59 protein-coding genes, 1 tRNA gene and 3 pseudogenes (1 of these 63 only partly in view) are annotated in these 55,761 nt (G+C 69.1%); 31 read left to right on the forward strand and 32 right to left on the reverse strand.

Going from position 1 to position 55,761, the window contains the following annotated elements:
- Positions 1–127: 127 nt before the first annotated feature.
- Positions 128–553, forward strand: coding sequence for a hypothetical protein (locus C7H75_RS02340; protein ID WP_232244873.1), 426 nt, complete (start codon positions 128–130; stop codon positions 551–553).
- Between the two features lie 38 nt (positions 554–591).
- On the opposite strand, the gene C7H75_RS02345 is transcribed toward C7H75_RS02340, so the two are convergent.
- The 3 genes from C7H75_RS02345 to C7H75_RS02355 all read right to left on the reverse strand — a co-directional run bounded on the left by C7H75_RS02345 (position 592) and on the right by C7H75_RS02355 (position 3,407).
- Positions 592–1,548, reverse strand: coding sequence for an alpha/beta fold hydrolase (locus C7H75_RS02345; protein WP_022593772.1), 957 nt, complete (start codon positions 1,546–1,548; stop codon positions 592–594).
- 235 nt (positions 1,549–1,783) lie between these two features.
- Positions 1,784–2,590, reverse strand: coding sequence for an IclR family transcriptional regulator (locus C7H75_RS02350; RefSeq protein WP_064066853.1), 807 nt, complete (start codon positions 2,588–2,590; stop codon positions 1,784–1,786).
- A gap of 40 nt (positions 2,591–2,630) precedes the next feature.
- Positions 2,631–3,407, reverse strand: coding sequence for an SDR family oxidoreductase (locus C7H75_RS02355; protein ID WP_022593776.1), 777 nt, complete (start codon positions 3,405–3,407; stop codon positions 2,631–2,633).
- A gap of 129 nt (positions 3,408–3,536) precedes the next feature.
- Between C7H75_RS02355 and C7H75_RS02360 the strand changes: the two genes are divergently transcribed.
- The 6 genes from C7H75_RS02360 (at position 3,537) to C7H75_RS02385 (ending at position 7,438) form a co-directional block, all read left to right on the forward strand.
- A complete protein-coding gene (locus tag C7H75_RS02360) occupies positions 3,537–4,166 on the forward strand; it encodes a TetR family transcriptional regulator (RefSeq protein ID WP_013414710.1) in 630 nt (209 codons plus the stop codon).
- Positions 4,167–4,212: 46 nt separating this feature from the next.
- Positions 4,213–4,638 carry an SRPBCC family protein gene (locus tag C7H75_RS02365; protein ID WP_022593778.1) on the forward strand — a complete coding sequence of 142 codons (426 nt, stop codon included), beginning with the start codon at positions 4,213–4,215 and terminating at the stop codon, positions 4,636–4,638.
- Between the two features lie 185 nt (positions 4,639–4,823).
- Positions 4,824–5,378: a Fur family transcriptional regulator gene (locus C7H75_RS02370; RefSeq protein ID WP_005515947.1), complete on the forward strand. Its 555-nt coding sequence runs from the start codon at positions 4,824–4,826 to the stop codon at positions 5,376–5,378.
- A complete protein-coding gene (locus tag C7H75_RS02375; RefSeq protein ID WP_005515946.1) occupies positions 5,375–6,841 on the forward strand; it encodes a catalase in 1,467 nt (488 codons plus the stop codon). The genes C7H75_RS02370 and C7H75_RS02375 overlap by 4 nt, the downstream gene beginning before the upstream one ends.
- A gap of 139 nt (positions 6,842–6,980) precedes the next feature.
- Complete coding sequence (locus C7H75_RS02380; RefSeq protein WP_005515945.1) at positions 6,981–7,178, forward strand: hypothetical protein; 198 nt, start codon at positions 6,981–6,983, stop codon at positions 7,176–7,178.
- Between the two features lie 56 nt (positions 7,179–7,234).
- On the forward strand, positions 7,235–7,438 hold the full coding sequence (locus C7H75_RS02385) for a hypothetical protein (RefSeq protein WP_005515944.1): 204 nt from the start codon (positions 7,235–7,237) through the stop codon (positions 7,436–7,438).
- Positions 7,439–7,614: 176 nt separating this feature from the next.
- Here C7H75_RS02385 and C7H75_RS02390 read toward each other — a convergent pair whose 3' ends face one another.
- Positions 7,615–9,081 carry a pyridoxal phosphate-dependent decarboxylase family protein gene (locus tag C7H75_RS02390; protein ID WP_106850901.1) on the reverse strand — a complete coding sequence of 489 codons (1,467 nt, stop codon included), beginning with the start codon at positions 9,079–9,081 and terminating at the stop codon, positions 7,615–7,617.
- Complete coding sequence (locus tag C7H75_RS02395) at positions 9,081–10,445, reverse strand: MFS transporter (protein ID WP_106850902.1); 1,365 nt, start codon at positions 10,443–10,445, stop codon at positions 9,081–9,083. Before C7H75_RS02395 ends, C7H75_RS02390 begins: the two co-directional genes overlap by 1 nt.
- Positions 10,446–10,601: 156 nt before the next feature.
- Between C7H75_RS02395 and C7H75_RS02400 the strand changes: the two genes are divergently transcribed.
- Positions 10,602–11,414: a metal-dependent hydrolase gene (locus C7H75_RS02400; RefSeq protein ID WP_005515941.1), complete on the forward strand. Its 813-nt coding sequence runs from the start codon at positions 10,602–10,604 to the stop codon at positions 11,412–11,414.
- A 40-nt stretch (positions 11,415–11,454) separates the two neighbouring features.
- On the opposite strand, the gene C7H75_RS02405 is transcribed toward C7H75_RS02400, so the two are convergent.
- On the reverse strand, positions 11,455–12,564 hold the full coding sequence (locus C7H75_RS02405) for an Rv3169 family protein (RefSeq protein WP_106850903.1): 1,110 nt from the start codon (positions 12,562–12,564) through the stop codon (positions 11,455–11,457).
- Positions 12,565–12,851: 287 nt separating this feature from the next.
- On the opposite strand from C7H75_RS02405, the gene C7H75_RS02410 reads away from it, so the two are divergent.
- From C7H75_RS02410 to C7H75_RS02425, 4 genes are all read left to right on the forward strand, one after another.
- Positions 12,852–14,606 (forward strand): cholesterol oxidase substrate-binding domain-containing protein, encoded by a 1,755-nt coding sequence (locus C7H75_RS02410; RefSeq protein WP_106850904.1) that lies wholly within the window; start codon positions 12,852–12,854, stop codon positions 14,604–14,606.
- Between the two features lie 53 nt (positions 14,607–14,659).
- A complete protein-coding gene (locus C7H75_RS02415; protein ID WP_232285932.1) occupies positions 14,660–15,112 on the forward strand; it encodes a hypothetical protein in 453 nt (150 codons plus the stop codon).
- Positions 15,113–15,335: 223 nt separating this feature from the next.
- Positions 15,336–15,800, forward strand: coding sequence for a DUF1360 domain-containing protein (locus C7H75_RS02420; protein ID WP_069854751.1), 465 nt, complete (start codon positions 15,336–15,338; stop codon positions 15,798–15,800).
- 32 nt (positions 15,801–15,832) lie between these two features.
- Complete coding sequence (locus tag C7H75_RS02425) at positions 15,833–16,705, forward strand: alpha/beta fold hydrolase (protein ID WP_106851975.1); 873 nt, start codon at positions 15,833–15,835, stop codon at positions 16,703–16,705.
- A gap of 73 nt (positions 16,706–16,778) precedes the next feature.
- Here C7H75_RS02425 and C7H75_RS02430 read toward each other — a convergent pair whose 3' ends face one another.
- The 5 genes from C7H75_RS02430 to C7H75_RS02450 are packed head-to-tail and all read right to left on the reverse strand — an operon-like array spanning position 16,779 to position 22,789.
- Positions 16,779–17,819 carry an ABC transporter substrate-binding protein gene (locus C7H75_RS02430; protein ID WP_005515932.1) on the reverse strand — a complete coding sequence of 347 codons (1,041 nt, stop codon included), beginning with the start codon at positions 17,817–17,819 and terminating at the stop codon, positions 16,779–16,781.
- 44 nt (positions 17,820–17,863) lie between these two features.
- Positions 17,864–18,340: a RidA family protein gene (locus tag C7H75_RS02435; RefSeq protein WP_013414720.1), complete on the reverse strand. Its 477-nt coding sequence runs from the start codon at positions 18,338–18,340 to the stop codon at positions 17,864–17,866.
- A gap of 31 nt (positions 18,341–18,371) precedes the next feature.
- Positions 18,372–19,748: an FAD-binding oxidoreductase gene (locus tag C7H75_RS02440; RefSeq protein WP_081185859.1), complete on the reverse strand. Its 1,377-nt coding sequence runs from the start codon at positions 19,746–19,748 to the stop codon at positions 18,372–18,374.
- An 11-nt stretch (positions 19,749–19,759) separates the two neighbouring features.
- The gene (locus tag C7H75_RS02445; protein WP_106850905.1) at positions 19,760–21,337 is read right to left on the reverse strand and encodes an N-acyl-D-amino-acid deacylase family protein; all 1,578 of its coding nucleotides are present in this window, start codon (positions 21,335–21,337) and stop codon (positions 19,760–19,762) included.
- A 12-nt stretch (positions 21,338–21,349) separates the two neighbouring features.
- A complete protein-coding gene (locus tag C7H75_RS02450; protein WP_013414723.1) occupies positions 21,350–22,789 on the reverse strand; it encodes a Na+/H+ antiporter NhaC family protein in 1,440 nt (479 codons plus the stop codon).
- A gap of 136 nt (positions 22,790–22,925) precedes the next feature.
- Here C7H75_RS02450 and C7H75_RS02455 point away from each other — a divergent pair, with 136 nt between their 5' ends.
- Positions 22,926–23,813, forward strand: a complete 888-nt coding sequence (locus C7H75_RS02455; RefSeq protein ID WP_013414724.1) for a LysR family transcriptional regulator — start codon at positions 22,926–22,928, stop codon at positions 23,811–23,813.
- A 51-nt stretch (positions 23,814–23,864) separates the two neighbouring features.
- Here the strand turns inward: C7H75_RS02455 and C7H75_RS02460 are convergent.
- Together C7H75_RS02460 and C7H75_RS02465 are read right to left on the reverse strand one after the other, a co-directional pair.
- A tRNA-Pro gene (locus C7H75_RS02460) sits at positions 23,865–23,941 on the reverse strand.
- Positions 23,942–23,996: 55 nt separating this feature from the next.
- On the reverse strand, positions 23,997–24,977 hold the full coding sequence (locus tag C7H75_RS02465; protein ID WP_005515925.1) for a metallophosphoesterase: 981 nt from the start codon (positions 24,975–24,977) through the stop codon (positions 23,997–23,999).
- 64 nt (positions 24,978–25,041) lie between these two features.
- Here C7H75_RS02465 and C7H75_RS02470 point away from each other — a divergent pair, with 64 nt between their 5' ends.
- Both C7H75_RS02470 and C7H75_RS02475 read left to right on the forward strand, forming a co-directional pair.
- Positions 25,042–25,518 (forward strand): GatB/YqeY domain-containing protein, encoded by a 477-nt coding sequence (locus tag C7H75_RS02470; protein ID WP_005515923.1) that lies wholly within the window; start codon positions 25,042–25,044, stop codon positions 25,516–25,518.
- Positions 25,519–25,627: 109 nt separating this feature from the next.
- Positions 25,628–26,413 carry a hypothetical protein gene (locus C7H75_RS02475; protein ID WP_106850906.1) on the forward strand — a complete coding sequence of 262 codons (786 nt, stop codon included), beginning with the start codon at positions 25,628–25,630 and terminating at the stop codon, positions 26,411–26,413.
- A gap of 3 nt (positions 26,414–26,416) precedes the next feature.
- Here the strand turns inward: C7H75_RS02475 and C7H75_RS02480 are convergent, their stop codons facing one another.
- The 7 genes and pseudogenes from C7H75_RS02480 to C7H75_RS26125 form a co-directional block, all read right to left on the reverse strand.
- Positions 26,417–26,980 carry a type 1 glutamine amidotransferase domain-containing protein gene (locus C7H75_RS02480; RefSeq protein WP_005515918.1) on the reverse strand — a complete coding sequence of 188 codons (564 nt, stop codon included), beginning with the start codon at positions 26,978–26,980 and terminating at the stop codon, positions 26,417–26,419.
- The gene (locus C7H75_RS02485) at positions 26,977–27,618 is read right to left on the reverse strand and encodes a DUF2231 domain-containing protein (RefSeq protein WP_022593805.1); all 642 of its coding nucleotides are present in this window, start codon (positions 27,616–27,618) and stop codon (positions 26,977–26,979) included. The genes C7H75_RS02480 and C7H75_RS02485 overlap by 4 nt, the downstream gene beginning before the upstream one ends.
- An 83-nt stretch (positions 27,619–27,701) precedes the next feature.
- Complete coding sequence (locus C7H75_RS25855; RefSeq protein WP_005515916.1) at positions 27,702–27,857, reverse strand: DUF6131 family protein; 156 nt, start codon at positions 27,855–27,857, stop codon at positions 27,702–27,704.
- 93 nt (positions 27,858–27,950) lie between these two features.
- Positions 27,951–29,399 (reverse strand): annotated as a pseudogene (locus tag C7H75_RS02490) (transglycosylase domain-containing protein); the annotation flags it as partial.
- 33 nt (positions 29,400–29,432) lie between these two features.
- Positions 29,433–30,473 (reverse strand): ATPase BagA, encoded by a 1,041-nt coding sequence (gene bagA / locus C7H75_RS02495; RefSeq protein ID WP_005515912.1) that lies wholly within the window; start codon positions 30,471–30,473, stop codon positions 29,433–29,435.
- A gap of 71 nt (positions 30,474–30,544) precedes the next feature.
- A pseudogene (locus C7H75_RS02500) lies at positions 30,545–30,859 on the reverse strand (ArsA family ATPase); the annotation flags it as partial.
- A pseudogene (locus tag C7H75_RS26125) lies at positions 30,839–31,129 on the reverse strand (transglycosylase domain-containing protein); the annotation flags it as partial. The pseudogenes C7H75_RS02500 and C7H75_RS26125, both read right to left, overlap by 21 nt.
- An 11-nt stretch (positions 31,130–31,140) precedes the next feature.
- On the opposite strand from C7H75_RS26125, the gene C7H75_RS26075 reads away from it, so the two are divergent.
- Both C7H75_RS26075 and C7H75_RS02505 read left to right on the forward strand, forming a co-directional pair.
- Complete coding sequence (locus C7H75_RS26075; protein WP_217451368.1) at positions 31,141–31,272, forward strand: DUF4177 domain-containing protein; 132 nt, start codon at positions 31,141–31,143, stop codon at positions 31,270–31,272.
- 5 nt (positions 31,273–31,277) lie between these two features.
- The gene (locus C7H75_RS02505; protein WP_106850907.1) at positions 31,278–31,748 is read left to right on the forward strand and encodes a RidA family protein; all 471 of its coding nucleotides are present in this window, start codon (positions 31,278–31,280) and stop codon (positions 31,746–31,748) included.
- Positions 31,749–31,795: 47 nt separating this feature from the next.
- Here C7H75_RS02505 and C7H75_RS02510 read toward each other — a convergent pair whose 3' ends face one another.
- A complete protein-coding gene (locus C7H75_RS02510) occupies positions 31,796–32,446 on the reverse strand; it encodes a TetR family transcriptional regulator (RefSeq protein ID WP_069854754.1) in 651 nt (216 codons plus the stop codon).
- 131 nt (positions 32,447–32,577) lie between these two features.
- On the opposite strand from C7H75_RS02510, the gene C7H75_RS02515 reads away from it, so the two are divergent.
- Entirely contained in the window at positions 32,578–33,342 is a 765-nt protein-coding gene (locus tag C7H75_RS02515) for an SDR family NAD(P)-dependent oxidoreductase (RefSeq protein ID WP_013414728.1), read from the forward strand.
- 126 nt (positions 33,343–33,468) lie between these two features.
- On the forward strand, positions 33,469–34,254 hold the full coding sequence (locus tag C7H75_RS02520) for an MBL fold metallo-hydrolase (protein ID WP_106850908.1): 786 nt from the start codon (positions 33,469–33,471) through the stop codon (positions 34,252–34,254).
- A gap of 34 nt (positions 34,255–34,288) precedes the next feature.
- Here the strand turns inward: C7H75_RS02520 and C7H75_RS02525 are convergent, their stop codons facing one another.
- Together C7H75_RS02525 and C7H75_RS02530 are read right to left on the reverse strand one after the other, a co-directional pair.
- A complete protein-coding gene (locus C7H75_RS02525; protein WP_106850909.1) occupies positions 34,289–34,855 on the reverse strand; it encodes an SWIM zinc finger family protein in 567 nt (188 codons plus the stop codon).
- Entirely contained in the window at positions 34,855–36,612 is a 1,758-nt protein-coding gene (locus C7H75_RS02530) for a DEAD/DEAH box helicase (protein ID WP_106850910.1), read from the reverse strand. The genes C7H75_RS02525 and C7H75_RS02530 overlap by 1 nt, the downstream gene beginning before the upstream one ends.
- Before the next feature lie 60 nt (positions 36,613–36,672).
- Between C7H75_RS02530 and C7H75_RS02535 the strand changes: the two genes are divergently transcribed.
- The 7 genes from C7H75_RS02535 to C7H75_RS02565 all read left to right on the forward strand — a co-directional run bounded on the left by C7H75_RS02535 (position 36,673) and on the right by C7H75_RS02565 (position 43,350).
- Positions 36,673–37,485: a TetR/AcrR family transcriptional regulator C-terminal domain-containing protein gene (locus C7H75_RS02535; protein ID WP_233281910.1), complete on the forward strand. Its 813-nt coding sequence runs from the start codon at positions 36,673–36,675 to the stop codon at positions 37,483–37,485.
- 105 nt (positions 37,486–37,590) lie between these two features.
- Positions 37,591–39,066 (forward strand): 2-hydroxymuconic semialdehyde dehydrogenase, encoded by a 1,476-nt coding sequence (locus C7H75_RS02540; RefSeq protein ID WP_084961615.1) that lies wholly within the window; start codon positions 37,591–37,593, stop codon positions 39,064–39,066.
- A gap of 19 nt (positions 39,067–39,085) precedes the next feature.
- Positions 39,086–39,865, forward strand: coding sequence for a 2-keto-4-pentenoate hydratase (locus tag C7H75_RS02545; protein WP_005515899.1), 780 nt, complete (start codon positions 39,086–39,088; stop codon positions 39,863–39,865).
- Positions 39,862–40,320, forward strand: coding sequence for a RidA family protein (locus tag C7H75_RS02550; RefSeq protein WP_005515897.1), 459 nt, complete (start codon positions 39,862–39,864; stop codon positions 40,318–40,320). Before C7H75_RS02545 ends, C7H75_RS02550 begins: the two co-directional genes overlap by 4 nt.
- A complete protein-coding gene (locus C7H75_RS02555) occupies positions 40,317–40,838 on the forward strand; it encodes a 3-hydroxyanthranilate 3,4-dioxygenase (RefSeq protein WP_005515895.1) in 522 nt (173 codons plus the stop codon). The genes C7H75_RS02550 and C7H75_RS02555 overlap by 4 nt, the downstream gene beginning before the upstream one ends.
- A 1-nt stretch (position 40,839) precedes the next feature.
- Positions 40,840–41,835: an amidohydrolase family protein gene (locus tag C7H75_RS02560; protein ID WP_005515893.1), complete on the forward strand. Its 996-nt coding sequence runs from the start codon at positions 40,840–40,842 to the stop codon at positions 41,833–41,835.
- Between the two features lie 171 nt (positions 41,836–42,006).
- Positions 42,007–43,350, forward strand: a complete 1,344-nt coding sequence (locus tag C7H75_RS02565; RefSeq protein ID WP_022593826.1) for an MFS transporter — start codon at positions 42,007–42,009, stop codon at positions 43,348–43,350.
- Positions 43,351–43,412: 62 nt separating this feature from the next.
- Here C7H75_RS02565 and C7H75_RS02570 read toward each other — a convergent pair whose 3' ends face one another.
- The 6 genes from C7H75_RS02570 to C7H75_RS02595 form a co-directional block, all read right to left on the reverse strand.
- Positions 43,413–44,345: a LysR substrate-binding domain-containing protein gene (locus C7H75_RS02570; protein ID WP_005515888.1), complete on the reverse strand. Its 933-nt coding sequence runs from the start codon at positions 44,343–44,345 to the stop codon at positions 43,413–43,415.
- 100 nt (positions 44,346–44,445) lie between these two features.
- On the reverse strand, positions 44,446–45,300 hold the full coding sequence (locus C7H75_RS02575; protein WP_013414735.1) for an alpha/beta hydrolase: 855 nt from the start codon (positions 45,298–45,300) through the stop codon (positions 44,446–44,448).
- 160 nt (positions 45,301–45,460) lie between these two features.
- On the reverse strand, positions 45,461–46,135 hold the full coding sequence (locus C7H75_RS02580) for a Crp/Fnr family transcriptional regulator (protein ID WP_005515884.1): 675 nt from the start codon (positions 46,133–46,135) through the stop codon (positions 45,461–45,463).
- Between the two features lie 210 nt (positions 46,136–46,345).
- Complete coding sequence (locus C7H75_RS02585; protein ID WP_022593828.1) at positions 46,346–47,383, reverse strand: hypothetical protein; 1,038 nt, start codon at positions 47,381–47,383, stop codon at positions 46,346–46,348.
- Positions 47,380–48,726, reverse strand: coding sequence for an APC family permease (locus tag C7H75_RS02590; RefSeq protein WP_005515882.1), 1,347 nt, complete (start codon positions 48,724–48,726; stop codon positions 47,380–47,382). Before C7H75_RS02590 ends, C7H75_RS02585 begins: the two co-directional genes overlap by 4 nt.
- Before the next feature lie 74 nt (positions 48,727–48,800).
- Entirely contained in the window at positions 48,801–49,055 is a 255-nt protein-coding gene (locus C7H75_RS02595; RefSeq protein ID WP_005515881.1) for a hypothetical protein, read from the reverse strand.
- Between the two features lie 82 nt (positions 49,056–49,137).
- Between C7H75_RS02595 and nth the strand changes: the two genes are divergently transcribed.
- From nth to C7H75_RS02615, 4 genes are read left to right on the forward strand one after another with little or no spacing between them, the layout of a single operon-like run.
- Positions 49,138–49,911 (forward strand): endonuclease III, encoded by a 774-nt coding sequence (gene nth, locus C7H75_RS02600; RefSeq protein ID WP_037084682.1) that lies wholly within the window; start codon positions 49,138–49,140, stop codon positions 49,909–49,911.
- A 5-nt stretch (positions 49,912–49,916) separates the two neighbouring features.
- The gene (locus C7H75_RS02605) at positions 49,917–50,585 is read left to right on the forward strand and encodes a TlpA family protein disulfide reductase (RefSeq protein ID WP_005515879.1); all 669 of its coding nucleotides are present in this window, start codon (positions 49,917–49,919) and stop codon (positions 50,583–50,585) included.
- Positions 50,582–51,355 (forward strand): NUDIX hydrolase, encoded by a 774-nt coding sequence (locus tag C7H75_RS02610; RefSeq protein WP_005515878.1) that lies wholly within the window; start codon positions 50,582–50,584, stop codon positions 51,353–51,355. Before C7H75_RS02605 ends, C7H75_RS02610 begins: the two co-directional genes overlap by 4 nt.
- Entirely contained in the window at positions 51,352–52,542 is a 1,191-nt protein-coding gene (locus C7H75_RS02615; RefSeq protein ID WP_005515877.1) for a MarP family serine protease, read from the forward strand. The genes C7H75_RS02610 and C7H75_RS02615 overlap by 4 nt, the downstream gene beginning before the upstream one ends.
- Before the next feature lie 28 nt (positions 52,543–52,570).
- On the opposite strand, the gene C7H75_RS02620 is transcribed toward C7H75_RS02615, so the two are convergent.
- From C7H75_RS02620 to nhaA, 3 genes are read right to left on the reverse strand one after another with little or no spacing between them, the layout of a single operon-like run.
- A complete protein-coding gene (locus C7H75_RS02620; RefSeq protein ID WP_022593832.1) occupies positions 52,571–53,506 on the reverse strand; it encodes an alpha/beta fold hydrolase in 936 nt (311 codons plus the stop codon).
- 20 nt (positions 53,507–53,526) lie between these two features.
- A complete protein-coding gene (locus tag C7H75_RS02625) occupies positions 53,527–54,051 on the reverse strand; it encodes a phage holin family protein (protein WP_022593834.1) in 525 nt (174 codons plus the stop codon).
- 57 nt (positions 54,052–54,108) lie between these two features.
- On the reverse strand, positions 54,109–55,317 hold the full coding sequence (gene nhaA / locus C7H75_RS02630) for a Na+/H+ antiporter NhaA (RefSeq protein WP_005515873.1): 1,209 nt from the start codon (positions 55,315–55,317) through the stop codon (positions 54,109–54,111).
- Between the two features lie 270 nt (positions 55,318–55,587).
- Between nhaA and C7H75_RS02635 the strand changes: the two genes are divergently transcribed.
- On the forward strand, positions 55,588–55,761 hold the 5' end (the start) of the coding sequence (locus C7H75_RS02635; RefSeq protein WP_037085731.1) for an MFS transporter. It continues 1,188 nt past the right edge of the window; only the first 174 of its 1,362 coding nucleotides appear in the window; its start codon is at positions 55,588–55,590; its stop codon lies beyond the right edge, outside the window.

Genomic DNA, 55,761 nt, shown 5'->3' on the forward strand with positions numbered 1-55,761 from the left:
GTTCCACCGAGCCGTCTCGGGACTCGTCCCACGTCCGGTTCCATTGCGCCACGCGGTGAATGAGCTCGCGGCCGCGCGACGCTCACGCAGACCGCTGTGGCGTGCGAACCGCCCTATACTCGGCGGGGTGGACAGCGCAGCAGATGCCTCCGAGCCCACCGGCCGGCTGACGTTCCGGACCGTGTACGGCGGCCCGGACGTGCCCGGTGAGTGGATCGCTGCGGTCACCCGCATGAAGCGCCGGCTGGGTGGGCTCCGCTTCTCCTACGACCTGGACGTGCTGCTGCACGTCGGGGGATCGATCTCGTCGACGGACGGGCCGACCGGGCTGCGGAACCCGCGGGTCTCGGTCGCGAAGCGCTCCGTGACTGCCCAGATCCACATCGGTCGCGCCGATGTCGAGACGGCGGAGGACCCCGATGCGTTCGTGCGCGAAACGGTCGCTCGTGCGGTCGGGGAACTGATCGAGCGCATCGCGGCCAAGGACGGCGGTGTGGATGCGGCGGCAGAGGAGTCCAAGCTGGGAATCCTGGCCGGGGCAGAGGGAGACTAGCCCCTCCGTAGCCCGGTTCCGGTCACGCGTCGACCAGGTCAGCGCGTCGGGACGTGCTCGTCGAGGAACCTCTGTGTCGACTCGGCAATCTCCGCCGCGTGGGCGTGGAAGAGATAGTGGTGACCGTCCATGACCGCGACCCGCTGGATCGACGGGTTGCTGATCGCGGCGCGGTGCGCGGACTCCCACTCCGGCTCCACTTCGAGTGAGGAGGAGGCGAGGAACGACAGGGCCGGCAGCGTCGGCGGGAACACCGCGCCCTCGGCCGCCTGCACGTTCTGTGCGCCACGAGCCATCTCGTCCAGTACGGTCGGATTCAACACCCACGAATACGCCCGCAGGTACAGGTCCTGTTGCTCGGAGGTGAATTCGGCGGCGTCGCCCAGACTCTCCCGGTAGTCGGCTACCAGTCCCAGGTAATCGGTGCTCTTGTCCAGCGCGATGAGATCCCGGGTGCCTCCTGCGGCGTTCACGATGGACATCCAACTCGGCCAGTCCGGCGAGCCGTGGGCGGCATCGGTGGTGTAACGCTCGTCGTCGAGCCCCACCACTGCGGCAACCTCGTCCGGGTAGTGGGTGGTCCACCACATCGCGTACAGCCCCGAAACGGAGTGCGGCATGAGGACGTACGGGCCGTCGAATCCCAATTCTGCTACCGCGGAACGAGTCTCGTCGACGATCATCTCGCTGGTGCGGGGAGCGTCGGTGCCGTCGCTGAGTCCCGTGCCGAAGGGTTCGACGGTGACTACTGTGTTGTGCTCTGCCAGACGCTGTGCGAGAGGGTCGAAACCGATGATCGGCTCCGGGGTGGCCAGGCCCGGCATCAGGACGATGGTCCGTGGTCCCGACCCTTGCACCGCGACGCTCATCCGGTGTCCGTCCACGTCGACGTACCGGTGTTCGGGGCCGATCAGCTGCTCGATGGCCTGCTTGTCGCGCGGCGTCTGCCACCAGTGGAAGGCGGTCGAAATCGCGACTGCCGCAACGATGAGCACGGCCAGCCCCGCGAAAGTCCACCCCGCCGCACGAATCAGCCGGCGTCGTCGTTTCGGGGGCGGTGATTCCTCTGTCTCCCAATATGTTTCGCAGTCGCGCCGCTCGTCCGAAAGCGCTCCGGCGACGGATGGATCAGGCCTCCCCGTAATCCCCATGGGGTCAACCTATCCGACGAGCGGTCTGCCGCGGGCCCTTTTTACTACATTGCGTAGTAATGGTGTCGGGCCGGCCAGGTCAGGCGGAGAGCAACTGCACCGCTGCGGCGAGAGCCGTGGCCACGACCCGTCCGGTCTCGAGAACGAGCGGCGCGCATCGCTCGAGCCGCGGGGCGTCCGCGGACCCGCCGCACAGGGACACCGCGGCGACAGTCCCGCCGTCCACCCGGACCGGTGCCCCCACGCACATCACGCCGGTCGTCGACTCGTCGCGGGCGAACGCCACACCGCGCCGGGTCCGCACGCGACCCAGATCGCGGTGCAGTGCGGGCAGATCCGCGATCGTCCGATCGGTGCAGCGCCGCATCGGCGTGCCGGCGTACTCCTGGTCGATCTGCTCGGGGACCAGGCTTGCGAGGATCGCCTTGCCCGCGGCGGTGGCGTGTGCCGGGACCCGGCCCCCGACACGAACATTCGACGGCGAGTCCGGCCGGGCACCGATCCGGTCGAGGTACAGCAGGTCGGTGCCGTCCAGTACCCCGAGGTGCACGACCAGGCCCGTGCGGTGGTGCAGGTCGTTGAGCGCCGACGCCGCGGCCGCGCGGATCTGGCCGTGGTGCCCCTCGCCGCCGCCGAGCCGGTGCAGGCGCGGCCCGAGGTGGTAACCGCCGGGGGAATGCTCCACCCAGCCCAGGCGCAGGAGCGAATCGAGAATGCGATGGACCGTCGACCGTGGCAGCCGGGTGCGCCGCGCGAGTTCCTCGAGCGGCACCCGTGAGGAGAAACCGCCGAAGGCGTCGAGGATGACCGTCATCCGGTCGACCATCGACGGCGGCACCGCGCGGTCTGTGGGGGAGATGTCAGTCGGCCGACCGAACGTCGTCACGATCGCTCCTTTCCTGGCCGCGGCCGAATGATGTTGCGGACTACCAGCTCTGATCGCCGCGGAGGACCGCGTCGGCGCCGCCGTCCACGAACACCACCTGACCGGTGACGTGCGTGTTCGCGGGGGAGGTGAGCCACGCCAGCAGCGGCGCCACCTGCTCCGGGCGGGCGTGACCGTTCAGTGGCATCGGCACGGCACCGTCGATCGCCCGGCGTCCGGCTTCGGTGTCGAGCATCGCCTGGATCATCGGCGTGACGATCGTGCCCGGTGCGATCGCGTTGAGCGGGATGCCGGCCTTCGCCCACTCGGGCGTGATCGCGGTGCGGCGCACCCATCGCGCGATCGCGGCCTTCGACGACGCGTAGACCTGCGCCCCGTCGCCCTGCGCCACGGCCGCACTCGCAGCTGCGACGGCGGCCGCCTCGTCTCCGGCGAGAGCGGCGTCGACGATCGCCGGATCGGACGGATGCAGCGACGCGACCGACGAGATCACCACCGCGCGAGGATCGGTCCCGGCCGCCAGGAGCGGGCGCAGGCCCTCGAGCGTCGCGACCGCGCCGAAGTAGTTGACCTTGATGGTGAGCGGATCGAACAGCGCCACACCGGCGCACGCGACGACGCCGTCGAGACGTCCGCCGGTGAGCTCGCGGGCCTGCTCCACGAGGGCAGCGCGGCCCTCGTCGGTGGCGAGGTCGGCGGTGATGTCCGCGTCGCGCAGGTCTGCGCCGATCACACGGTCGCCCTGTGCGCGCAGGTGCGAAGCGGTTGCGGCGCCGATTCCGGAGGCGCTGCCGGTGACGAGGAATGTGCGGGGCATGTCCTGCCCTTTCGAGTCGAGGGAGGCGGTGTCGGGTGATCGGCACCACTCTCCGTGTGCCAATCTGTGCCAGGATGCCAGTCTGTGCCACCCTGCTACTGTGTGTCAAGACACATTCGGAGGTGCTTGGTGAAACGCGACCAGCGTGGTTTGGCCGAACGGCGACGCGACGCCGTGCGCATGGACATTGCGGCGGCCGCCGCGAAACTGTTCATCGCCGACGGCTTCGACGCGACGTCGGTCGAGGACATCGCGCAGGGTGCCGGAATCTCCGTGCGGACGTTCTACCGGCACTGTGAGGCCAAGGAGGACACCCTGACGGCGGTGCTCACCTCCGGCATTCGAGACTTCGCGGAGAACCTCGCCGCCCGCCCGTCGACGGATTCCGTGGCGACCGCCGTGCACGAGGCGTTCGTCGAGTGTGTGCGTCAGGACCGGTACGCCTCCCTCGTCTCCACGCGCGACCTCTTCGTCATCATGACGTCGGTGCCCGGCATCCGCGCCCGGTGGATGGTGGCGGCGCACGACCTCGCCGACGACGTGCGGCCGCACCTCGCCGAGCGGGCGGGCCTGGACCCGGCGGGCATCGAGGCCCGCCTGCTGTCGCACATGCTGCTCGGCGCCCTCACCGTGGCAATCGAGTACTGGGTGACGTGCGATCCGAACGACCCCGGCGGGCCGGCCGACGTCGGTGAGCTGGCGGCGTCCGCGCTGTCGGTGCTCCGCCTGGACGTCGACCGGTCGCCCCGAAACGTTTGACCCCACCCCCATCGGAAGAAGCTCTACAGCGGAAACGGAGACACACATGGCTCGGTCACTCGTACGCAGCATCGTCGTCGCGGCCGACGCGGACAGCGTCTGGTCCCACATCGGCGCCTTCGACGGCCTGGGGGTCTGGCACCCCAGCGTCCCGCCGGCTGAAATCGAGGGCGATCCGACGCAGGTCGGCTCGATCCGCACCTTCTCGGTCGACGGCCGCGTCGTCGCCCGCGAGGAACTCGTCGCCCGCGATCCCGAGGGACACAGCTACAGCTACGAGGTGCTCGACCCGATGCTCCCGATCAGCGACTACGTCGCCACCCTCGCGGTGATCCCACAGGGGGACAAGTCCGAGATCCGTTGGAGCGCAACCTACGAGTCCGAGGACGACGCGGTCGCCACCGTCGAGCAGATCTTCGGCGACGGCGTCTACGTCGCCGGACTCCAGGCGGTGCAGGCGCACTTCGCCTGATCCGCTCCGACGCACGAGCTGAAGGGTCCCTTCATGCGCTGCCAGCGCACGAAGGGACCCTTCAGCTGTTACTCGGGGGGTGTCGGCGGCGGGAGTCGGAGGCTAGCAGGTATCTGCCCGAACGGGGCCTTTTCTGGATCTAATCGTTATCTTGACTAATTCCAGAAAAGGGGCATACTGGGGTCATGCAACAAGGAGAGCACGACTTCGACCCCCGCGCCGAGCTGCGCGGCGCTGGTCTGCGGGTCACCGCTCCACGCGTTGCGGTTCTGAACACCGTTGCCGCCAATCCGCATTCGGATGCGGACCAGGTCGCCACCGAGGTGCGTCGTCAGCTCGGGTCGGTTTCGACGCAGGCGGTCTACGACGTGCTCGGGGCCTGTGTCCGCGTGGGGTTGTTGCGCCGCATCGAGCCCGCGGGTTCGCCGGCGCGGTACGAGACCCGCACCGCGGACAACCACCACCACCTGGTGTGCCGCTCGTGCGGCACGGTCGTCGACGTCGACTGCGTCGTCGGCCACGCTCCCTGCCTGGAGCCCTCGAGCAACCACGGCTTCGAGATCGACGAGGCCGAGGTGGTGTTCTGGGGCCTGTGTCCCGATTGCCGACACGATTCGGCGAAAACCGGGGCACAGTCCGTTACCAGCTCACAGAATCAAGACGATGTGCCCGGATCGGGTGGGTCGATCACTTCGAAGACAGCCACAGCCCGTCAGCGCCAAGGAGGCTTCGCACAATGACGTCCATTCAGCCACGTCCCACGACGAACGACTTCGGGATTCCCGTCAACAGCGACAACGAATCCCTCACCGCCGGGACGCAGGGACCCATTCTCCTGCACGACCACTACCTGATCGAGAAGCTCGCGCACTTCAACCGTGAGCGGGTGCCCGAGCGTGTCGTGCACGCCAAGGGTGGCGGCGCATTCGGCGAGCTGGTCATCACCGGAGACGTCAGCAAGTACACGAAGGCGAAGTTCCTTCAGCCGGGCAAGAAGACGGAGTCGCTGGTGCGCTTCTCCACCGTCGCCGGCGAGCAGGGCAGCCCCGACACGTGGCGCGACCCGCGCGGCTTCGCGATGAAGTTCTACACCGAGGACGGCAACTACGACCTCGTCGGCAACAACACGCCGGTGTTCTTCATCAAGGATCCGATCAAGTTCCCGGACTTCATCCACTCGCAGAAGCGGCTACCCGGGTCCGGTCTGCGCGACCACAACATGCAGTGGGATTTCTGGACGCTGCGTCCCGAGTCCGCCCACCAGGTGACGTGGCTGATGGGCGACCGCGGCATCCCGAAGACGTGGCGTCACATGGACGGTTTCGGTTCGCACACCTACCAGTGGGTGAACGAGGCCGGTGAGCGGTTCTGGGTGAAGTACCACTTCAAGACCGATCAGGGCATCGAGTTCCTCACGCAGGCCGAGGCCGACGAGCTGGCCGGTTCCGACCCCGATCACCACCGGGCCGATCTGTACGACTCGATCGAGCGTGGCGAGTTCCCGAGCTGGACCATGAAGGTGCAGATCATGCCGGTCGCCGAGGCGGAGGGCTACCGCTTCAACCCGTTCGACCTCACCAAGGTGTGGTCCCAGAAGGACTACCCGCTGATCGAGGTCGGCAAGTGGACCCTCAACCGCAACCCGGAGAACTTCTTCGCACAGATCGAGCAGGCATCGTTCGAGCCGTCGAACGTGGTGCCGGGCATCGGCTTCAGCCCCGACAAGATGCTGCTGGGCCGCGTCTTCTCGTACGCCGACGCGCACCGCTACCGGATCGGAGCCAACTACGCCGAGCTGCCGGTCAACCGCCCCAAGGCCGAGGTGAACTCGTACTCGCAGGACGGCTCCATGCGGTACACGTTCAACTCGCCGAGCACCCCGGTGTACGCGCCGAACTCGTTCGGTGGGCCGCACGCCGACCCGACGGTGGCGGGCGACGAGGGCATGTGGGGGTTCGACGGTGAGGCCGTGCGTGCCGGGTACATCGAGCACCCGGAGGACGGCGACTTCACGCAGGCCGGAACGCTGGTCCGCGAGGTGCTCGACGACGCGGCCCGCGAGCGGCTGGTGAACAACGTCGTCGGACACGTGCTGGGTGGAGTGAAGGAGCCCGTGCTCTCCCGCGTCTTCGACTACTGGAAGAACGTGGACGCCGAACTCGGCAAGAAGATCGAGGAAGGCGTGCGCGCCGGCCAGCAGTAGGCCGATCGCACGAGACCCGGGCCCGTCGAATCTCGACGGGCCCGGGTCTTCGTTCTTCCCGCGTCCGATCGCCGCACTGTTTCGGTGCTGCCCGGCATGGGTAGTTCGGTCGGCAGAACCCGAGCGAGGAGGAATAACAGTGCCGGAAGAACCTGATCGCCCCGATCTCGACGATGTCATCGAGCCGACCGTCGCCGCCCCCAAGGACCGACGGGAACACGGGAAGTTTCCGGATCGGCACGAGGACGACTACCTCGAACATCGTGTCCAGCAGGAACGCGTCGCGGCAGGACTCGCGGACTACGACCCGGACGAGGTCCCGCCCGCGAGTGAGTAGCCCGCTGCTGCGGCAGCGCGAGCAGACCATCCGTCGAACGGGAAGGAAGTGCGGAGATGGCGACGTCCGACGAACACGACGAGCAGTCCGGCCGAGCAACCGCCGGTCAGTCCGGTCAGCCCGGTGAGCATCTGGAGCATCTGGTCGACGACATGGAGAAGAAGGTGGAGGAGGAACGCGACGAGCGCGGAGTCGAGGGCAGCGCCACCGACAGGCACCGGCGCGCGCCCATCGACACCGGCGACGAAGCCCCCGACTGAGCGGGGCCGTCCGGCTAGGGCAGCAGCCCCCACCAGTAGATGAGTGTCGCTGCCAACCACAGGAGCAGGGTGTCCATGATCGCCTCCCGAGAACTCGACGCCTGACTCCATCATGCGCCGTCCACGTCGGGTCTGCGACGTCGGTCCGGGCACTCGACCTCGTCGCGTCCGGCTCGTCAGGGCTCGAGGAACCGGGCGAGGAACTCGATCAGCAAGCGCTCGGCGACCGCGGGCGGAAGCTCCTCGACGAGCGCGAGGATGTCCGCCTTCGGGCCGTCGAGCCCCGCCCTCGGATCGAGCCCGGCCAGCGCGAGGACGCCCGCACTGATCTCGCTGGTCAGCTCGGCCGGATCGATGTGCGCGGCCGCCGCGACGAACTCTTCCGGGGCGCTCGCCCCGGCGACGCCTCGGACACGATCGGCGGCCTTGGCGAGGGAGGTGATCAGATCGTCGATTACCGCCTCGGTGACCGGTGTGATCGTCAGGTGCGTCGTGCGTGGCAGTACGGTGCCGTCGGACTGGGTGTGGCGCGGCTGCGGCTGCAGCGCCCATCCGTCGTCGGCCGCGGCGTCGGACCAGCGGTGCGGATCGACGCGTCGCTCCGGCGGTGCCGTCTCGTCGGTCGCCACCGAGAGCAGGGGGCCCACCGGCTCACCGACGACGCGCAGACCCTCGAGGTCGTCGATCGCCTCCCGCAGGCGCTGCGTGGCGCGGGCCATCGGGGCGACCAGTTCCCGGAACCCGCACTCGCCCAGGGCTTGCGCGACGGCCCATGCTGCCGCGGTCGGCATCGCGCTGCGCGAGCCCAGCAGTGTGGGATTGACTACCGCGTAGCCGGGCCAGCGGGTGGTCGCGAACCAGTGCGCGCGGTGCCGATCACGGTCGCGGAACAGCAACAGCGACACACCCTTCGGCGCGTACCCGTACTTGTGCAGATCCACCGACAGGCTCGACACCCCCGGCACCGTGAGATCCCAGCGGCGGTCCTCCAGGCCGGGCCACCAGGGCAGCACCCAACCGCCGATGCAGGCGTCGACGTGCAGAGCGACGTCCTGGGCGGAGCACATCTCGGCGATCGGCGCGATCGGATCCAGGGCGCCGTGCGCGTACGACGGCGCGCTCACGACCACCAGGGCGATGTCGGGCGACAGGGCGGCCGCGACGTCGTCGGGGCGCACCCGCGCGGTCACCGGATCGACCGGCAGCACGTGCAGTTTCAGATCCAGGTGGTGCGCCGCCTTGTGGAACGCGGCGTGCGCGGTGGCGCCGACCAGCAGCGTCGGTCGGTGCTCTGCGCCGGTGCGGGCCCGCCACACGTCGCGCGCCGACCTCACTGCGAGCATGCAGCTTTCGGTACCGCCGCTGGTGACGCTGCCGACCACGTCGGGATCACCGCCCGCGAGTACGTCGCGGCCGAGTGCGACGAGGTCCCGCTCCATCGCCGCGATCGACGGAAACGTGGTGGGATCCAGCCCGTTGAGCGACTGCGCCCGCAGGGCGGCCGCGCCCGCGAGATCGGTCAGTTCGGCGACGCCCGGGTCGTACACGTACGACAGCAGGCGCCCACCCGACGTCGGGGCGTCGGCGGCGCGCAGCGCGTCCAGCCGGGCCAGGATCTCGGCGGGCTCGTTCCGCAACTGCATCAGTGGTTTCCGTTCTGTGCGTGGGCCGTCTCGGCCTCGAGTCGGTAGCGCAGCAGCGCGACGATGCTGAGCGCGGTGAGCACGGCCGGGGCGGCCGAGATGGCCAGGACTATGCCGTCGATCGCGGTCTGCGACTGGGTCACCTGCGTGTCGTCGGTGGACGAGACGAATCCGGTGACGGCGAGGATCACCAGCACCAGTGCGGGACCGAGTGCGAGGCCGATCGTCTCCACGGCCGTCCACACGCCGCTGAATGCGCCCGCGCGCACGGTGCCGCCTTCCCGGCGTTCGTGATCGCTGATGACGTCCGGCAGCATCGACATGCCGAGCATCTGCATGCCCGCGTATCCGACGCCGGCCACCGCCACCACCGCGTACACCCACCACCCGACACCGACGAGCAGACCGAGCAGCGCCACCCCGGCCGCGAGGAACAGACTCGACGCCAGCAGGTAGGCGCGGCGTTTGCCCCAGGACCGGACGAGCCGCGACCACAACGGCATCACCGCCACCGCCGGGCCGACCAAGGCGGCGAACAGGAACGACACCGAGCGCTCGTTGCCGAGCACGTAGGTCGCCGCGTACTGCGCGGAGGCCAGCATCGTGCCCGTCGCGAAGGCCTGCAGAGCGGACGCGGTCACCAACATCCGGAACGGGCGGCTCGACCGGACGACCCGCAGCGACGCCGCGAACGACGCCTCCTCTCCGGTCGTGACCTCCGCGGGAGCCTGGCGGGGAGCGATCCTCGACGCCGCGAACATGCCCAGTCCCAGGAGCGCGCCCGCGACGACACCCATCACGAGGTACCCCCAGCGTCCCCCGCCGCCGAGTTCCCGAAGCTCCGGTCCGCCCGCGCCGAACAGCAGGATCGCGATGCCCAGCACGGCGACCCGCCACGCCATCAAGCGCGCCCGCTCGTGATAGTCGTCGGTGAGTTCGGCGGGCATCGCGATGTAGGGAACCTGGAAGAGACTGAAGGCCACTGCGGACGCGATGAACGCCACGCCCACCCACACCGCGCCCACCGTCGCGTCGACACCGTCGGGCACCGCGAAGGTGAGCGCGAAGAAGACCGGGAGCAGCGCGGCGCCGACCCGCAGGAACAATTGCCGGCTGCCCGTCCGGCGGGCCCACGAATCGCTCAGCGTGCCGATCGCCGGATTGAGCACCACGTCGAGCGCCTTGGGCGCGAACACCACGAACGTGGCGACTGCGGCCGCCACGCCGAGCGTGTCGGTGAGGTAGTAGGCGAGGACCAGTCCGGGCAGCGTCGAGAAGCCGCCGGTACCGACCGATCCCAGTGCGTAGCCGCGGATGGTCGCGGGGCTCAGCCGTGTCGCCGGCGGCGCGGAGGTGCTCGTCATGGCGTCAATCTAGGTGAGTATCCCGGCCTGAGCAGGCGGTTCGAGCGGCGTGTCGGTGGGCGTTGCTAGCGTCTGCTGAGAGGGGTCCGAGGCTGCCGCGTCGGGCCCCTCAGTCATAGATGGTGTGTTGTTCGTGCTCGAAAGGTGCTGTCCCAGATGGTGATGGGTGCAACCCATGCAATGTCCGGTGCCGCGGTCGGTCTCGCCGTCGCGGATCTGCTTCCGACGGACTGGGGCGGGCCCACCTCCACCGCCGAGACGTTCGCATTCGCGGGCGTGTGCGCGGGTGCCGCGCTGCTGCCGGACCTCGACACCACCCAGTCCACCGTCGCACGCTCGTTCGGGCCGATCTCGAAGGCCCTCGCCGCGGGGATCGACACACTCTCGCTCGGCGTGTACCGGGTGACGAAGGGCCGCAAGGACGCGAACCGGCGCGGCGGGCACCGTACCTTCACCCACACCGCGCTGTTCGCGATCGGCCTCGGGGCCGGAATCTCGGCGCTGGTCGGGCAGTTCGGCCGCCCCGCCATCATCGTCACGCTCTTCTTCACGTTGGGACTCGCGCTGCGAGGGCTGTTCGGGAGCTGGGCGCGGGACAAGGGGTGGCTGATCGTCACCGCGGTCTCCGCGTTCCTGTCGGTCCTCACCTGGCAGTGGTTTCCCGACCAGGTGGGGTCGACGGGCCTCGGTGTCGCCGTCGCGCTCGGATGCGCGACGCACTGCCTCGGCGACATGATCACCAAGGAGGGCGTGCCGTTCCTGGCGCCGTTCGTGCCGCTCGGCGGACGCCGGTGGTGGGAGTTGCGGTTGCCGTCGTTCCTCGCGATCCGCGCCGGCGGCGGGTTCGAACGAGCCTTCCTCGGGCCGGCGTTGACGCTCGTCGCCGTCGGTCTCGCGTTGTGGTCCGTCGACGGTGCGCCGGAGGCGATCACCGACGCGCTGCGCAACTCGGTGCAGGCGTCCGAGTAGCGACCCCGGAGGGTGGCTTCCGGCGATCGGCTGTCCGGGCCTATGCCCGCGCGCCGTCGAAGTAGCCCTCGAACCCGCTCGGTGCGTGGGGGCCGATAGCGAGCTGTTCGAGGACGCCCAGGCCCTGCCGGTCGCCCCACTGCACCCGCACGACCTGCTGGACGTGGATGTTCTCCGGGGCCGTGTTGTCGAGGTCCTCGACGGCGAACTCCTCACCGCCTACGGCGAAGTCGCCGTGCCAGTTGCCGTGGCCCCAGGTCGGGTGGGAATAGCCCACACCCCGCTGTCGGAAGGTGAGCAGCGGCTCGAGCTCGATTCGACCGGCGTCCCCGTCTCCGCCGCGGACCTGCAGCGTCGCCCCCTCGGAACGTCGAAGGCCGGGTGCCCAACGGATCTCGTGCTCGACGTGCACGTGCGTGACGGGCAGGTTCGCGCCGACGACCGGACCGTCGTCGCCGATCACCGGCAGCACCACCGACGTCTCCGCCCAGCGGGAACCGCGTTCGTCCTCGAACACCATGTAGTGCAGGCACTGGTCCTCGAAGTGCAGCGGAGCGTAGAGGAAGAACACCTGGTGCTTGCGGGCCTGCGGTGCCGCCGGTGCGGGCTGGCCGACCGGTCGGATGCCCCACGAGCGGTCCTTGGTTCCGAAGACCGGACGGTCCAGGGAGATGTCCTCGTCACCGCTGCGCAGCGTGCCGCTCCAGGTACCGAGTTGAGTGAGGCGGGTGACGTCCATCATCAATGACGAACCGGAATGCATTGTCTGCCGAGGCTCTTCGTGGGCCGACGTGCGGGCCCGGTAGGTGAGGTCGGCGACCAGGCCGAACTCCTCGGCGTCCACCCTGACGCGGTTCACGCGCAGTGGCTCGACGACCTCGATGCTGATCGGCCCGATCTTGGTCTCGGTGCGGTCCAGGGGAGCGAGTCCGGAGGCGAACACCGAGCGCTGCACCCCGTTGTGGACGACGCTGAACGACGCGTCGATGATGCCGCGGTTGGGGTAGACCCCGAGTCCGACCGCGAAGTAGACGTCCTCGGCGTAGCCGTTGAACCAGTAGCGGTCGTAGTGGTTGGGGTGCCCGTTGCCCGCGTGCGCGACCGGCAGCGGGGTCTGGTGGATGGGGTAGTCGTCGAAGGGCGTCAGCACAGCACGCCTCCGGCCTCGACGAACGTGCGCTCAGCCGTCACTGCTTCTCCCTGGAATCAGGTTTCACTTTCTGCGGACAGTAGTGAGGGTGTGTGACGCCGTCAACGCCCAGGTCTCACCGAGCCGACGAGAATTACGGAACCACTGGCATTGAAATCGAACTTGTTCTAGTTTGACTCCCAGAGTGCGCGGCGAGCCGGTGTGGCCGCCTCCCCGACGAGACGAGCGGAGTCGAACCTGTGGAAGCTGGGCGGAGCGAGAGCGTAGGGAGCAAGCCGCGTAACGAGGTGTCCCGCAGGGGATTTCTCGGCCGGGCCGCCGGTGTCGCGGCGGGCGCCGCGGCGCTGACCGGGATCGGATGGACCCCGGCGTTCGCGTTGCCGCCGGCCGGATCCCTCGGTTCCGCCGGCGGGCCGGTGTCCAACCTTCCGGTCCCGCCCGCCTTCCCGCAGGACATCCCACTGGCCCAGCAGGGCTACGTGAACTGGGCCAAGGACATCCGCTTCGACGCGGTGTGGACCGCCACCGCCCGCACCCCCGACGACGTCGTGCGGATCGCGAACTGGGCCAGAGACAACGGCTACCGGGTCCGCGCCAAGGGCACCATGCACGGGTGGAGCCCGCTCACCGTCGTGCCCGGAGAGAACGTCGAGAAGACGTTGCTCGTCGACACGATGACCCACCTGAACGGGGTGAGCGTGAACCCGAACGGCACTCCGGCGACCGTGACGGCCGGTGGGGGCGCAAGCCTCGAGGCGATCCTCACCGCGCTGCAGGGACACGGCCTGGGGTGGGCGAACTCGCCGGCGATCGGCGATCTCTCGATCGCCGGTGTCCTCGCGATCGGCGCGCACGGCGCCACCTATCCGGCGGCCGGGGAGACGGTCACGCCAGGCCAGTCGTTCGGGTCGCTGTCGAACCTCGTCACCGCGATGACCGCGGTGGTGTGGGACGCCGCCGCCGACCGCTACGTGTTGCGCGACTTCACCCGTGCCCATCCGGAGATCACGGCACTGCTCACGCATCTGGGCCGCAGCTTCGTCACCTCGGTCACCCTGCAGGCCGGCGCCAACACCCGCCTGCGCTGCCAGAGCATCATGGACATCCCGTGGCAGGAGATGTTCGCGCCCAAAGGATCACCGGGCCGGACGTACGAGCGGTTCGCCGAGGAGTCGGGCCGCGTCGAGGCCATCTGGTTCCCGTTCACCGACAAGCCGTGGCTCAAGATCTGGTCGCCGACGCCGGTGAAGCCGCCGGAGTCACGAGAGGTCTTCGGCCCCTACAACTACTTCTTCACCGACAACCTCCCCGAACCGCTCACCGACCTGCTGGGCCAGGTCGCGGGCGGGATCCAGGCCGCGACACCGGCATTCGGAGTGGGACAGCTCGCGGCGGTGCAGGCCGGGCTCGCGCTCACCGACACCGACGACCTGTGGGGTTGGTCCAAGGACGTGCTGTTCTATCTGCGGCACACCACGATGCGTGTCACCGCCGGTGGCGGTGTGGTCGTCACCGAGCGCGCGAACATCCAGCGGGTCGTCAACGAGTTCACGACCTGGCACAACAGCCGGATGTCGGAGCTCGCGGCGCAGGGGAAGTACCCGATCAACGGGCCCTTCGAGGTGCGGATGTGCAAGGTCGACGACGATGCCGAGGTGCTGGTCGAGTCGGCCGGCCCGCCGAACCTCTCGGCCGTGCGCCCGCGTCCCGATCACCCCGAGTGGGACACCTGCATCTGGATGAACGTCGTGACCCTGCCCGGCACACCGGGCGCAGCCGAGTACTTTCGGGAGATGGAACGCTGGATGGCACAGCACTATTCGGGCGACTACGCGACGTTCCGGTCCGAGTGGGCCAAGGGCTGGGGCTTCACCGATCAGGGTGGCTACCGTGACGACGAGTGGCTCGGCCAGACCCTTCCGGCCGCGTACACGACGGGCATCCCGGCGTCGGGCAATTTCGCAGCTGCCCGTGCGTCGCTCAATGCGCACGATCCGCATCGTGTCTTCGCGAACAGCTTCCACGATCGGTTGCTGCCGTAGTTCGGCGGCCTATTCGGCTGCAGCGGCGGCGTGGCCGTAGTAGACCAAGGGGTATGGAACCTTTCCGAATTGCCCGGATGGTCTCGCTGCCGGCCCTCGTGCTCGCCGCCGCGGTCTGGGGTGCCCCCTCGGCCGCGGCGGATGTCACCGATCTCGAGGTCCTGCCCGGCCTGAGCGTCGGAGCGGCGACCCCGTTCGGCGCCGGGTGCACGTACCTCGTCGTCGCCGAGACGTCGGACTCGGTCGGGACGCCGAGTGACAAGGGCGTCGGGATAGTCGACTACAACCGGGCCTCGTCCTTCCCGCTCCAGGAGTTTGCGTGGGATCACATCTCGCCCTTCTGGCAGAACCCGGTGATCTTCGACCACGCCTTCATGCTCTGGACCCCGACGGCGCCCGGCGAACACGCGCTCATGGCGTACCAGACGTCGGCGGGTGGGCCGGTGGAGAAGGTCATGGTCAACCCCGCGCTTCCACTGGGTCCCCTCTGTTTCGTCGCGCCCTGAGCCGGCGCCCCACACATCGCAGGTGGAGAGGATCCGAGCGCCGATGCACCAGCGGCCACAGCCCGCCCACGGTGTTGAAGAGGCCGTGGGCCTTGGCCAGTCCGAGTCTGCTGGGCGGGACGTTCGGTGGAGCTGTCATACCGCGCCGCTTACCCGTTCCTAGGTCGGTGAACCGTGCCTGTCGCATGGTTCGTCGTCGCGATCGGGGGGTATGCGTCGGTCCATGGTCGAAGACAACGCGTCGCACGCGGGGCACCTCTCGACGTTGGCGCTGTACGGGCTCTCGGTCGCCGCGACCGTCGGGGTGGCCACCGTGACGAAGCGCCCGCTGCCGGGCCGGATGCGAATGCGGGATCTGGTGGTGGCTGCCGCGGCCGCACAGAAGCTCTCGCGCACCGTGACCAAGAGTTCGGTGACGCGGCCGTTGCGCGCGCCGTTCGCCGAGCCTGTGGACGGCGGCGGTCCCGGCGAGGTCGCCGACGTGCCCGCCGGGAAGGGGCTGCGGTCGAGCATCGGGGAACTGCTCACCTGCCCGTTCTGCATGGACGTGTGGGCGATCTCCGGGCTCACCGCCGGGCGGGTGTTCGCCCCGGCGGCCACCGGAGTGGTCACGGACGCGCTGGCGGCGCTGGCGGGTGCGGACTTCCTCCAGCTCGCCTATGCGCGGGCACAGCAGGCGGCGGAATGACGGGCCGGTCGAACGACGAGATGGAGGGCACAATGCCGCCTGGCGAGCTCGAGTCCGTAGTCCTGCACGGTGACGTACTGCGATTCGTCGACGTCGGTTCCGGGCCTCCGGTGGTGCTGGTACACGGTCTGCTCGGTTCGCACGAGTCGTGGGGCCCGCAGATCAGCCAGCTGTCCCGGAAGTACCGGGTGGTGGCACCGGACCTCTTCGGTCACGGGGCATCCGACAAACCGGCCGGTGACTATTCGTTGAGTTCCCACGCGGCCACCCTCCGGGACCTGGTGGAACATCTCGGAATCTCCTCGGCGTCGTTCGTCGGCCATTCGCTCGGTGGCGGAATCGTGATGCAGCTGACGTACTTGTTTCCCGAACGGGTCGATCGCCTGTGTCTGGTGGGCAGTGGCGGACTCGGAACGGAAGTGAGCCTGCTGCTCAAGGCCGCCACCCTGCCCGGGAGCGAGCTGGTGCTGCCGGTCCTGGCGTCCGACTGGGTGCGGCGCAACACCGAGGGCGTGCTCGACCAGCTGGGCAGACACCTGGGCCGGTTCGGATTTCCGGCGCAGCCGAGTCGCAGTGCCGCCGAAACCTGGCGGACGTTCAAGACGGTGTCCGACAAGCCGGCGAGGGACGCCTTCCTCGCGTCCACCCGCGCGGTCGTGGGACTGCGCGGGCAGACGGTCAGCGCCAAGCAGCACTTCGCGAGGTTCGAGTCGCTTCCGTCGCTTCTGGTGTGGGGTGGCAAGGACCGGATGATTCCCGCCGCGCACGCCGACAACCTCCGTCGCGTCGTCCCCGGGAGCCGCGTCGAGATCTTCCCCCGAGCAGGTCACTTTCCGCAGCTGGACGAACCGGAGCTGTTCCTCCGCGCACTCGACCGGTTCCTGGAAGAGGATGCGGCCGGTTAGTGGAGAGCCGAGGATGTGCAACGACGAGGCCCGGCACCGAAATCGGTGCCGGGCCTCGTCGTGAATGGAACGGTTACTGCTTGCTGCCCAACAGGTTCTGCAGATCATCGAGCACGATCATCGCGCCGGTGGGGCCGAGCGCGAGGAACCACGTCTCGTCGGACACCGGGACGGCCTTGCCGTTCTTCACCGCGCTCATGCCGGCCCACAGCGGACCGCCGAGCACCTGCGCCTCGGCGGTGGTGTCGGGCTTGCCGTAGGTGGAGTAGAAGATCCAGTCGCCGTCCGCCTGCGTGATGGTCTCCGGGCTGACCTCGACGGCCAGTTCCTCGATGTTCTGGATGTCGGGGCGGCGCAGTCCGACGTCCTGCAGGATCACGCCGATGAACGACAGGTTGCCGTACAGGCGGGTCTTGCCGGACATGAAGCGCACCAGCGAAATCGACGGATCGCCCTGGATGCTGTCGCGAACCTCGGTTGCGCGGGCCTGGTAGTCGTTGAGCACCGACTCGGCCTTCGTCTCCTCACCGACCGCGTCGGCGACCAGTAGGAAGTTCTCCTTCCACGGGAAGCCGGGCCGGATGCTGAACACCGTCGGAGCGATCTCCGCCAACCGCGGGTACGTCTTGTCGGCGCGCAGCTTGCTGCCGAGGATCAGATCCGGTTGCAGCGCGACGATGGCCTCGAGGTTGAGGTTGTTGGTGGTGCCCACGTCGGGGACGCCCGCCAGCTTGTCCGCGAGATACGACGGCTGCCCGGCGAGGCCCTCGGGGTTCGCGATCCCGACCGGCGTGATGCCGAGCGAGAGGACGTCGTCGAGTTCGCCGCCGTCGAGCACGACGACGCGCTCGGGCTTCTTCTCGATGACGGTCTCGCCCAGCGCGTGCTTGACGGTGCGCGGGAACTGACCGGGCTGCGCGTCGCTGCCCAACTCCGCGGTCGCGGTGTCGGCGGTCGCGAACAGGCGGCCGCCGGTCGCGACCTCGGTGTTGCCGGCCGGGCCGTCGGCGGCGGTGTCGGAGGAGCCGCACGCGGTGGCGGCGAACACGGTCGCGAAAGCGACCATCGCGATACGAACCGAGGTCCGCTTGCGCAGAGAGGATCGAACGAACATTAGGCCAGGCTAGCCTGCGGGCTCGGTGATCTTCGTCTCGGGTGTCACCGGACCTCGAATACGAATTCCACCTCGACCGCCGACCCGCGGGGGAGTTCGGCCAGTCCGATCGCCGACCGGGCATGTCGCCCGGCTTCCCCGAACACCTCGACGAGGAAGTCCGAGGCGCCGTTGATCACCACCGGCTGCTGGGTGAAGCCCTCCGCGGACGCCACGAAGCCGACCACCTTGACGGCCCGCACGACGTTGTCGATACCGACCAGATCGTCGACCGCGGCCAGAGCGTTGAGAGCGCACAGGCGGGCCGCCGCAGACGCGTCCGCGACCGACACCGTTCCGCCGACCTTTCCGGTGCAGGTGCACGTTCCGTCGACGAGGGGGAGTTGGCCCGACGTGTAGACGAGATCACCCGTGCGCACAGCGGGCAGGTACGCGGCCGCGGGCACGGCGACCGGAGGTAGTTCGGTGCCGAGTGCGTGCAGACGTTCGGTCCACGTACCGGTCGTTGCGCTGTTGGTCATGGTTCTCTGAACTCCTTCGGTGTGGAAAGGGTTACGCCCTACCGGCCGGCAGGATGTGGGGATTGAGCAGGTGCGCAGGGTCCAACGCTGTCCGGATCGACCGCATGACGTCGAGGTCCACCTCGGTGCGACCGAGACCGATCCACAACGCCTTCGCGCGTCCGACGCCGTGCTCGGCGCTGATGCTGCCGTTGTGTCGGGTGACGCGCCTGAGCACCAGGTCGGTGATCGCCTCGCGCTGGTCCACCGCCACGTCCAGGAGGTTGACGTGGATGTTGCCGTCGCCGAGATGACCGAAGCAGATGGCGCGCACGGACGGGGCCGCGTCGGCGAGATCCTCGCCCAGCGCCGTCAGGAACGATTCGATCTCCCGCAGAGGCGTGGAGAGATCCAGCTTCAGTGGGGGCGTCGTCGATTCGGCACCGACCGACTCCGTGTGCCCTTCGCGGTACCGCCAGAGCCGGTGCGCGGGACCCTCCTCCACCACCGCATCGAGGACGGAATCCGCGGATTCCTGCAGGACACCGAACAGCACGTCCTGCGCCGAATCCTGACCCGACACCTCGACCAGCAGGTAGAAGGGTGCATCGGCGTCGAGGGGAGCCCGGAGTCCGCAGTGGCTGCGGACCAGGTCGACGCCGGCCCGCGTCATGAGTTCGGCAGCCTCGAGCGTCAGACCCGCCCGCCGGACCGCCGCCGTCACCTCGAGTGCCGCGCCGACGTCGTCGACACCGACGAGAGCCACCTGCGTCTCCCGGGAGGGGACGACCAACCGCATGAGAACCCGGGTGATCACCGCCAGCGTCCCTTCCGCCCCGGCGAGCAGTCCCGGCAGGTCGTACCCGACGTTGTCCTTGGTCAGTTCCTTCCACCGAGTCAGGACCCGGCCGTCCGCCAGCACCGCTTCGATTCCGAGCAACTGGTGACGGGTGTTGCCGTTCTTGATCATTCGGATTCCGCCGGCATTCGTGGAGACGATGCCGCCCAGGGTTGCCGTGTCGCGGGATGCGAGATCGATACCCAGATCCAGGCCGATCTCGCGAGCGGCCTGCTGGGCCCTGGCGACCGTGACCCCGGCCCCGGCGGCGATCGTCAGACCCACCGGGTCGACCTGTTCGATCCGGGTGAGGCGCGCGGTGCTGAGCACCACTTCGCCCTCCATCGGCACGGAACCCCCGACCAGTCCGGTGTTGCCGCCCTGCGGTACCACCGCGACACCGGCGCGGTGGCACACCCTCAGCACGGCGGCCACCTGCTCGGTGTCGGCGGGACGCACCACGGCACGGGTCCGGCCGACCCAGTGTCCGGTCCAGTCGATCACGTACCCGGCGACGACGTCGGGGTCGGTGAGCACGTGGGCTCGGCCCACGACGGCCGCCAGCGCGTCCACGAGTTCCAAGGTCTGCACTGTCTTTCCTCCTACTTGCTTCGGCTGACGAGGCGGCCGGCCCGCGCGCCGGTGACCTTGCCGTCGAGGACGGCGGGCGTGCCGTTGACCAGCACGGTCCGCACGCCGCGCGCGAGTTGCCAGGGATCGTCGAACGTCGAGGCGTCGTCGACGGTGCTCGGGTCGAAGACGACGACGTCGGCTGCCGCACCCACTGCCAGGACCCCGCGATCGTCGAGTCCGATGCGGGACGCCGGCAGGGATGTCATCTTCCGGATCGCCTCCTCGAGGCGGAGCGTGCCCTGCTCGCGCACGTAGCGGCCCAGCACGCGGGGGAACGTGCCGAAACTCCGTGGGTGCGGGCGGCCCGCGCCGGTGGGGGTGAGCACCCACCCGTCGCTGGCGACGGCGACCCAGGGGTGTGCCAGCACGGTTCGGACATCGTTCTCGTCCATGGCGTGGTTGACGATCGCGACCGAACCCTGATGGGCGGCAAGCACGTCGAGTGCGGCCTCCGCGGCGTTTGTGCCCCGCTCCGCACCGATCTGCGAGATCGACATGCCGATGCAGGTATCGAACTCACCCGCCGAGAGGTCCGCGATCACCACACCGTCCGGATCGATGTCGCGCCCGAATCGGGCACGCAGCTCGTCGGCGATCCGGGTGCGCTGCACGGGATCGGCGAGCCGAGCCAGGAGCGCCTCGCGTCCGCCGTCGACCGCCCACCGGGCCAGTCGCGACGAGAGGTCCGTACTCGAAGCGGTGTACGGGTACACGTCCGCGGTCACGTCCACACCACGCGCCCGGGCGGCGTCGATCAGTTCGAGTGCACGGTCGACGGCACCCCAGTTCTCGGGTCCCATCGCCTTCAGATGGGAGATCTGGAGGCGGGCGCCCGCGGCCTCCGCGACACCGATCGCCTCCTCGACCGCTGCGACCATCCCGGACGTCTCGTCGCGCATGTGCGTCGAATACAGCAGTCCGGATGAGGCGGCCGCGGCGACCAGGGCCCGGAGCTCATCGGTGCCGGCGAACAGTCCCGGCATGTAGATCAGGCCCGTCGAGAACCCCACCACACCCGGCGCGCCGGCCGAGTCCCGGACGATCCGGCACATCTCGTCCAGCTCGGATGCCGTCGGCGGCCGGTTCTCGGCGCCGACGACACTGCTGCGGAGCGCGTTGTGCCCGAGCTGCAGCCCGACGTTGACGGCCGGGCGGGTGGCCTCGAGGGCCGTGCCGAATCCGCGCGCGTCGGTCCAGTCGCAGGGGAGGGGGGTCTCGGTGAAGACGGTGGCGAGCTCGGTCTGCGTGGGATCCGGGAGCGGGAACGGGGAGTGCCCGCAGTTGCCCGCGATCAGCGTCGTCACACCCTGTGCCAGTTGGGTTTCCGCGGCCGGATGGGCCGGAAGCGTGAAATCGGCGTGCGAGTGGAGGTCGACGAATCCGGGGGCGATCACGGCCCCGGACGCATCGATGGTTGTGCGAGCGGTGAACGGCCCCTCGCCGATCGCCGCGATTCGCCCCGCGGTGATCGCGACGTCGGCGCGCCGCGCGGGCGTACCCGTTCCGTCGACGACCAGTCCGCCCGTGACGGTGATGTCGTAGTCCACGAGTGCTGTCTCCTAACGGGTTTCGACGAACATGATCACGGCGTACATCACGGTCGCGGGCACGAGCAGGCACCAGCCGGTGATCAGCATGTTCCGCAGACTCGTCGACTGTGCGAGGCCCAGTGCGCCGAACTGGTTGGCGTTGGGGAAGGGGCCGTACGTGTCGGCCTTGGACGCGAACAGCAGCACGATCACCCAGGTACTCGCACCGACACCGACACTCGTCGCGATGTCGCCGAACAACTTGTCGAGCAACACCACCTGGGCGGCGGTGGCGCCGGGCACTCCGACCCAGCCCAACAGCGAGATCGCCACCGCGAACGGGAACGGGCCCATGTCCTGCAGGCTCGCTCCGTAGGACTCGATGACCACGGTGAACGGGTCGATCAGGTTCACCGCGTTGAACAGCACGGCCAGCAACCAGAACATCAGGAAGATGTTGACGAGCGTGGCGGCGCCCCGATAGATGTGCTCGGCGATCTCGGTGGGCGTCAATCCGCCGGCGACACCGGTGACCATCGCGAGCACCGGAAGCGCCAGCAAGGGGAAGGCCGTGCCCGCGGACGTGACCGTGGCATAGACGACGCTCGCCAGGAGTGCCACGGCGAAGACCGCGGTGGCGCGGACGGAGTGGGCCGCCTCGGACGAGCCGTCGTCGGTGAACATGTCGTCGCTGTAGAAGTCGTCACCGTCGCGCTCGGTCCGGCGCTGCATCCACGGCACCACGACCAGACCGAGGACGAGGGACAGCACCGCCAGCGGCCCGGCGCCGTAGAGGACGTACTGGAGGTAGCCGACCTCGGCGGCGTCCATGATGGCGATGTTCGAGCCGGCGAACGGGGCCAGGGCCAGGCCGGCGCACCCGCCGATGAACAGTGTCGATGCGGTCGCGCTGCGCGTGAAGCCCATCCGGGCGGCGATGGGCAGCAGCAGCGGCGCGGCGATGGCGAGCGCTCCGGCGAGCGTGCCGAGGGCCGCAACCAGGATCAGACAGGAGATCATCATCCCGAAAGTGACTGCGGCGCGGCTGCGGTCGCCCGCCACACGCATCACGGCCCGCACGATCTGACCCGCCACACCCGTCGCGCGCAGCACCTCGGCCAGGCCTGCGCCCAGCACGATGATCAGTCCGATCATCGTGATCTGGTCGCCCACCGACTCGCCGAGGATGTTCGCGGCCGCAGCCGGCGCCGGCATCAGGATCAGCAGCGCGGAGGCGATCGCGACCACGGTCGCGACCATGATGTCCATGCCGAGGAGCGCGAGCAGTGCGTACAGGCCGATGGGGAGCAGTCCCCACTGGGTGGGGCCGTCGACGACGATGCCCGCCGCCACGGACAGGGCGAGTCCCACGGCGGCCAGCACGGAGGCCGGAAGGGGGGTGCGTGGCCGCGGAGGAGCCTGCGGAGTCGGCGCGGTCACCGGCGCGGTGACGGGGGTGTCCTGGGGCATTTCACTCCTCGAAGTAGTGAAAGTCCGTCGTGACAGACGAACGGGTGGGGGAGAGGAGGTCAGCTTCCCCCGGGCCCCGGCGACACGTCCAAGTCGCATTTGCGAACGTGTGATCGTTTTTTCTTATAGTCACCGGGTGAACCTCCACAGGGCCCGATATCTGGTGTCGGTTGCGAACCACATGAACTTCACCCGCGCGGCCGCCGACCTCAACGTCGCGCAGTCGGCCCTCAGCCAGCAGATCAAGGTTCTCGAACGCGAGATCGGGGTGACCCTCATCGATCGGCGCGGACCGCGGATCGGCCTCACGGAAGCCGGTCGGGTGGCTGTGCAGGAGGCGCGGTACCTGATCGTGGCCGCCGATCGGGCGGTGGCACGGATCCGCGCGGCCGCGCGGGACTCGGGAGAACTGCGGATCGCCCACACCCGGTCGTGGGCGGGGGGCTCGATCGCGAGCGCCATCCGTGAGTTCCGGGCCCGCTATCCGGACGTGGCGATCGACGAGCACCGGGGGTTCACCGCGCGCAACCTCGAACTCGCGTCGGAGGGCGTGGTCGACGTCGCGGTCGTGCGTCCCCCGGTCGATGGCGCACACGACCTGGTGGTGCGGGTGATCGATCGGGAGGAGTTGCTGCTCGCGGTGCCGGCGTCGCACGAGTTCGCGCGGCAGTCGTGGGTGGCGCCCGAGCAACTGGCCGAGCAGCCGGTGGTGTTCTGGCCCCGCGTCAACGGTCCCGGAATGTACGACGCCATCGTCGAGCAGTTCTGGTCCGGGACCGGACCCCGCGTGGTGCGCAACGAGGCCGACGACGAGCAGGTGCTGCACGCGGTCGCGGCGGGGGTCGGCATCGCGCCGATGCCGGCCGGGCGGGCCGCCGCCTTCCGGGTCTGCGGCGTGCACCTGTGCACGGTGGCCGGACCGCCCAAGTATCTGGACGTCGGCATCGCATATCGGCGCGACAACCCCAACGTCGCGCTGCGGAGCTTCCTCGAGCTGTGCCGACTCGCGGCAGAGGAGAACTGACGAGAAAAGACCCCGTCCGAACGAGCCGGACGGGGTCTTTCTGTTCTTCACTGGTCGGGGTGGCGGGATTTGAACCCACGACCTCTTCGTCCCGAACGAAGCGCGCTACCAAGCTGCGCCACACCCCGGTGTTGAACCTCGGATAGCTTACAACACTGTTTCACCGGGGGTTAAATCGGCTGGTCAGCGACGCAAAACGGCACTTTCGACGGCGGCGGAACCGCGACCGGTCGCGGTCTCCTCACGCGGCGCGGGGACGAGCGTGAGCAGGGTCGCCTCCGGGCGGCAGCAGAACCGCGCCGGTGCGTACGGCGACGTGCCGACGCCGGCGGACACGTGCAGGCGCGTGTGCGCTCCCCACCGTGACGGCCCCTTCACACGCGAGCGGTCCAGCTGGCAGTTGGTCACCAGGGCGCCGTAGAACGGCAGGCACAGCTGGCCGCCGTGCGTGTGGCCGGCCAGGATCAGGTCGTAACCGTCGTCCGCGAACCGATCGAGGACCCGCGGCTCGGGGGAGTGCGTGATCCCCAACTTGAGCTGCGCCAGCGGGTTGGGCGGACCGGCGATCGTGTCGTAGCGATCACGCTTCAGGTGCGGGTCGTCGACGCCTGCCGCGTCGATCCGCACGCCGGCGACCTCGAGTTCGCGGTGCACGTGCGTGACGTCGAGCCAACCACGCTCGGTGAACGCCGCCCGCAGATCCGCCCACGGCAGCGGCGCGCCGAGCACGCGGCGGTGCTCCTTCTTGAAGTACTTCATCGGGTTCTTCGGCTTGGGCGCGAAGTAGTCGTTGCTGCCGAAGACGAACAGACCGGGGCGGGCCAACAGTCCGCCCATCGACTGCACGACCGCCGGAACGGACTTCATGTGCGACAGGTTGTCGCCGGTGTTGACGACCAAGTCGGGATCCAGCCGGTCCAGCTCACGCAGCCAGTTCTGCTTGAGCTTCTGGTTCGGCATCATGTGCAGATCGCTGATGTGCAGCACCCGCAGCGTCGCTGATCCCGGTGCCAGGACGGGCATCGTCGCCTCGCGCAGGGCGAAGGCGTTGCGCTCGATGAGCGAGGCGTAACCGACGCCCAGAGCGGCGGCGCCCGCGGTGGCCAGCGCGGCCCGGTTCAGGGTGCTGCGGGCGGGGAAGCGGCGAGACAGATCAGACACCATTTCAGAATACGGGTGTCCGCAATGAAGGTGCAGGACACCGCGTCGGGCGCGTACCGTTCGGCGCATGGCCGATACCGCACCCACCCTCAAGTCCACGCTCCGCGCCGACCTCACCGCCGCGATGAAGGCCAAGGATCAGCTGCGGTTGTCCACGCTGCGCATGATCATGGCCGCGATCCAGACCGAGGAGACGTCCGGTAAGGAGGCCCGCGAACTCACCGACGACGAGGTCATCAAGGTGCTGGCCAAGGAATCGAAGAAGCGGGGCGAGGCGGCCGAGGTCTACACCGAGGCCGGACGCGGCGAACTCGCCGCCAACGAGCGGGCCGAGGCCCAGGTCATCGACGAGTACCTGCCGACACCGCTCACCGACGCGGAACTGGCCGACGTCGCGGACACCGCGATCGCGCAGATCGCCGAGGAGATCGGGGAGCGCCCCGGCATGCGGCAGATGGGCCAGGTCATGAAGGCCGCCACCGCCCTCGCCGCCGGCAAGGCCGACGGATCCCGGATCTCGAAGGCCGTCAAAGACCGCCTGTAGCGCCGACGGATCGTCTTTCGATCGTTTCTGTCCGTAACGACCGAATCCCCGTGCAAGATCAACTTCATGATCGGGGGCCGTCAAGGCTCTCCACGGGGAGGAGATCGGCATGGGGTGGATCGGTTCGAAGACGGCACGTTCGTTCGCGGTGGCGTTCGGTGTGGCCGCTGCCGTCGCGGTGGCCACACCGGCGACCGCGTCGGCCGCGGTGGTTCCGGGTGAGTTGGTGCAGGTCGACTGGCTCGCTACCAATGGCGGTGCGAAGGGCATCTCCGAGTTCGCGTTTCCACTCACTGTCGACGAGATCGGAGTGACCGCTCCGGGGCAGCCGCTCTCCGTGGGCCAGCACTTTCGGTTCCAGAACTGGCAGAACGGCTATATCGGACTGGAGATCGAACGCCCGAGCGCCGACGGACCGCTCCTCGCCCGCACGGTCTTCAGCTATTTCGGTTCCGACGTCCAACAGGCCGGTTGCGGCCCCATTCATCCCGGGCCCGGCGGGATGACCTGTCGCGGTGAGATCTTCGGCTTCGCGCTCGGCCGGACGTACACGATGCGCGTCGAGCAGACGGGATCCAACTACTGGCAGGCCTACGCCGAGGACGGCACCACGCAGCGGTCGCTCGGGGGCGTCCAGATCTGGAACGAACTGCGCCGCATGATGCCGTTCGGCCACCAGTCGGTCGGCTACTACGGTCCGACGGGATCGTGCGCGGACGTTCCGCGCGCCCGCGTGCAGGTCGGGACGCCGACGGCGTATGCAACGCCGATCGACCACACGGGTGCGCCCGTCCTCGTGGCTCCGCGGCGACCGAACCTCACGTGCTTCGGTGCGGTGGCGAACGACGTCGTCGCCGTTCCCGGTGGGGTCTCGGTCACCGTCGGCCGGGGTTAGCTCTCACACCCGCGACGCAGCGGACGAGAACACGTCGACGATGGCCTCGCAGAACGCGGGCAGGTCGTCCGGGTTGCGGCTCGACACCAGGGTGCCGTCGATGACGACCTCGCGGTCGACGACGTTGCCGCCCGCGTTGCGGATGTCGGTCCGCACGCTCGGATACGACGTCAGGGTCCGGCCTCGAACCACGTCCGCCTCGACGAGCGTCCACGGCCCGTGGCAGATGACGCCGACCGGCTTGTCGGCTTCGACGAACTCGCGCACGAAGGCGACGGCCTTCTCGTCCTGCCGCAAGTGGTCGGGGTTGGTGGTCCCGCCGGGCAGGATGAGGGCGTCGTAGTCACCGACGGACGCCTCCTCGACAGTGAGATCGACGTCGTACCGTCCGGCCTCGTGGACATCGCCGTTCATGGCCTGGATCTGGCCGCCGGACAACGAGATCAGACGCACGTCGGCACCCGCCTCGACGACGGCGGCGCGGGGCTGGACGAGTTCGACCTCCTCGACCCCGTCGGTTGCGAGGATAGCGACGGTACGGCCGGTAAGTGCTCGGGAGTCTGTCACCGGTGCTCCTTCCTGTGCAGTCCGGCGTGGGCGAAATGCCCGTCCGCCGATTCGGTTTCGTTGCGGGTATCGACATCGGCGAGGACGGGGTCGAACGCCGGTCCGTCGTTGGCGGGGGTCATCGCCAGGCCGGCGCCCTGCCCGAAGACCAGGTGCCCGCCCAGCGCACCACCGGCGCCGACGGCACCGAGTGCGGCCATCGACAGGCCCGTCGCGACGACGTCGCGGGCGGCGGGATTTCGCCGGCGGCGGCGGAACGACGCGAGCATCAACACGATTCCCGTCGCGTTGGCACCCGCGTGCACGAGGCCGACCCGCCGCTGTCGCACGTCACGTTCGCTCCAGTCGGCCCACCCGGTCGCCAGTGCGGGCGGTGTCGTCAGCAGACCGAGTCCGATGAGCCGACGGGCCGTCCGGTGGTCGCGGAGGACCGTGTCGAAGGCCAGCGATGCCGTCCACATCCCGATGGGAGCGGCGACGAGTCCCGGGTGGATCGGGTGACCGAGCCAGTCGCCGCGCAGACGGTCACCGACAGCGGTCCGGCCCAGCCCGGCCTGGATTCGCTGCTGCAGGGCTGCGCTGACACCGTCCAGGAACGACGCGGACTCCACGCGGTTGTAGAGATGTCGAAGGTTCATACGGGACTGCTACCCGCGAGCGGGTGCCCGTAAACCCCGCACACCCCCGACCGGACGCTCGGAGAACGCGCGCGGCGATCGGGTCAATACCAGTATCGGCGTCCGCCGACCGCCCGACCGGTCGCACCCAGAATCGCCAGGATGACGCCGATCACGAGCAGGATGATCCCGATGGTCCACAAGATGGAGATACCGGTCAGGAACCCGACCACAAGCAGAATCAAACCGAGAACAATCATGACGGACCTCGATCCGGCCTGGGGGACCCGGCGGGTCCCCACAGAGGGATGGATACCCCGCGCGCGGAAACCGTAAACCGTCGCGGTGTGGATCTAGCCGCCGGGCGTCGAGGTGCGCGGTGCGGCCGAACCGGGCGGCGCCGCCAGCACCGAACCGTCACTGACGTAGATCGTGATCGCCGAGCCCGGAACCGCCAGGCCGGACGGCGCGCTGCCGGTGACGTTGCCCTTCGGCGCGTCCGACTTGGTGCTCACCGGGTTCACCGCGAACCCGGCCGCCTTCAGCGCCGCCGCCGCTGCGTCCTGGGTCATCCCGACGACCTCGGGCACCTGGGCGTTCTGGGATCCCCGGACGTACTTGTCGTCCACGGCCGGCAGCGTGGTGGGACCGAAGTTGCCCACCACCGGCATCATCGCGTCGAACCACGTGCGGGCCGGTTCGGTACCGCCGTACAGGTTGCCGTCCCCACACGGGCGCAGCGGGCCGGAGCAGATCTCGCCGGGAGTGGGGGAGTCACCGTAGACGAGGACGCTCGCGGCGAAGTTGTTGGTGAAGCCGAGGAAGCCCGAGGACATGTGCGACTCGGTGGTACCCGTCTTGCCCGACATCGGCAGCTTCCAGCCCGCTGCGCTCGCGGCGCCGAACGAGGTGCCGCCGGGGGCGTCGTCCTTGCTCATCGCCACCGCGAGCGTGTCAGCCAGACCGGGGTCGACCACCTGTTCGCAGGCCTGCTGCGTGAGCGACACCGGCTTGCCCTCGCGGTCGGTGATCGAGTCGATCGGAGTGGGCGGGCACCACTTGCCGTGCGAGGCGAGGGTGGCTGCGACGTTCGCGAGTTCGAGCGGGTTGACCCATGTGGGGCCGAGGGTGAACGAGCCGAGGTTCTGCGACTTCTGCATGTCCGCCATGCTCTGGTCACCGAAACCGGACGAGCCGGTGGCGGTGTACGAGCGCAGGCCGAGTCGCACCGCCATGTCGACGGTGGGGGTGACGCCGGTGGACTGGATCAGTTTGACGAACGCCGTGTTCGGTGACTGGGCGAGCGCGTCGGTCACCGACATCTTCGCCGGGTAGTTGTTGGTGGCGTTCTGGACGCAGTAGGTGGCGGCGGGGCAGCCGCGGGCGCCGCCGTTGCCCATGCCGCGCGCCTCGAAGCGCTGCGGGACGTCCAGGACGGCGCTCGTGCCGAGCCCCTTCTCCATCGCTGCGGCCGTCGTGAAGATCTTGAAGATCGAGCCGGCGCCGTGACCGACGAGCGTGTACGGCTGCGGTTGGACGGTCTCCTCGTTGGAGGTGTCCAGGCCGTACGTGCGGCTGGACCCCATCGCGAGGACGCGGTGTTGATCCTGGCCCGGTTGCACCACGTTCATGACGTTCGCGATGCCGTCGAGCTTGGGGTCTGCGTTCTTGACCAGAGCCTTCTTCACCGAGTCCTGCACGACCGGGTCGAGGGTGGTCTTGATCGTGTAGCCGCCCTTGTTGATCTGCTCGCGGCTGATGCCGGACGCGGCGAGGTACTGCAGCGCGTAGTCGCAGAAGAAGCAGATCGAGGGCCGGTGCCTTCCGCGGCGGGTTCATCGCACGCCCTGCTCGGTCAGCCGCTCGGCCAGCTCGTAGAGCCCCCCGAGGTCGACGCCGTCCACCAGTGCCGGCAGATGCATGCGGGCCACCTTCACCTCGTCGAGTCGATCTGCGCTCTCGTCCTGCGCGGCCAAGGTGGCCGCGTGCTCGATGGTCTCGGTCAACAGCCCCGCGAAGTCGTCGTCGGACAGCTCGATCCCGGCGGTCGCGAGCCCGGATCGGACCGCGTCGGCGTCGATCCGTCCCTTCGCGGCGTCGGCCTGTGCCTCCCGCGGCAGGAACCGGCTGTCGTTGCGGTTGACGATCACCGTCCCGAGATGGAGGTCGGCGGCGCGCAGTTCGGTCACCGCATCCGCGGTTTCCTGCACGGGCAGCGCCTCGAGCAGCGTCACCAGGTGCACGACGGTCTGCTCCGAGTGCAACAGCCGCACCACACCCTGGCTCTGCGAGTGGATCGGCCCGCCCTTCGCCAGCTCCGACATCGCGCGGGTGACGTCGAGGAACTTGCCGATCCGGCCGGTGGGGGGCGCATCGACGACGACGGCGTCGTAGACCGGGCGGCCGGCCTTGTCGGTGCGAACCACGCACTCCTTGATCTTGCCGGTGAGCAGCACGTCGCGCAGGCCCGGCGCGAGCGTCGTGGCGAACTCGACGGCGCCGATCTTCTTCATCGCGCGGCCCGCGAAGCCCAGGTTGTAGAACATGTCGAGGTATTCGAGGAACGCGGTCTCGAGATCCACCGCGAGCGCGAACACCTCGCCGCCGCCCTCGGCGGTCGCGATCTTCGTCTCCTGCGGCGGCAGCGGGGGCACGTCGAACAGCTGCGCGATGCCCTGCCGACCCTCGACCTCGACCAGGAGGACGCGTCGGCCCCCGGCGGCCAGCGCGAGCGCCAGTGCCGCGGCCACGGTGGACTTCCCGGTCCCGCCCTTACCGGAGACGAAATGCAGGCGCGCCGCGTCGGCGACGGGCGGCCAGGCCTGCCCCTCGGCGTCGGGCCGCTCCTGCGCGGCTGTGTCTGTCGGTGCTGCCACGGGGACGAGCCTATAAGTCGGAGGGCAGGAATGTGCGGGGGATAGGCTCAGCGTCATGAGCGAATTGACTACCTGGGGGGTGACGAGTGCTCGAGCACCATCTCGTCGAACGTGCGCCGCATGTTCAGCATCATCGCGTGCAGTTCCCCGGTGGAGCCGGGGGCGAGCTGCACCAGCTGGGGCTCGTTGTCGAGGTCCTGGACCCCGAGTGCCTGAGCGAGCCGGCGAGCCGGATCGATCGTCAGCACCGCGACGCGTCGACCCTGCTCGGCGGCGCGCAGAGCCATCGACGCGGCGGTGGTCGTCTTGCCCACACCGCCCGCGCCGCAGCACACGACGATCCGGGTCTTCGGGTCCGTCAGGACCGTCTGTGCGGCGTCCTGCACGCCGAACGAGCCGTTTCCGAACGGGACGAGGTTGAGATAGCGCGTGAGGATCTCGTCCTTGGTCAGCTTCTTGTCGAGGGTGAGGGCCATCCGGATCTCGCGGATCTTGCGGGCCGGGGTGGTCTCGATCGCGGCGCGGCGTTCGGCGTCGTTCCGCGCGACGACCAGGAGTTGGTAGTTCTTCACGTACTGCTGGTCGATGGTCGATGCGCCCTGCTGGACCTCACCGCTGGTGGTGTTGGTCATCGCCGCGCGCAGCGTGCCCTGCCAAGTATGCGACCGTGCCGCTGCTGACGCACGCGACGAAGGCGATCCTCGATCAGTGGGGTGGAGACGGCTGGGAGCTGGTCACCGTCCTGCCCGGCCCGACGGGCGAGCAGCACGTCGCGTACCTCAAGCGTCCGAAGGGCTGACCCGGGTGACCGACACTGCACAGTCCTGGACCGCGCGACTGGCCGAGCTGGGCATCGAACTGCCGCCCGTCGCGGCCCCGGTCGCGGCCTACGTGCCTGCGGTCCGTTCCGGAGATCACGTCTACACCTCCGGCCAACTGCCGTTCGTGGACGGCAAGCTGCCGCTCACCGGCAAGCTCGGCGGGGGCGTGTCCGACGCCGATGCCAAGAACGCCGCGCGTACGTGTGCGCTCAACGCGCTCGCTGCGATCGACGCGCTCGTGGGACTCGACGCGATCGTGCGGATCGTCAAGGTCGTCGGCTTCGTCGCCTCGGCCGAGGGGTTCACCGGCCAGCCCGCGGTGATCAACGGTGCCTCGGAATTCCTCGGTGAGGTCTTCGGCGACGCCGGCATCCACGCCCGCTCGGCCGTCGGTGTGGCGGAACTGCCGCTCGGCTCGCCCGTCGAGGTGGAGATCATCGCCGAGGTGCGCTGAGCGCGCCCCACGCCGACTGAGCCGCATCCCCGGAAAGGGGATGCGGCTCAGTTGTTTTCGACGGCCAGTGCCGGATGGTCCAGCAGTGTGCGCATGCACCGCTCGGCGAGATCCGCGGGACCGCCCGGTCCGGTGGTGGGTGCGTCGGTTGCCGCCCACGTCTCGACCGCGATGCGCATCGCGGCGTTCACGGCCGCGGCGGTGAGTCGGACGACCATGGGGTCCGCGTCCGGGTCCATCCGCGTCGCGAGGGCGCCGACCAACCCCTCCTCCGAATCGTGTTGCACCCGAAGCCACACCGCGTGCAGTCCCGGTTCGTCGTGCACGGTCCGCAGGAGCCCGCGGGTCCAGTGCAGCATCTCCTCGGCCACGTCGTCGGCCGGGGTGAGGGCGCGTCGGGTCGCGCTCTCGATCGCGTCGCGCACCGACGACCCGGCAGCAGGGTCCGAGTCCTCGGTGAGGTAGGCGATCCAGCCGGTCACGCCGCCCGCGAGCAGGGGTGCGACGGCCTCTTCCTTGGTGCGGAAGTAGCGGTAGAACGTGCGCAGTCCGATGCCGGCCGCAGCCGCGATTTCTTCCGCGGTCACCGCCGACGCACCCCGCGCGGAGAACAGTTCGGCCGCGCGCCGGGAGATCTCGAGTTGTGTGGCGGCCTTGCGTCGCTCGGTCAACGACGGCACGGGCTGCAGGCCGGTCATATCGGGTCCTCCGCTCGTATCGAATCGCAGACTACCGGTTCTGTTCGGAACTACTGCGTGACACAACGTGCCATAAAGGCTTACTGTGCCAGTGGGCTGCACCACACCACTGTAAGCGAACAGGAGAGAACATGAAGCGATTCGAAGGCCGCCGAGTCCTCGTCACCGGAGCCGGGTCCGGCATCGGTCAGGCCACCGTCGCCCGCATCCTCGAGGAAGGCGGCACCGTCGTCGGCGCCGACGTGTCCGAGGCCGGGCTGGAAGTGACGCGTGAGCGCGCCGTCGCGGCCGGCACCGCGGAACGGTTGACCACCACGGTCGTGGACATCTCGAACGAGCACTCGGTGCGGGAGAACATCGGCGGTGCCGTCGAGACGCTCGGCGGACTCGACGTCCTGGTCAACGCAGCCGGCATCCTGCGCGCCTCGCACACGCACGAGACCACCCTCGACTTCTGGAACAAGGTCGTCGGGGTCAACCTCACCGGCACCTTCCTGGTCACCCGCGAGGCGCTGCCCGCGCTGCTCGAGTCGGGCAAGGGCGTCGTGGTGAACTTCAGCTCCACGTCCGCGCACTTCGCGCACCCGTACATGGCCGCATACGCCGCCACCAAGGGCGGCATCCGCTCCTTCACGCACGCGATCGCGCTCGAGTACGCCAAGCAGGGTCTACGCGCCGTCGCCGTCGAACCCGGCAGCATCGCGTCCGGCATGACGAGCGACCCGGGCTTCCCCGAGGGTGTCGATCCGAGCCTGATCGGCAAGCTGTACCCGTGGATCGGCGAGGGCTTCGCGCCGCCGGAGGACGTGGCCGGCGTGATCGCGATGCTGGCCTCCGACGACGGCAAGTTCGTCACCGGCACCGAGATCCGGATCGACGGCGGCACCCATATGTGAGTGCACCTGCGCCGCACCAGGTGTCGGGTGGCGCGACCGGCAGCGGTCCGAAGTCGTACAGTGATGTCGGTTTCGAGTGCCCGGATTCTCCGGGTCCGCTGTCGGTCCGTCACGAAAGGCGCGCCCATGACGCTCCAGCACCCCGCGTACGCCCAGCTGCGCCAGGTCACGCCCGTCGCCGCCGTCATGCTCGAGCAGAATCCGAGCATGTACTCGCTCGACGGCACCAACACCTGGATCCTGCGGGTCCCGGGAGGCGACGAGTGCATCGTGGTCGACCCCGGTGACGACGACCCCGACCACCTGGCGCGGGTCGCCGGCGTCGGGACCGTTGTGCTGACGCTGATCTCGCATCGTCACCACGACCACACCGGTGGCATCGACCGGTTCTTCGAACTGACCGGTGCGCCGGTGCGTGCCGTGCACGAGGAGTTCCGGCGCGGCGGTGGCGGCGGTCTCGACCACGACGAACTGATCGAGGCCGCCGGGCTCACCCTGCGGGTGCTGCGTACACCGGGACACACCGCCGACTCGGTGTCGTTCGTGATCGAGGGGGAGGGATCGGTGCTCACCGCCGACACCATCCTCGGCCGCGGCACCACGGTTCTCGACGCATCGGACGGCAACCTGCGCGACTACCTGGCGTCGATGCAGACGCTCATCGACCTCGGACCGGGGCGCACCGTCCTGCCCGGGCACGGCCCGGAACTGCCCGACCTCGAAGCGGTCGCGAAGTACTACCTCGCCCACCGGGAGGAGCGTCTCGCCCAGGTCCGCGGTGCGCTCGACGCGCTCGGCGCCGATGCCGACGTCCGCGCGGTGGTCGAGCACGTCTACACCGACGTGGACGAGACGTTGTGGCCGGCGGCCGAGCAGTCGGTGCGCGTGCAGTTGGAGTACCTGCGCGGCTGACGGTCAGCGCGCCGTACTCGCGGTGTCCTCCCGCTCAGCGCGAGACAGACGAGCGGGCTCCGAAGAACGTGGCCGGATCCAGCGAAGCGACGGGAGTCCAGCGCGCGGGAGGCCCGGCGCTCTCCGAATCGCTCGGTGCCGCGGTCGCGTAACCCTGCAGATCCAGAGCGAGTCGCGGATTCTCGTCCACTCGGCGGGCGATCTCGTAGAGGACCGCGAGCACGTGCAGGCAGGTCGCCGTGCGCGCCGAACACGAGCAGTCGGTGTCGACGAGAACCGGCGCGAGGGTGATGCCTGCCGAGACGATCGCGCGATACGTGTCGTCGGTGAGCATCGCGGTGTCCGGCGCGATCTCCGACACCGCAGTGATCGACGCCCTGTCGAGCGGAGCCACCTCGAGTCGTGTCACCGACGCCGCGCCGCCGCGATGGATGGAAGCGTGCACGACCCGACCCTCCACCGTGGCCTGCACGAGGTTGTTGCGAGCGAGGCTGCGGGCGCGCGGCAGCTGCAGGCGCACTGACTCGCTCTGGCGCAGCGGTTGGGCCAGCCGCACCCAGTCCCGTCCCCAGAGGGTGTAACCGAACTCGTTGTCCGCCATCATTTCTCCCTCTTGCGGCGCAGGATCTCGATCAACTGGTCGTCGTCCAGGCCGGCGAGTGCCGCGATGCCCGCCGCATCTTCGAGGTCCGTGAGCGCCGCCTTGCGACCGTGCATGCCGGCGATGTGCTCCTCGACGGTGGTGGTCGAGGTGAGTGTGGTGACGGTGACCGTCCGGGTCTGACCGATCCGGTGCGCGCGGTCGGACGCCTGCGCCTCGACGGCCGGATTCCACCAGCGGTCGAAGTGCACGACGTCCGCGGCACGGGTCAGGGTCAGCCCGGTGCCCGCCGCGCGCAGACTCAGCACCAGTACCGGTGGCCCGTCCTCGGACTGGAACCGGGACACGATCTCGGCACGCTCGGACTGTCCCAGCCCACCGTGCAGGAAGGGGGCGACGACGTCGAACTGCTCGGCGAGATGACGCACCAGCATCTCGCCGGTCCGGCGGTACTGGGTGAAGATCAGTGTCGGACTGCCGGTTTCCATGTTGGTGGCCACGATGTCGGTACACAGGTCGAGCTTGCCCGACCGGCCTGCCAGCGAGTCCATCTCGCCGGTGATCAGTCCTGGATGATTGCAGACCTGCTTCAGTGCGGTCAGCACCGCGAGAACGCGGCCGTGACGTTCGATACCGGCGCCGAAACCGTCGTCGACCGCCTCCGCGAGCAACACGTCGTAGATCTCCTCCTGCTCGGCTGTGAGATCGCACAGCAGATCGTTGTGGATCTTGGGCGGTAGCGACACGGCGACCTGAACCTTTCTGCGTGCCAGCACGATCGGCTCGATCGTGTCGCGCAGGCGGGCCGCCGCTGCCACCGAGCCCTCCCGGACCGGCTGGACGAACCGTCGCCGGAACTGTGCCCGATGCCCGAGCGCGCCCGGGGACACCAGGTTCACCAGCGCCCACAGCTCGTCGAGGTGGTTCTCCACCGGCGTGCCGGTGAGCGCCACCTTGGCCGCGCTGTCCAGGGCCCGTGCGGCCTTGGAGATCTGGGTGCGCGGGTTCTTCAGCGCCTGCGCCTCGTCGAAGACCACCGTGCGCCAGCGCTGTCCCGCCAGCGTGGTGGCGTGTGTTCGCAGAGTCGGGTAGCCCATGACGACAACGGTTCCCGGATCGTCGGGGATGTTCCCGCCGCGCCACACCGCCGGGTGCAGTCCCGGCGCGAACCGCCCGATTTCGTGCGTCCAGTTGCCCACCAGTGACGTCGGGCAGACCACGAGCTGGGGTTCGGTCTCCGCCCGGCCGAGCAGGAAGCCGATTGCCTGCACGGTCTTGCCGAGTCCCATCTCGTCGGCGAGCACCGCTCCACCGTGCGTCCGGACGGTCTCCCGCAGCCAGGCTGTGCCCCGGGCCTGATAGGGCCGCAGTTGTGCCTGCAGGCTCGCACCCAACTCCGCGGCGACGGCTTCGGCCGCGCGCAACACGCGGTAGGCGTGACCGGCCGACACGATCGCGGTGCCGGAGGCGTTAGGCACCGCATGGGCTGCGATGGGCAGCGGCGGTGTCGTGCCGTCCGCGTCGGCCGGGAGTTCGGCGGCGCGCACCGCGTCCCGCCAGAGCGCCACCGATTCGCCCGCCGCTTCGACGGTCAGATCACCGAGGGAAGCAACCTCCACGAGCCTGGCATCCACCTCTGCGGGCTCGAGCGCGCCCCCCACCCCTACCGGGAGCGCGAGCGTGAGGGTTTCGCGGTCGCCGGGTACGCCGGGGGCCCGGCCGGCGGCGCGGCCCGCCCACGTCCAGAGCGCGAACATGTGTCGATCCGGCAGATAGGTGGCCTGTGTGCTGAGCAGGGGAACCCCTCCATGTGGCGTATGGTGTACGGAGTTCTGACAACGTACACCGTACTGGATTTGTTCCGAAGGGCCTCCGTGAGCGAAGAGAGTGCCGCTGAGCAGGCGAGACAGCTGGTGGACCTGCTGTGGCGTCACCACCTGCCGCCACGGCCGACCAGACGCGGCCCCAAGCAGGCCGTCAGCGTCGACGCGGTGGTCGACGCGGCCGTCGCCCTCGCGGATCGGGACGGCTACGCGAGCGTGTCCATCCGCGCGGTCGCCGCCGAGTTGGGGCTGCGACCGATGAGCCTGTACACCTACATTCCCAGCAAGGATGCCCTCACGGTCCTCATGGTCGATACGGTCGCGGGCGAGGACGCCCCGATCCCGGGCGCGCTCCCGCCCCGTGAACGGATGGCCGTCATCGCCCGCCGGATCCGTGCCGAAATCATCGCGCACCCGTGGCTCCTGGAAGTGCCGCCCTGGCGGCTGGTTCTCGGACCCGGGAGCATGCGGCGTTACGAACTGCAGCTGGCCGCCATCGAGGGCATCGGCCTGTCGGACGTCGCGATGGACCGGGTGATCGCGGTGCTGTCGGAGTTCGCCACCGGCAACGCCCGCGTCGCGGTCGCGGCGATGGACGCCGCCCGGCAGCTGAGCGACGAGCAGTGGTGGGAGGTGCACGGGCCCATGTTCGCCGCGGCGGTACCGCCGGACCTGTTCCCGGTGTCGTCACGAGTGGGTTCCGCGGTCGGCGAGCTGTACCAGGCGCCCGCGGATCCGGACGGGGCGTTCGAGTTCGGGCTCGCGAAACTGCTGGACGGGATCATGAGTGAGCTGTCGGAGCGCTGAAGGGCCTGCTGTTCGATCGTCCTGCCGGGACGTATGTCGATGAGGGCATGGCGGAAGGCCATTTTGGCATTTGTTCGGTATGGATTCGGGCTCGACGATTGAGCCATGACTTCAACCCTCGACGGCTGGATCCGTAACTTCGTCGACGGCACCTTCGTCGACCCCGATCCGCGACGCGGATTCGACCAGGTCGATCCCGCGACCGGGCGGGTCCTCGCCCAGGTGCACGAGGCCGACCAGGCGCTGGTCGATCGCGCCGTGAACGCCGCACGCCGGGCCCTCGACAACGGCTGGGCCGACACCCCGGTCCGCGAGCGCACCGCGTTGCTGCGCCGTGCCGCGGACCGTATCGAGGAGCGCTTCGAGGAATTCGTCGCGGCCGAGATGGCGGACACCGGCAAGCCGATCACCCAGGCGCGGGAGCTGGACGTGGCGCGGGCGCTCACCAACTTCCGGACGTTCGCCGACGTCGCGGCCGCCGCCGGCCAGGAATCGTTCATGACCGATCTGGCGGGCGGGCGGCAGGCGCTGAACTACGCGGTCCGCAAACCGCTCGGGGTGGTCGCGGTGATCGTGCCGTGGAATCTGCCGCTGCTCCTGCTCACCTGGAAGGTGGCGCCCGCTCTGGCGTGTGGCAACGCCGTGGTGGTCAAGCCCAGCGAGGAGACTCCCGCCACCGCGACGCTGCTCGCGGAGGTCCTGGCCGAAGTGGGGTTGCCTGCCGGCGTGTACAACGTGGTGCACGGCTTCGGCGGCAACTCCGCCGGTGAGTACCTCACGACCCATACCGGGATCGACGGCGTCACCTTCACCGGATCCTCCGCGACCGGCTCGCACGTGATGAAGACCGTCGCACCGCGCGTGCGCCCGGTGTCCTTCGAGCTCGGCGGCAAGAATGCGGCGATCGTCTTCGACGACGTCGACCTCGACGAGGCGCTCACCGGGCTCACCAAGTCCGTCTTCACGAACACCGGCCAGGTGTGCCTGTGCACCGAGCGGGTGTACGTGCACCGCTCCATCTTCGACGACGTCGCGTCCGGTCTCGTCGAGCGGGCCCGGCAGCTGCGTCTGGGCGATCCGAAGGACGAGAGCACCACCACCGGGCCGCTGATCTCACAGGGGCATCGCGACAAGGTGATGAGCTTCTTCAAGATGGCCGAGCAGGCCGGCGCCGAAGTCCTCACCGGAGGCGGGATCCCGGATCTGGGGCAGGAGTTCGCGTTCGGCTCGTGGGTCGAGCCCACCCTGTGGACCGGGCTGACCAACGAGGATCCCGTGTTGCGTGAGGAGATCTTCGGGCCCGTCGCCGCGCTGGTGCCCTTCGACACCGAGGCGGAAGCGATCGCCCTCGCCAACGACACCAAGTACGGACTGGCCGCGTCGGTGTGGACCAACGACCTGCGCCGCGGACACCGTGTCGCGCAGAAGATGAACGTCGGAATCTCCTGGGTCAACACCTGGTTCACGCGCGAACTGCGATCTCCCTTCGGCGGTGTCGGGCTCTCCGGCATCGGGCGCGAAGGCGGCGAATCGTCGTTGCACTTCTACACCGAGCCCACCAACGTGTGCGTGGCGCTGTAACCCACAGGAGTCGATAACAGTGACATCGAATGTATTGAGCAGCAACGAGATCGAATCGCTCGCCGAGCGTCTCGACGATGCGCAGGCGGGGGTGCACGACACCCTGAGCCTCGCGGACGACGTCGAGCTCGGTATCGACGACGCTTACCGCATCCAGGAGGCGCTGGTCGCTCGGCGCCTGGGCCGCGGGGAGACCCTCGTGGGCGTCAAGCTCGGCTTCACGAGCAAGGCGAAGATGGCCCAGATGGGGGTGTCCGACGTGATCGTCGGCCGGCTCACCGATGCGATGTGCGTCGAGGACGGCGGCCGCGTCGATCTGCACCGGTTCATCCACCCGAAGATCGAGCCCGAGGTCGCGTACCGACTGGCGCGGGACATCGATCTCGACGACCCCGCCGTCGACATCGAGTCCTGCGTCGACGCGGTCGCTCCCGCGATGGAGATCATCGACTCCCGCTACCGGGACTTCCGGTTCACCTACACCGACGTGGTCGCCGACAACACGTCCGCAGCGGCGTACGTGATCGGACCGTGGCAGTCCATGCGGTCCGCCGGGGACCTCGCGGTGCGCCTCGAGGCCGGAGGGCAGGCCGTCGACGGCTCGACCGCCGCGATCCTCGACGATCCGGTCAACGCGCTGCACGCGCTGCTCGACATGTGCCGACGTCGGCGTATCCCGTTGCGTGCCGGCGACGTCGTCCTCGCGGGCGCCGCGACCGCCGCCATCCCGTTGTCGGCCGGTGTCGCGCGTTGCGAGATCGCGGCGCTGGGCAGCGTCACCGTGGAGGGAATCGCATGAGCGACAACGCAGCCAAGGTCATCGAACGCCTCGCGACACCGCGTGGGCGCTTCCCGCACGTCAAGGTCGCGGGCGACTTCGTCTACGTCTCCGGGACCAGCTCGCGCCGGCCGGACAACACGTTCGTCGGCGTCGAGGTCGACGAGATGGGTACGACGAACCTCGACATCCGCGCCCAGACGCGTGCGGTGATCGAGAACATCCGGTCGATCCTCGCCGAGGTCGGCGCGGATCTGAGCGATCTCGTGCAGGTCACGTCGTACCTCGTGTCGATGAACGACTTCGGCGGATACAACGAGGTGTACGCCGAGCTGTTCGACGAGACCGGTCCCACCCGCACCACGGTTGCGGTGCACCAGCTTCCGCATCCGCACCTGCTCATCGAGATCCAGGGCGTGGCATACGTGCCCGCCCACCGCCGTACCCACACCGCCGACTCGGAGGACCGCTCATGACCGTCATCCCGCCCGTCATCGACTTCCAGAAGTGGATCGCCGAGAATCGGCACCTGCTCGCGCCGCCGGTCAACAACCAGACGATGGCGCTGGGCGACGACTTCATCGTGCAGGTCGTCGGCGGACCCAACCAGCGCACCGACTACCACCTCGACCCGTACGAGGAGTGGTTCTACCAGATCGAGGGCGACATCCACGTGGACGTGATGACCGAGGACGGCCCGCAGCGCGTGCACATCCGGGAGGGTGAGACCTGGCTGCTCCCCGGCAATCTGCCGCATTCGCCGCAGCGTCCCACCGCGGGTTCGATCGGACTGGTCATCGAGCGCGTGCGCCGCGAGGGCACCCTCGAGAAGTTCCAGTGGTACTGCCTCGAGTGCAACAACCTGATCCACGAGATCGAACTGCAGGTGCGCGACATCGTCGCCGACCTGCCGCCGGTGTTCGTGCAGTTCTACGAGGACGAGCAGGCCCGCACGTGCGACAACTGCGGCACCCTGCACCCCGGGAAGGGCTGACGTGAGCGGCATCATCGACGTCCACACCCACTACGTCCCCAAGGGGTGGCCGGACCTGACCGCCGACGCCGGACCCGACGCCCCGTGGCTGCGGGTCGAGAGCGAGGCCGAGGCCGTCATCATGATGGGCTCGAAGGAGTTCCGCCGGATCCAGGCCGACGCCTGGGATGCGCAGACCCGACTGCACGACATGGACGCCGACGGCGTCCGCACCCAGGTGGTCTCGCCGACACCGGCCTTCTTCAACTACGGCCGCACCGGCGCGCAGGCCGAACGGATCGCACGCATCTTCAACGACCTCGCGCTCGACATCGTCGCCCCCGCCCCGGACCGGTTGATCCCGTTCTGCCAGGTGCCGTTGCAGGACGCCGACGCCGCCTGCCGTGAGGTGGAGCGCTGCGTCGCCAACGGACACCGCGGAGTCGAGATCGGCAACCACGTCGGTGACCGTGACCTCGACAGCGAGGGCGTGGTGACCTTCCTGCAGCACTGTGCGTCGCTGGACGTCCCGGTGTTCGTCCATCCCTGGGACATGGATTCGTCGCCGCGCCTGAACCGCTGGATGGCGCAGTGGCTCACCGCGATGCCCGCCGAGACGCACCTGTCGATCCTCGCGCTGATCCTCGGCGGCGTCTTCGATCGCATCGACGACCGGTTGAAGATCGGGTTCGCCCACGGCGGTGGGTCGTTCGCCTTCTGGCTCGGCCGGATGGAAAACGCCTGGCATCGCCGCAACGACGTGATCGGCACGTCCGAGATGCCGCCGTCGCACTACCTCGGCCGCTTCTACGTGGACTCCGTCGTGTTCGACGACCGCGCGTTGCGTCTGCTCGTCGACACCGTCGGTGTGGACCGGGTGATGGTGGGCAGCGACTACCCGTACCCGCTGGGGGAGCGGCCGGTGGGGGAGGTCGTGCGCAAGAGCGAGTTCCTGGACGAGGCCTCGCGGGATCTGATCCAGCGCGGCAACGCGGAGCGCTTCCTCGGGCTCTCGTAACGCCCGAGGCATAGCCGAATTGAGATACCCGGCGGCCGATTCGGCATTTGTGAGTCATGTCTCACGGGTACAGAATCTTCCGTACGAGGCCGACAAGGCCGCCGGATTCTCCTGGCGAAGAACGGATCTCGGATATCCGACCGCCTCCCCCGACACCGATAGGTATCTGCGATGACCGACAGCACGACACGAGGCCGGGGCCCTGCCCCCGCCGCGGCCGCGCGCAGCCGTGTCGCCATGGCGACCCTGGCCGGCACCACGCTCGAGTGGTACGACTTCTTCCTCTACGGCACCGCCGCCGCACTGATCTTCAACAAGCAGTTCTTCCCGAGCCTGAGCCCCACGGCCGGCACCCTCGCCGCGTTCAGCACGTTCGCGGTCGGATTCATCGCCCGCCCGCTCGGCGGCCTGGTCTTCGGCCACTTCGGCGACCGCATCGGCCGTAAGGCGACGCTCGTGGTCTCGCTCGTGATGATGGGCATCGGCTCGACCCTGATCGGCCTCATCCCCAACTACGACGCGATCGGAGTGTGGGCGCCGATCCTGCTCGTGGCGATGCGCGTCGTACAGGGCATCGGGCTCGGCGGTGAGGGTGCCGGGGCGACGTTGATGTCGATGGAACACGCCCCCGCCGGGAAGAAGAACCTCTACGCCGGCTTCCCCCAGATGGGTACCCCGGCCGGGCTCGTGCTGGCGAACGGCATCTTCCTCACCATCAGTTCGGTGATGTCGGACAGCGCGTTCGCGTCGTGGGGCTGGCGGATCCCGTTCGTGCTCAGCTTCGTTCTCGTCGCGATCGGTCTCGTCATCCGCCTGCGGGTCACCGAGTCGCCGTCGTTCACCGGGATCGTCGAGAACAACGCGGTGTCGAAGTTCCCGCTCCGTGAGTCGCTGAAGGTCGGTTTCCCCCGCCTGTCGCTCACCCTCCTCGCGGTCCTCGCCAACTCCGCCGTCGCGTACGCCTTCATGGTGTTCTCGCTGTCCTACGGCAGTCAGCACCTCGGCTACGACAAGCAGTTCCTGATCCTGTGCGTGACGGCCGCCGCGGTGCTGTGGTTCGCGTCGATTCCGGTGTGGACCAAGGTCGCCGACAAGCACGGACGCCGCACGATGTTCATCGCCGGCTCCGCCGCGATCCTGGCATGGTGCATCGTGTTCTTCCCGCTGCTGAACACCGAGAACTCGGTGATCGCCGTGATCGCGTTCCTCGGCATGGGCCTGATCGTCCCGGTCACGCACTGCGTGCAGGGCAGCATCATCGCCGACACCTTCCCCGCGAAGGTGCGCTACTCGGGGTCGTCGCTGATCCTGCAGAGCGGCGCCATCCTGGGCGGCGGCCTGGCGCCCATGATCGCCACCGCGCTGCTCGACGCGACCGGATCGTCCGTCGGCGTCACGTGGTACCTCGCAACCGTCTGCGCCATCAGCCTGGTGGGCGCGATCGCCCTGTTCCGGGTCGTGCCGGACTCGTCGCGCGGCCTGCAGCACGAAGAACCCGCAGCCGTCCCCGCCTGATCGCTGTCGGGGGAACCGGAGCCGTCCACCACCCGGTGGGCGGCTCCGACTCGTTCGGCGTGTCAGTTGCGGGCGGGCGCGATCTCGGCCGCGAACTCGGCGAGGAAGTCCACCAGCGCGGACGCCGACGGGCTGAGGGTGCGTCCGGCCGAGAGCGTGATGCCGACGCTGTGGCCGATCGGGTCCAGCGTGATCGGCAGCGTGGTGAGACGGACGTCGTCGCGGGGAATGAGGCTGGGTAGGACCGCCACCATGTCGGTCTCGATGAGCAGCTGACGCACGGTGAGGAACGACGTGGCCTCCACCCGGTTCTCGGGCAGCGCGAGACTGTTGCGGGCGAAGAACTCTTCGAGTTCGCGGCGCAGTGCCGTCTCGACACCCGGCAGGATCCACGGGTACTGCGTCAGATCACCCAGCTCGATGCCGCTCCGCCCGGCCAGCGGGTGCCCCCGTCGCGTCACGAGTTCCACCGATTCGGCGTACAGCGTGCGCCGCACCGCCATCTCGTCGGTGGGTGAGGTGAGCCGGCCGACGATGAGATCGATACGCCCCGACTGCAGTTCGGTCAGCAGCACCTCCGGGGTGCCTTCCCGGACCACCACGGTGAGCAGTGGACGTTCCCTCTTCAGCCGCGCGATCGCACCGGGCAGGAGGACGTTGGAACCGGCGAGATGTGTTCCCACGACAACGGTTCCGCGGTCGGCGTCGGCGAGTTCGACCACGTGTCGACCGGCCTGCGTCAGCTGCGCGATCACCGCCCGGGCGTGCGCTGTGAACGCCTCCCCGAAGATCGTCGGCGTGATGCCGCGCGGACCCCTGTCGTACAGGGAGACACCGAGAATGGACTCGATGTCGTGCAGGCTGCGCGTCGCGACCGGCTGGGTGACATGCAGGGCCGCGGCCGCCGCGACGACACTGCCCTGGCTGGTGAGTGCGTCGACGAGCAGCAGGTGACGGAGCTTGAGGCGCCCGTCCAGCAGTTTGGGCATGTCCATGGGGGAATCCTAGCGACGGCCGAATCCCACGTATACCGTCAGCGATTTGGTGGTTGCAAAGCGCAACCGTATTGCGGTGAAGTGGATTTCGCGGGTCCGACTATGCCTGCTCGAGTCCGGCGAACAGGCCGAGCAGAGCGCGGCCGAGCGCCGAGTCCGGCTCTGCGAGATCGAGGAAGATGTCGTAGTGATTGCGGTCCGGGACGACCAGCAGTTCGCTCTCGGACCGCCGCGCCCACGCCTCGTGGAACTTCCGGCTCTGCTCGAGGAACCCCACGCCGTCGTGCTCGGCGACGGCCACGACCGCACGCGGGCCCACCCGGTCGGTCTGCAGCATCGGACTGAGCGCGCTCGCGCGCGAGTCGTCCAAACCCAGCCACTCGTTGGCGAACGAATCGACCAGCGGTCGGATGTCGAACAGTCCGCTGATCGGCATCGCCGCGCGCACCACGTCGTCCGGAAGCCCGAACTCGGCCTGCCACCCGGACACCATCGTGGTGGCGGTCAGATGACCGCCGGCGGAACTGCCGCCGACGACGATCCGGTTCCGGTCGAGACCGTGCTCGGCGCCGTGGTGGTACACCCAGGCGACGGCGGCCCGGACCTGCCGGACGATCTCCTCGAGCGGTGTGTGGGGTGCCAGTCCGTAGTCGACGGCGACCGTGGCGATGCCCGCGTCGGCGAGCATGCCCGCCATGAAGGCGGTGTGATGCCGCGACAGCGCCCGCCAGTACCCGCCGTGGATCGCCACGAACACCGGGCGCAGGGCGCCCCCGACTCCCCAGACGTCAAGCCGTTCGGTGCTGTCGGGGTCGAAGCGGACATCGGCGAAGCCGTCGAGACCGTCGACGGTCTCCCGTGAGCGCTGTCGGTACTCCTCGACGGTCGCGTCGAACAATTCGGGGGAGACGGTGTTGCGGACGTTGTAGTCCACGTCGATCTGCGGGTCGGTCACCGTTTCATCCTCTGGGGCATACCGAATGCCTGTCGAATGCGAAATTCGGGTCGAGATATGCCCAATTGCGCATAGCGCGGCGTCCGGCGAACGACGAAGCCGCCCGATCCCATCGCGGGATCGGGCGGCGTCGAGTCGTTCGGTGCTGTCGCTCGCGCGATCAGCGGGCGCGGCGCGCCAGACGCTCCGAGTCGGAGATCAGGACGCTCTTGCCCTCGAGGCGCAGCCAGCCGCGGTGCGCGAAGTCGGCCAGTGCCTTGTTCACGGTCTCGCGCGAAGCGCCGACGAGCTGGGCGATCTCTTCCTGCGTCAGGTCGTGGGTGACGCGGAGCGAGCCGGCCTCCTGCGTACCGAAGCGCTGTGCGAGCTGCAGCAGCGCCTTCGCGACACGACCCGGGACGTCGGTGAAGATCAGGTCCGCGAGGTTGTTGTTGGTGCGACGCAGGCGGCGCGCGAGGACGCGCAGCAGCTGCTCCGCGATCTCCGGACGCTGGTCGATCCACGACTTGAGGGCGTCCCGGTCCATGCTCACGGCGCGGACCTCGGTGACGGTGGTCGCGGTCGACGTGCGCGGACCCGGGTCGAAGATCGAGAGCTCGCCGAACATGTCGGACGGGCCCATGATCGTCAGCAGGTTCTCGCGGCCGTCCGGCGAACGACGGCCGAGCTTCACCTTGCCGGAAACGATGATGTACAGCCGGTCACCGGGCTCACCCTCGTTGAAGATGACGTGCCCGCGCGGGAAATCGACGGGCTGAAGCTGCTTGACCAGTGCAGCCACCGCCGAGGGCTCGACTCCTTGGAAGATGCCGGCTCTGGCCAGGACCTCGTCCACGTGCGCTCCTTTGGGAAAAACTGTTCATCGATGCAAGTTGCTGCACATGACTGGAGTCTCATGCAACGAGTACGCACACAAAGTCTACTTGCCGCGCCTGTGTGACGAGTCACGGACACCACGGAGAGTTCTGCGAGTCGGTGTCCATGTCGCGTCCACGGAGCCGACAAGAGCCGGCGGACCGAGCGTACGGGGTTCCGGGACATTCCATCACGTCTCCGCGTCCTTTTCTCGGTCGGCGGCCTGACGTCGCTCGACCTCCCTGCGCCCGTACGTCGCGCGGAGGATCTCGGTGCGGTCCGACGTCGTCGAACCCACCGCACCCGCGGCGATGCCGAGCGAGGCGGCGAGCCATGCGAGTTTGACGTAGGTCGCGAGGGTCGCCGGCGCGCCGAGTTGCTCCGCGAGATAGTCGTCCGGCACCACGACCACGGCGGCGAGCATCACCGCGAGCAGGAGCAGCCCGTACATGCAGACCGCGCCCGCCACCACCGTGCCGAGCGTGGCGGAGTTGTACAGCACGCGATCGGCGCGGGTGCTGCGGAAATTCGGGCGCTCCCAGAGTCCGTTCGGCACGATCAGCCAGGTGCTGACCGCCACCAGGACGGCCAGTGTCACCAGCGTCAGCCGGGTGACGCTCATCGATGCCGCCATCTGCCAGATGCTCGCGTAGAAGACACCGAACGCCGATGCCGCGCTCGCCGCGCCGAAGGCTCCCGACAAGGCCGGGATCAGCCGCCACGGACGATTGCCCCGCACCATCCCGGCCACCAGCCGCACCCGGCCGAGCGGAGACGTCGACACCAGCCGGCCGCCGCCGTCCGCGTCGGCGACCCAACGGGTGCCCGCCGGTGCAGGCCCGGACGCGCCCGTCCCGAGAAGGTGCGGCAGCAGGTCCGCGACGGTGCGCAGCAGCCGACGCGAGGTCCCGAGCACGCCGAAGGACGGCGTGTAGAACACGCACATCCGGTCGCGGAAGACCTCGGCGACGACGGCCCGGGACGCCTGTCGCCGGGGCATCTCGGAAACGACGAGGACCAGGTCGAACTTGTGCTGCAGAACGTCGAACCACTCGTCGAGCGCAGGGGAGCCGTCGGTCGCCGGCGGGAGGGTCAGCGCGACGTTCTCGACCTCGACCTCGGCGGACGCGTCGAGTGGCGTCGCCCGCAGCAATTCGGGCAGCCGGTCGGTGAGAATCTGCGCCAGCCGGGTCGAGAAACCGGGATCCGCGACGACGCCGACGATCACGACGTCACCTCCGGGTCGGTGCGCCGCGACCGGAACCGGGCCAGGGCATACAGGCCGAGGCCCAGTGCCAGAAACACCGCGCCCCGCAGCCACGTGGCGGCGCTCTGTTGCGTCAGGAGCACGACACACGTCAGCAGCGCGAGGATCGGTAGCACCGTCGGTGTTCGGAAGTGAGGCTCGCCCACCCGGTCGCGGCGCAGGACCAGAACCGCGACGTTGGTGCTCACGAACACGAACAGAAGGAGAAGGACGACAGTCTCCGCCAGGGCATCGAGAGAACTCGTCGTGCACAGCACCATCGCCACCGCCGTCGTCGCGAGGATCGCCACCCACGGGGTGCGGCGCCGCGGCAGCACCCGCCCGAACATCGACGGCACCAGACCGTGCGAGGCCATGCCGTACAGCAGGCGGCTGGCCATGATCATCGTCAGGAGCGCGCCGTTGGCGACGGCCACGAGTGCGATCGCACCGAACAACCGGTCCGGCACGCCCAGGTTCGTGGCGGACACGACCTCCAGGAGTGGGCCCGTCGACGCGGCCACCTGTTCCGGCGGCAGCACGATCGAGACCGCCATCCCCACCAGCACGTAGACGGCGCCGGCCGTGAGCAGCGCACCGAACAGCGCCCGCGGGTACACGCGACGGACGTCGCGCACCTCCTCGGCAATGTTCGCCGAGGTCTCGAAGCCGACGAACGAGTAGTACGCCAGCAGCGCGGCGGCAAGCACTGCCATCGCAGGGGCTCGGTCGGCATCGAACTCGAGCAGACGGCCGGGCTCGCCGTCCCCGCGGGCGAGCACGATCGCCGCCAGCACCACGACGAGGACGAGCCCGCCTACCTCGATCACCGTCATCAGCAAGTTCGCGCGCAGCGACTCGCGGATGCCTCGGGCGTTGACCGCCGCGACGACGGCGAGGAATCCCAGGGCCGCCAGCAGGACCGGCAGGTCGACGAACGTCCCCAGGTACTCGCCCGCGAAGGCGTGCGCGAGTCCGGCAGCGCTCGTGACGCCCGCCGCGAGCATCGCGAAGCCGACCAGGAAGGAGATCGTGTCCGAACCGAATGCGCGCCGGGCGAACACCGCGGCTCCACCCGCCTCGGGATACTTCGTCACGAGTTCGGCGTACGACGCCGCGGTCGTGAGGGCCATCGCGAGTGCCACGAGCAGGGGCACCCACACCGCCCCGCCGACCTCGCCCGCCATCACCCCGACGAGGGCGTAGATCCCGGCGCCCAGCACGTCGCCGATGATGAACACGAACAGCAGGACGCCACCGACCGAGCGGCGCAATTGCGGGGACGGTGCCCCGGTGGTGGTCGGTGGGGCGTTGGTTCCGGTCACGAGACCGCGGATACCCCGTCGGAAGGAAAACCTACCGTCGGCACGTAATGGGCCGACCGGAGGCGGAGGCCCGTCTAGCTGGCGCGGCGGGCGGGCAGGTCCTCGTCACCGTCGTCGCTGCGCCGACGCCGGCGGTTGAAACGGGCCAGCGCGTGCGGGAACCCCTCGGACGCGAGCGTCGCCACCTCCGACTGGCTCGCCTGGTCGAGGAACTCCTCGACCTCCTGCTCGCGGACCGTGAGTCGGCGGAGCCGGAACTCGACGCGCTCCATTGCCAGTGCGAACAGCATCAGCAGCACAGGAAACAGCACCACAGCCAGACCTTGCATATGCGGAAGTAAACACAACGAAGGTCTCAGAAGCGACACGGTCCGGAATCCGATCGGACGCTGAGTCCGTAGAGTTGTCGGGGTGCATGCGACCCCAGCCGGCGGACCGAAATCGGACGCAGAACCTGTCTCGTCGGGTGAGTCCAGGCTGGCGTTGGTGCGCCGGGCCCGGCGTATGAACCGCCGCCTGAAGGACGCCTTCCCGCACGTCTACTGCGAGCTGGACTTCACCACGCCCCTCGAGTTGACGGTCGCGACGATCCTGTCGGCACAGTGCACGGATGTGCGGGTCAACCAGGTAACTCCCGCCCTCTTCGCCCGCTACCCGGACGCCCGCGCCTACGCCGAGGCCGATCGCGTGGAGCTCGAGGAGTACATCCGGTCGACCGGTTTCTACCGGAACAAGGCGACCTCGATCATCGGCCTCGGCCAGGCTCTGCTCGAGCGATACGACGGCGAGGTCCCGAACAAACTGAAGGACCTCGTGACGCTGCCGGGCATCGGCCGCAAGACCGCCAACGTCGTTCTCGGTAACGCTTTCGGCGTGCCCGGAATCACAGTCGACACCCACTTCGGGCGGCTCGTCCGACGCTGGAAATGGACCGAGGAGACCGATCCGGTGAAGGTGGAGCACGCGGTCGGCGCGCTCATCGAACGCAAGGAATGGACCGATCTGTCGCACCGCGTGATCTTCCACGGACGACGGGTCTGCCATGCGCGCAAACCGGCGTGCGGGGTGTGCGTGCTCGCCAAGGACTGCCCCTCCTACGGCACCGGCCCCACCGACAAGGTCGCGGCGGCCGCGCTCGTGAAGGGCCCCGAGACCGAACACCTTCTCGAACTGGCAGGTATGTGAGCAGTATGCGGATGTCGAGTGGTGCGCGCTGGAGCCTCGTCGCGCTCGTGGTGGTGGTGGGGCTGATCGTCGCCATCTGGCCGCGCGGCGACGACGAGGCCGTCGACGTCGGCGGCTACCCCGGTGCGGACCGATCGGCGTCGCAGCAGGAGCGGCGCGCCGCCGACACCCCGGAGGCGCTGGCCGCGGCCCGCGCCGACGCCGAGTTGGAACCGTGCCCGGCGCCCGGCGGTCCCGCCCCCGACGGCTCGGTGCTCGAGGGCATCACCCTCGAATGCGTCGGCGACGGTAGCCGCGTCGACCTTGCCGCCGCACTGGCGGGCAAGCCGGTCCTGCTCAACCTGTGGGCCTACTGGTGCGGACCGTGCCGGGAGGAACTGCCGTATCTGCAGCAGTACGCCGACCGGGCCGGTAGCGCGGTTACCGTTCTCACGGTGCACACCGATCCAAACGAGGCGAACGCCCTCGCACGCCTCGCCGAGTACGACGTCCACCTGCCCGGGGTCCAGGACGGGTCGGCACGCGTCCAGGCCGCCGTCGGATCACCCGCCGTGTTGCCGGTGTCCGTGCTGATCCGTCCCGACGGCACCGTGGCGAAGATCCTGCCGCAGCCGTTCCGCAGCGTCGACGAGATCGCCGACGTCGTCCAGCAGTACCTCGGCGTCGCCGCATGAGCTTCCGATCGCATCCGCCGCTGAACCCCGCCGCCGCACCCGAGTGGTTGCGCGGTGTCACGCACACCCCGCCCGCGGACCCCAACCGCGTCAACCCGGTGCTCGACCGGCGCGCCCCCGACGGCGCCGCCGTGCGGCCCGCCGCGGTGCTGGTGCTGTTCGGTGGCTCGCCCGAGTCCGATCCCCTCGCCGTCGGCGGACTGCCCGCCGACGCCGACGTGCTGCTGACACAGCGGGCGTCGACGATGCGCCAGCACAGCGGCCAGGTGGCCTTCCCCGGCGGCGCGGCCGACCCGGAGGACGACGGCCCGGTCGACACGGCTCTGCGCGAAGCCGAGGAGGAGACCGGTCTGGAACGCAGCGGCGTGCAGCCGCTCGTGACGCTGCCGCAGCTGTTCATCCCGCCGTCCGGTTTCGACGTCACGCCGGTGCTCGCCTACTGGCGCGATCCCAGCCCGGTCGGCGTCGTCGACGTGGCCGAGGCCGAACGCGTGGTTCGGGTGCCCGTGCGGGACCTGATCGACCCCGACAACCGGTTCCAGGTCCGGCACCGCGCCGGCTACCAGGGCCCGGCGTTCGAGGTGGACGGAATGCTCGTGTGGGGTTTCACCGCCGGCGTGCTCGCGGGACTGTTCGCGGTGTCCGGTTGGGAGATCGAATGGGACCACCGCGACGTCCGTGACCTCGACGCGACGCTCACCAGGGTCGCGACCGGGATGGACGACAACGACGGAACCCTCGGACACCAGGCCCGGAAGGGGGAGCGGTGAGCGGATCCGCATGGATCGACCTGGCGGTGATCCTGATTGCGCTGCTGGCCGCGTCGTCGGGCTGGCGGCAGGGTGCGGTCGCGTCGGCACTCGCGTTCCTCGGCGTCGTGCTGGGCGCGGTCGCCGGCATCCTCATCGCGCCGCACGTGCTGGTCCACGTCGACGAGGGGCGCGCCCGGGTGCTCGCCGGCATCGCGCTGATCGTCGTGCTCGTGGTGATCGGCGAGGTCGCCGGCATGGTGCTGGGCCGCGCGGCCCGCAGCGGCATGCACAGCCCGGTCGCGCGGTCGGTGGACAGCGTCGTCGGCGCCGGACTTCAGCTCACGGCCGTCCTGGTCGCGGCGTGGCTGCTCGCCATCCCGCTGGCCACCTCGACCCAGGCCAACGTGGCCACCGCGGTACGCGGATCGAAGGTGCTCAGCACCGTCGACGACGTCGCACCGGACTGGCTGCGCAACGTGCCGAGCGAGTTCTCGGCGCTGCTCGACACGTCCGGTCTGCCCGACGTCATCGGGCCGTTCGGCCGGACGCCCATCACCAACGTCGAGCCGCCCGACGCCAGCGTGCTCGCGAGCCCGGTGGCGCAGCAGCTGCAGTCGAGTGTCCTGCGGATCCGCGGCGCCGCGCCGAGCTGCCAGAAGGCGCTCGAGGGATCCGGCTTCGTCGTCGGCCCCGAACGGGTGATGACCAACGCGCACGTCGTGGCGGGTACGTCGTCGGTGACCGTCGATACGGCCGCGGGCCCCCTCGATGCGAACGTCGTGCTGTTCGATCCGGCGGTGGACGTCGCGGTGCTCGACGTACCCGGGCTCACCGCGGAGGTGCTGCAGTTCGCGCCCGAGAAGGCACGCACCGGCGACAGTGCGATCGTGCTCGGATACCCCGGCGGTGGCCCCTACACGGCCAGCGCCGCCCGGATCCGTGAGGTCCTCGACCTGCGCGGACCGGACATCTACCGCTCCGGCAACGTCGAGCGCGAGGTGTACACGGTGCGCGGGTCGATTCGTCAGGGCAATTCGGGTGGACCGCTCGTCGACGAGCAGGGACGCGTCCTGGGCGTCGTCTTCGGTGCCGCGGTCGACGACAGCGACACCGGTTTCGTCCTCACCGCGGACGAGGTGTCGCGCCAGCTCGAGCAGGCCGGGCAGTCCCGCGCCGCCGTGGGCACGGGCGTCTGCATCACCTGACCCGGCTCAGGGCCGGGTCAGGTGATGGTCAGCGTGACGCGAGGGCGAAACGCAGCAGTTCCGCGGTCACCTCGGCGGGCGCCTCCTGGTGCGCGAAATGGCCGACCTCCGGGATCGAGTGCAGTTGCTGGCCGGGCGCGAGCCGGGTGGACCGCTCGACGGTCCGCTTCGACACGTACGGGTCCAGGTCGCCGTGGATCTGCAGGACGGGTATCCGCAACGTGTGATCCATCGCCGTCATGAAGCGGTGGCCGTCGGGGCGGAACTGGCTGCGGAACGCCCACCGCTGGTACTCCAGCGCCGAGTGGGCGACGCGTGGGATGCGGATCGCGGACCGTAGTCGGCGGACCACCTCCGGGAACTCGTCGGACTGCACCCAGGCCGGCCCTGATCGGGCGCGCAACAGACGCTCCACCTCGGCGCCCTGGTCCTGCAGCAGCCGCCGCTCGGGACGCCACGGCACCTGGTAGCGAAGGAACGTCGGCAGCAGGGCCCGCCGCTGACGACGGTCGCGCAGCACGGCGTCCTTGAGCGCGATCGGGTGCGGCGAACTGACCAGGCCGATGGAGCGCACCAGCCGGGGGTGCAGGAGAGCGGTGGCCCAGCAGACGAGGCCACCGTCGGCGTGGCCGACGAGGGTCGCGTCGGTGTGGCCCATCGCGCGGATCAGGCCGGCGATGTCGCCGGCGAGGGTCCATCCGTCGTAGCCGCGGGGCGGGGTGTCGGTGTCGCCGTAGCCGCGCAGGTCGACCGCGACGGTCCGGAAGCCGGCGTCGGCCAGCGGGGTCAGCTGGTGGCGCCACGTCCACCAGAAGTCGGCGAAGCCGTGCAGGAGCACGACGAGCGGGGCGTCGGGGTGGGACGGGCCGGCCTCGGCGATGTGGATACGGATGCCGTTGGCGTGGATGTCCCGATGGGTCCACGGTCCGTCGAAACGGACCGTGGACGGATCTGGTTGGGTCACTGATCGGGCCTCGGCAACGATCAGCCGGCGGTGCCCGTTCCGGTGCCGAGCGGGGAGCCTGCCTCCGGACGCTGGCCGGGCAGCACCGTGGCAGCCTGCTTGAGGGAATCGATCGTCTTGTTCGGTGCGCGGAGCTTGCGGACCCGCAGGTAGCCGAGCAGCGCGAGCACCCCGGTCACGACCAGCATCAGCGCGAAGACGATGAGGAACGACGCCCACCGGTCCAGCCACACGCTGAGCAGTTCGGCGAGGAAGAAGAAGAAGAAGAACGCGCTGAAGACCAGCACGGACAGCGCGAGGATGAAGAAGAGGCTGCCCTGCACGCCCTTCTTGACCTCACTGGTCACCTCGGCCTTCGCGAGTTCCACCTCGGCGCGGAACAGCGTCGAGACCTGGGCGGTCGCGTCGCGCACGAGGGTGCCGATCGAGGCGGTCTCGGGGTTGTGGGGATCGGTCAGGGGGATCGAGGAGATCGTCGTCGGGACCCCGTCGCCCATCGCCCGGCTGCCGTTTCCGGTGACTCCACTGCCGTTGGTGACACTCACTTCTCGACCCCTCCAGGTAGCTCTGACGCGCGGGTAGCTGTGACGTGCGAGTGGGCCTCACACATCGGTGGCAGCGGCGCGGGCCTGATGGACCCGTCCGCGTCGCAACAGTAGCGCCGATCCGATCAGTGACGCAGCCAACGACGTCATGAGCACCGCGGCCTTCGCGATGTCCGCTTCGCTGCCGTCGCCGACACCCGCGAGAGCGAGATCGGCCACCAGAAGGCTAACCGTGAACCCGATGGCGCCGAGCACCGACAGGGCGAACATGTCGCGGAAACCGAGCGAGCGCGGCTTGGTGGCGATCCCGAGCCGGATCGCCAGCCACGAGATCCCGAAGATTCCGACGGTCTTGCCGACCAGCAGGCCGAGGATGATCGCGAGCGAGATCCGGTCGGTGAACAGCGCGCCGAGGACCTCCCCGTTGATGGGGACACCGGAGGCGAACAGCGCGAACAGCGGCACGCACACGGCCGCGGACCACGGCTGCAGACGATGCTCGAGCCGGGCGGCGGGGGAGTACTCCTCGTCGGGATCGGTGCGGACCCGGGTGAGCAGGCCCAGTGCAACGCCCGCGAGCGTCGCGTGGATGCCGGCCTCGTGGACGCTGTACCAGGTCAGCAGCGCGAGCGGGACGTACAGGAACGGCGTGGTGATCCGGCGGTGCTGCGCATACCAGTAGACGACCAGGCACACGACCGCTGTGAGGATCCACAGCATCGCGATCGACGCGGTGAACAGGACCGCGATGAGGATGATTGCGAGAAGGTCGTCGACCACGGCGAGGCTGAGAAGGAAGACGCGGGCGCTGGCCGGGATGCGTGAACCGGTGAGGGCGAGGACGCCGAGCGCGAACGCGATGTCGGTGGCGACGGGGATCGCCCAGCCGCGGTCCATGCCGGGCGCACCGGCGCCGACGACGGCGGCGATGATCGCGGGCAGCAGTACGCCGCCGCACGCCGCGATGATCGGCAACAGCGCCTTCTTGCGGTCGGCGAGCTCACCCACGACGAGTTCACGTTTGAGTTCGAGGCCCGCGACGAAGAAGAAGATCGCGAGCAGACCGTCCTGCGCCCACGTGCCGAGCGACAGGTTCAGGTGGATCGCGCTGGGCCCGATCTGCCAGTCCCGAAGCGTGGTGTAGGCGTCCGAGAGGGGAGAGTTTGCCCACAGGACCGCAACCGCGGCGGCGATCAGGAGAATTGATCCGCCGACCGTCTCCGTGCGGAGATAGCGGCCGAGTTCGGAGCGTGCGGCAGAAATCAAGGAAAGCCTCTCACCAGGAGTTTCGACGGGTACGGCAGAACATCGCCGACCAGACTTCCCGGCACACCTCCATAGATCTTAACGCGCTCTTTGCAACCGATCAGTCCGTCGTCCGTGGTTGCGACGTGTCCGCGCGACGTGTTCAAATCCTACGGTTTGGGATGGGCTTCCACTGAGTGGAAGCCGCCGTCGGGGCCCGTGGGGGACAGTGGTGCAGGAGAAAGTCGCGTGAGCAAGGGTGTGGAGTCCGCCGAACGCGGGCAGGACGAGTTGTCGGCGTCGCCCGACGACGGGACGGTGGCCGGTGTGCCGCGCAGTCGCATCGTCGTGGCCAGCATGGTCGGTACGTCGATCGAGTTCTACGACTTCTACATCTATGCGACGGCCGCGGTATCGGTCTTCCCGCACCTGTTCTTCCCCAAGGGCAACGACACGACGGCACTG

Source organism: Rhodococcus (subgen. Prescottella) equi, from assembly GCF_003013675.1.
GTDB classification, from domain to species: Bacteria; Actinomycetota; Actinomycetes; order Mycobacteriales; family Mycobacteriaceae; genus Prescottella; species Prescottella equi.

Excerpts from the sequence above, each read along its gene's own strand:
- C7H75_RS02465 (WP_005515925.1), bottom strand. The coding sequence starts at position 24,977 with ATGGTGTCTGATCTGTCTCGCCGCTTCCCCGCCCGCAGCACCCTGAAC.
- C7H75_RS02530 (WP_106850910.1), bottom strand. The coding sequence starts at position 36,612 with ATGTTCGCGCTCTGGACGTGGGCGGGCCGCGCCGCCGGCCGGGCCCCC.
- C7H75_RS02610 (WP_005515878.1), top strand. The coding sequence starts at position 50,582 with ATGAGCTTCCGATCGCATCCGCCGCTGAACCCCGCCGCCGCACCCGAG.
- C7H75_RS02555 (WP_005515895.1), top strand. The coding sequence starts at position 40,317 with ATGACCGTCATCCCGCCCGTCATCGACTTCCAGAAGTGGATCGCCGAG.
- C7H75_RS02565 (WP_022593826.1), top strand. The coding sequence starts at position 42,007 with ATGACCGACAGCACGACACGAGGCCGGGGCCCTGCCCCCGCCGCGGCC.
- C7H75_RS02605 (WP_005515879.1), top strand. The coding sequence starts at position 49,917 with ATGCGGATGTCGAGTGGTGCGCGCTGGAGCCTCGTCGCGCTCGTGGTG.
- C7H75_RS02450 (WP_013414723.1), bottom strand. The coding sequence starts at position 22,789 with ATGCCCCAGGACACCCCCGTCACCGCGCCGGTGACCGCGCCGACTCCG.
- C7H75_RS02435 (WP_013414720.1), bottom strand. The coding sequence starts at position 18,340 with ATGACCAACAGCGCAACGACCGGTACGTGGACCGAACGTCTGCACGCA.
- C7H75_RS02415 (WP_232285932.1), top strand. The coding sequence starts at position 14,660 with ATGGAACCTTTCCGAATTGCCCGGATGGTCTCGCTGCCGGCCCTCGTG.
- C7H75_RS02355 (WP_022593776.1), bottom strand. The coding sequence starts at position 3,407 with ATGCCCCGCACATTCCTCGTCACCGGCAGCGCCTCCGGAATCGGCGCC.
- C7H75_RS02485 (WP_022593805.1), bottom strand. The coding sequence starts at position 27,618 with ATGAACCTTCGACATCTCTACAACCGCGTGGAGTCCGCGTCGTTCCTG.
- C7H75_RS02430 (WP_005515932.1), bottom strand. The coding sequence starts at position 17,819 with ATGTTCGTTCGATCCTCTCTGCGCAAGCGGACCTCGGTTCGTATCGCG.
- C7H75_RS02425 (WP_106851975.1), top strand. The coding sequence starts at position 15,833 with ATGCCGCCTGGCGAGCTCGAGTCCGTAGTCCTGCACGGTGACGTACTG.
- C7H75_RS02540 (WP_084961615.1), top strand. The coding sequence starts at position 37,591 with ATGACTTCAACCCTCGACGGCTGGATCCGTAACTTCGTCGACGGCACC.
- C7H75_RS02365 (WP_022593778.1), top strand. The coding sequence starts at position 4,213 with ATGGCTCGGTCACTCGTACGCAGCATCGTCGTCGCGGCCGACGCGGAC.
- C7H75_RS02595 (WP_005515881.1), bottom strand. The coding sequence starts at position 49,055 with ATGCAAGGTCTGGCTGTGGTGCTGTTTCCTGTGCTGCTGATGCTGTTC.
- C7H75_RS02535 (WP_233281910.1), top strand. The coding sequence starts at position 36,673 with ATGGTGTACGGAGTTCTGACAACGTACACCGTACTGGATTTGTTCCGA.
- C7H75_RS02375 (WP_005515946.1), top strand. The coding sequence starts at position 5,375 with ATGACGTCCATTCAGCCACGTCCCACGACGAACGACTTCGGGATTCCC.
- C7H75_RS02520 (WP_106850908.1), top strand. The coding sequence starts at position 33,469 with ATGACGCTCCAGCACCCCGCGTACGCCCAGCTGCGCCAGGTCACGCCC.
- C7H75_RS02570 (WP_005515888.1), bottom strand. The coding sequence starts at position 44,345 with ATGGACATGCCCAAACTGCTGGACGGGCGCCTCAAGCTCCGTCACCTG.
- C7H75_RS02395 (WP_106850902.1), bottom strand. The coding sequence starts at position 10,445 with ATGACGAGCACCTCCGCGCCGCCGGCGACACGGCTGAGCCCCGCGACC.
- C7H75_RS02420 (WP_069854751.1), top strand. The coding sequence starts at position 15,336 with ATGGTCGAAGACAACGCGTCGCACGCGGGGCACCTCTCGACGTTGGCG.
- C7H75_RS02515 (WP_013414728.1), top strand. The coding sequence starts at position 32,578 with ATGAAGCGATTCGAAGGCCGCCGAGTCCTCGTCACCGGAGCCGGGTCC.
- C7H75_RS02370 (WP_005515947.1), top strand. The coding sequence starts at position 4,824 with ATGCAACAAGGAGAGCACGACTTCGACCCCCGCGCCGAGCTGCGCGGC.
- C7H75_RS25855 (WP_005515916.1), bottom strand. The coding sequence starts at position 27,857 with ATGATTGTTCTCGGTTTGATTCTGCTTGTGGTCGGGTTCCTGACCGGT.
- C7H75_RS02470 (WP_005515923.1), top strand. The coding sequence starts at position 25,042 with ATGGCCGATACCGCACCCACCCTCAAGTCCACGCTCCGCGCCGACCTC.
- C7H75_RS02390 (WP_106850901.1), bottom strand. The coding sequence starts at position 9,081 with ATGCAGTTGCGGAACGAGCCCGCCGAGATCCTGGCCCGGCTGGACGCG.
- C7H75_RS02550 (WP_005515897.1), top strand. The coding sequence starts at position 39,862 with ATGAGCGACAACGCAGCCAAGGTCATCGAACGCCTCGCGACACCGCGT.
- C7H75_RS02385 (WP_005515944.1), top strand. The coding sequence starts at position 7,235 with ATGGCGACGTCCGACGAACACGACGAGCAGTCCGGCCGAGCAACCGCC.
- C7H75_RS02400 (WP_005515941.1), top strand. The coding sequence starts at position 10,602 with ATGGTGATGGGTGCAACCCATGCAATGTCCGGTGCCGCGGTCGGTCTC.
- C7H75_RS02475 (WP_106850906.1), top strand. The coding sequence starts at position 25,628 with ATGGGGTGGATCGGTTCGAAGACGGCACGTTCGTTCGCGGTGGCGTTC.
- C7H75_RS02525 (WP_106850909.1), bottom strand. The coding sequence starts at position 34,855 with ATGGCGGACAACGAGTTCGGTTACACCCTCTGGGGACGGGACTGGGTG.
- C7H75_RS02510 (WP_069854754.1), bottom strand. The coding sequence starts at position 32,446 with ATGACCGGCCTGCAGCCCGTGCCGTCGTTGACCGAGCGACGCAAGGCC.